The sequence below is a fragment of the Saccharibacillus alkalitolerans genome (assembly GCF_011090185.1).
GTDB lineage: Bacteria > Bacillota > Bacilli > Paenibacillales > Paenibacillaceae > Saccharibacillus > Saccharibacillus alkalitolerans.
Genome location: NZ_JAAFGS010000006.1, coordinates 1 through 57,671, shown reverse-complemented (window position 1 = coordinate 57,671; position 57,671 = coordinate 1). Strand labels below are relative to the sequence as shown.

Sequence of the window (57,671 nt, the reverse complement as noted above, 5' to 3'; positions counted from 1 at the left end):
TACCGCCGCCTGCGCCAAACGACCACGAGACGGCAAGTCCCCGATCGAATCCGTATCGGCGCGCCGGATGACTTTGAAAGACTTTCCGCGCATGGACAGCCTCCTCTTGAAATGAACATATAGGCCGAGCCTTGTTTGCTACACGCCGAACTGCCGCAAATGATGATCCAGATGTTTATATACACCTTTCCCCCATTCCTCGGCAGACAGCTTTCCGAAAAAAGGATGAGGACGCTGGGTACAGGCTTCCGGGCCGCTTTGCTGAAATGTTTTGATTTTGTCGATCAGCCGTTCCTTTTCGTTATCGAAATCTTTCTCTCCCGTGATCCGGATCTCCGGAATCGTCGACATGTTATGCGGCAGCGGCTTATCGTTGTAGAACACCGGCTTGGCGAACCTTCCGACGAAGATCCCCAGCAGACTTCGTGAAGCCGCCCCCCTGCCCATCGCCAAATCTTGAAATCCGGAACAGTGAGCCAGCATCTGCGCGGCGTTCATTTCACCCCATTTACGCTGCGAATCGGGACGCAAATTGTCGATCCGGGATACTATTTCTTTGGCGTACCGTTCTTCGAACAGGTTATTCATGAAAAAGCCACCTCCGCAAGAATGGATGAGTATCGAAAACGATGAACGAAAAACAGCGAGCCTCATGATGAAACCCACGGTCTGGATACTCCGGCCTGCTAACACCGATCCGGCGCTAAAGCTTACCCGGCATCATTATCCGTTCAGCATGATTGCGCTGCGTAATCCGATCCTCACTCCTCTATGCTCAAAACGATCTTCCCGATATTCCGGTTCGCTTCCATATGCCGCTGGGCTTCCATCGCTTCCGCCAGCGGAAAGACCGTATCGACGATGGGCTTGATCTCGCCCGCTTCCATATGCGGCATGACATCCCGGATAAAGTCGGCCGTAAGCCGCGCTTTATACTCGTCGCTGCGCGGCGTAAGCAGCGTGCCGGTCAGCTGGACGCATTTGGACATCAGCGCGAACAGATTCACCCGTTCCACCTGCGCGCCGCCCAGAATACCGATCAGCACCCAGCGCCCTTCCTTTTTGATGCTGGCCAGGTTCTTGTCCCAGTAATCCGCTCCGACGAAATCCAGAATCAGATCGACGCCCTGTCCGTCCGTGGCGCGGAGCACCTCTTCTTCGAAAGACTGCTCCTTGTAGTTGATCAGCACGTCCGCGCCCAAGCTCCCGCAAAAATCGAGCTTTTTCCCGGAGCCGGCCGTCACGATTACTTTCGCCCCGCTGAGCGTCTTGGCCAGCTGGATCGCCGCCGTACCTACGCCGCTGGCGCCGGCATGGATCAGCACGGATTCGCTCGGCCGCAGCCGACCGATCTCGTAGAGCGTCTGGTAAGCCGTCAAGAACACTTCCGGTACGGCCGCCGCCTGTTCAAACGAGTACCCGGACGGAATCCGCATCGCGCGGTCTGCCGGCATTACCGCGTATTCCGCATAGCCGCCGCCGTTTACGAGGCCCATGACGCGGTCGCCCGGCGCAAAGCCCGTTCCCGCTTCCGCTCGCTCGACCACGCCCGCGATCTCCACGCCGAGGATCGGATTGACCGCGTAGCCGGATTGACCTTCGCGGGTCACGATATCCGTCCGATTGACCGCCGCGGTATGGACTTTGACCAGCAGCTCGCCCGCAGCGGGTTCAGGAGCGGGAAGATCCGTCAGCCGGAGTCCGTTAACGCTGCCCTGCCGTTCGACAATGATCGCTTTCATATCGCACTCTCCTTTTCTTTTCGCCATTCGTCCGCGTCTTCAAGGTCCAGCAGCGCCAGAGTGACAGACTCGTCGATTTCGTATTCGTGCATATTAAGCCCCTCCTTCATTATTGTTCTTACCCCATTTATCGATCGTCTTGCGAATCGCGTCTCCCAGGCGAACCGTAGGCAGAAGCATGGTCAACGCTGCTGTTCCGCATTTTCGCGCCCGGACATTACAGCCTTGTAAGGAAGGTGTAAGGCAAATCGATGGCGGAGACCGGTCTGACCGAATAAGCTCTAAGCAAGCGCAAACCGCATCTTTTTGAAAAGGAGAATTCGGATGAGACCGTTTGAACTGCTGCTTTGTGTATCGACCGTCCTGCTGCTGGCCTCGATCGTCCCGGCCCGAAAAGGACGCCGCTTCATCCCCCCGTCCGCCGCAGGCGCAGCCGCCGGACTTTTCCTGGTGCTGCATGGGACGCTGGAAGGCTTCCGGGTGCAGCTGCTGTTCCCCTACTGCGTCACGATTCTTTTCGGAGCCGTATCGGGCTATCGGTTGTTCAAGAAAACGGAAGCCAAAAAAATGCCGCGCTTCCTGACGGGTTCGGCTTATGCCGCCGCGGCCGTCCTGATGACCGCCACGGCGGGTCTTCTGTACGCGTTTCCCGTCTTCAAGCTGCCCGAGCCGACAGGCGGATTCCGGGTCGGAACGCAGACCTTTCACCTCGCGGATCAAGCTCGGGAAGAGACGTTCGACCGGACCGCAGGCAGCCCGAGAGAACTGATGGTTCAGGTCTGGTACCCGGCCGAAGGCGAATCGGGCAGGCCGTTGCGCTTTATTCCCGACACCCGGATTTTGCCCGATATGGCTGCGGATTACGGCCTTCCCGGATTTACTTTTCAGCATCTGAAGTACATATCCGGTCATGCCCATTCGGGAGCGATCGTCTCTTCGGCGCAGGACGCCTATCCGCTGATCCTGGCGAATCCCGGATTCGGCTCCTCCAGATTTATGCATACGTCGCAGGCCGAAGATCTCGCGAGCCACGGCTATATCGTCGCTGTGATCGACCATACGTACAATACGTTCGCCACGGAGTTCCCGGACGGACGAATCACGCGCAACGCCAGCAGCGGCTTGTTTTCGCCCGAGCACGATTACCGCACGGAACGCGAGAACCGCGATAAGCTGGGCGGCATATTGACCGACGATGTAACGTTTGTGTTGGACCAGTTCGAACGCATTCAATCGGGGCGGATTCCGAGTTCGTTAAAAGGAAAAATCGATCTCGGTCATGTCGGCACGTTCGGTCATTCCATCGGCGGAGCGACGGCGTACGACGCGGCTTACGATCCGCGAATCGCGGCCGGCATCGATCTGGACGGCGGACTGTATCGGCTGCGCGACCGCGAGCGCCTGCGCAAGCCTTTTTTGTTCATCCACTCGGAAAGCGAATTCCAGCGGCTGCAGCGGGTGGCGGATAACCGGGTCTACACGGACGACGAGCTGAAGCGCATGGGTTCGACCCGAGAATGGGAAGATCAGGTGGCGGAAGACAAAAAGCTGGAACTGAAACGCATGCGCGAAGCGGTCGAGGAAGGCGGACAGGTGCTCCATATCGAAGATACGGAACACCTGAACTTTACCGACGTCCAGTTTATCTCGCCGGTCTTCCGCATGCTGGGCGTGACGGGGAAGATCGCGCCTCGCAGAGCGAATGCCGTCATTAACGGCTGCATGCTCGACTTTTTCGATAAGCATCTGAAAAAGCAGACCGAACATTCGTCGGCGAGGCCGGAAGGCCTCTTCCTCCCGCGTTCAGCAGCCGCCGGTCTCTCGGCGAATCTGCTCTTTTAACGCTTTTCCGTTTATGTCTTTTTGCGCGTAATGATGGATCATGCGATGCTTGGAAATGATCTTGAATTCGTTCGATGACTCCATGTCGTTACCCCTTTTTCGCGTCTACGATTAACGATACGAATCCCAAATGCCCGTTCCGGTTCCGGTGGTCAAACCTTTCGGACCTATAGATGAACCCCTTCTCTGGATCCCAGTCTTTAAAATGAAACTTCCCTGCCTCGTCGCAGTACTCCAACAACTCCGCTTCGAAGCCGGCTTCCTCGAACATCTTCGTTAGGGTTCGGTAATTATGTACGATCTGATGGCCTGCCGCAGGATGATCCGGCGAACCTGGCCCGCCGACTTTCACGAGGTTCTGATATTCTTCATTCGGAAAATAACCGTCGGGAACCGCGCAGCGAACATATCCTCCCGTATTCAAATGAGCGAAGCAATTTCGAGCGGCCTGCACGCCCTCTTCATAAGTCAAATGCTCCCAAACATGCTCGGAAAGTATAGCGTCGATTTTTCGATCTTTGAAGCTTTGTTCCCAATCTTTCGCTTCGAGTAAGTTTAATTGTTCCTGCTGCGTTTGTATCCATCCTGTATAGCGCTGCGATGAAGCCCCTATAATAATCTTAATCGGTTCTTGCGGTGCCAAGCGGGAAATATCGATCATCGGCTCGCCCTCTTTCTTCAGCTTGGGTTCAGTGCCGTCAACGCCTCTGCATCTCACACCTTCCAGGTAATCCGCTTATACTTCATGTTCTCCGGCGAGCCAAACTGTTCCACAATAACGGCTTTCATATCGATCCCCTTCTTATGTCGTCATGTATATCGGACTTAATCGCATTCAAAATCTTCTCGGCGCATTCTGCGGGATTCAACTGCTCCGTATTCACTTCAAGGTCATATTCGTTAAACCGATAGACGTTGTCGAACTGAGAAGTCGCCAGTCCGATATGCCGGTCTCCCCTTGCTTGTTCCCTTCTTACGAGTTCTTCTCTGGAGCATAGGACGCCTACATACAGCAGGGGCTGACCGGAACATGCATCCATGAACTCGCTAAACCGCTTGTCATTATCGATAACGGTATCCACAATCACATTCAAACCCATTTCCGAAAACAATTTAACGGTCGAGTAGTACACGGAGACGATGGAGTCATCCACGATTTGCGAGACAGCTTGATGATCGATTTCCCTCGGGAGTTCATCGGGAAGCTTCCGGTTAATGAAATCATTATAGTTATTAAAAAAGTCATCAACCGATAAATGGTGAAAAAGAATTTCCTTCTGACGGATCAGTTCGCTGGAAATGCTGGTCTTTCCCGAACTTGAAGTTCCGTTCAGCAGCACAATGAGCCCTTGCTTCAACTGGACCACCCTCGCCGATTGGATTTATGTTTTTTAATAATAAGCTCATATATACTCTCTATAAAGTGAGGCGGCAGAAATGAAGTTAAAGTTATGGTTAGGCTGTGCTTTTTTTGTTTTTTTATTTGGCTGCGGCTCTTCTAAACCGGAAATTCTGGATATTGATGCGGCAGAAGTTCAGGCGATTCAAGTAGGTCTGGGAATGAATACGGGGTGGGAAAAAGATATCGGACAATCGCCCCCGACTCAATAGCAGCGGAATAACAAAATAAGCGGGTCGAATTCCCTTAAGGCTCAAAGCCCTTTTCCTCTCTTCGTCAATGTCACTTAAACGCGAAGAAGAGCCGCGCAACCGCGCGGCTCTTCGACATGCCTATGTTCTCAAAACGATCTTCCCGATGTTCCGGTTCGCTTCCATATGCCGCTGGGCTTCCAGCGCCTGTTCCAGAGGGAAGACGGTATCGATGATCGGCTTGATCTCGCCTTGCTCGATATGCGGGAAGACGTCTTTGACAAAGTCGGCCGTTAAACGCGCCTTGTACTCATCGCTTCTCGGCGTGAGCAGCGTCCCGGTGAGCTGTACGCATTTGGACATGAGCGCAAACAGATTCACCTGCTCGACCTGGATACCGCCCAGTATGCCGATCAGCACCCAGCGGCCTTCCTTTTTGATACTCGCCAGGTTCTTGTCCCAATAATCCGCGCCGACGAAATCCAGAATCAGATCGACGCCCTGACCGTCTGTCGCTTTCAGCACTTCCTGCTCAAAAGACTGTTCTTTATAATTGATTAGCACATCCGCTCCCAGTTCGCCGCAGAAATCGAGTTTCTCCTGCGATCCGGCGGTGACGATAACTTTCGCTCCGCTGAGCTTTTTGGCCAATTGGATCGCCGCCGTTCCCACACCGCTCGCCCCGGCATGGATCAGGACCGACTCGTTACGCTGCAGACGCCCGATCCAATACAGCGTCTGATACGCCGTCAGGAACACCTCGGGTACGGCCGCTGCTTGTTCGAAGGAATACGCATCCGGAATCCGCATCGCACGCTCCGCCGGCATCACCGCATATTCCGCATAGCCTCCGCCGTTCACCAGGCCCATCACACGGTCTCCGGGCGCAAATTCCGATCGGCCGTTCGCCTGCTCAACCACGCCTGATATCTCTACGCCCAGAATCGGATTCGAAGCATAGCCGGATTTTCCTTCGCGGGTCACGATATCGGTCCGATTGACCGCTGCGGCATGGACTTTGATCAACAGTTCGCCTTCTGCCGGTACGGGAGTCGGAAGTTCAGTCAGGATCAGACCGTTGGTCGTTTCTTGTCGTTCGACAGTGATGGCTTTCATCGATGTACACTCCTTTTGGATAGGCTGTAGGGAGAATCGCTTGGCGGCGCTAGCGCTCGATCGGCCTGTACGCCTCCCAATCATACATACCCAAAAGCGCTTCATGACGTATAAACCGATTATCTGCCGTTCTCGGCATCAAACCGCCGACGAACGATCCGAACCGAGACAGCAAATCCGATAAAAAGGAGTGCTGAAACAGCCGTCATGATTTTCAATACGTTCCCTACCGGGGAGTTAAACCACTGAGTCACTAAGATCATTAAAAGGGCACCGGTTAAACCCATTCCCAAAATCAATATCGCTAAAATCTTGTCCATCCGATCACCTCGCAGATTATTGAAATAAGCCTTCAAACTGTCGGCGGATGTCTTTTCTTATCTCCTTCGGTCTTGAGCCTTCCGCACCCTTGAGATTACAATTTCTTACGAGCGCTTCTTCCGGTAATCTTGATCGCCGCAAAAAGGGCAATGCCCACCGATAACAAAAGGGTGATCAGACTTTTCAAGTAGTCATCCGAAATCGCCGAGGTAATGACTACTTTGACAATAACCTGAGCAACAATAAATACAACAAGAAATACGGCTATAAAATAAAAAACTTTTTTGACTGTTCCCATGATCCTTCTGTCTCCTCTTATCTTTTTCTACTGCTCCCATTCATCGATCATGCCGCGGATTGCGTCTCCGGCTTCCAGCATAAAAGTCTCGACGACTTCCGGCGTGATGTATCGCGGTCCGATCTCCGGCTTGTTCGTCGGCTGTTCAAACCAACGAATCGTACGCAGACGCCAATCGTTCACTTCCTGCGCATTCAGCAGAGGACTCACCTCATAAGCGGGAGCGCGCAGAAGGCCCTGCCAGAGCCGCTCCCTCCACTCCGCCGTCTCATACAGCAGAAAATCGATCCTGTCCGTGTCGAGATAATACTGCGGTTTGATCCGTTCAGGCGCTGCAAACTCCTCTTCCATCCGTTTCTTGAACTCCGCATAGACGCTTCGTCCCCACAAATAATCGGTCAGCACATGGGCAAAATACCCTTTGATATACCATTTCCGATCGAGATCGGCGCTTCGGCTGATGAATTCCGCATAATGCCGCTTCAGAATTTCCGGGCTCGTCTCTTTGCCGCCGAAATGCGTGCGAGCTTTATCTTCCCGACCGGCGTCTTTTCTCATATGTATGGAGTCGGGCGCGATGCTTCCCAGCACAAAAGCATCCGGAACGCGGCTTCCCTCGAAATAACGGGCCGCGACTCCCAGATGAACCATAGGTAAAGGCATGTTCCCCGCTCCTTTCCGTATCGTGATCTTCCTTGATCCGTTCGATTGCGATCCCTTAAATTAGTACACATTACCCGGCTTAAAGCCGATGCTTTTCTTGGACGGCCTGAACAAAACGGTCCCTGATCCGCCGGATATTCTCCTCGGCTTCCGACGGGGACAATTCGTATACCCGCTTGTCTCCGAAACGGACGTTGGGATTATCCCGGTTCATCAGCATCGTGTATTCCCAGGACTCTTCCTCGCTCAGGTAATCCCGCAATTGGGCGGAGTTGAACCGGAAGTTCGATCCCTCGACTCGGATAAGGCCTTTGTACAGATCCAGCACCGCGGTCAGCGGAGTTCCCGTCGCCGCGAACAGGCGGATCAATTCTTCGATCGGCATCCTGCAGACCTTCGAGACGTCGAGCGGGCCTTCGTACACATCCGACGGACGGGGCTTTCTGACATGCGGAATGCTCTGTTCTTCGCAGGCGCCGAACTTCGCGAAATTTTCCTGCGCTTCCCGCAGAGACACCTTGTTGGCTCCGCCCGGGTTATCCGGATCGTAAAACTGACCGGCGTCGTCTTCCCAAAAACAAATGCCGCAAATATCGTACGAACCCGGCGGTTCTTCGGTTAATGTACGATACCCGCAGCAGGGGCATGCAAATTTCATTGCGTTCTCCTTGTCTTCGTAAGTATTAGAGGCAAAATCAAATTTTATCATTTTCGTCGTTCCTAATAAACCGGGCTTGTTCGCTTGTCGGGCGTAAGGATACGGACACGCGCTTTAAAGCCGTTCTTCCATGACTTTCAATAGACTCTCTTTTGTTTCGCTCAGCCTTATTCGCGCATCGTGCGGCTTCATCGGCTCGCCCCAAGGAAAATGATCGCCTTCGTATCTGGGAATGAGATGCATATGGTAATGCGTCAGGTCGTTGAATAGGCCTCCGTCTTGGCAAATCCTTATCCCGTCCGGCTGATATACTTCCTTCAGCGCTTTTGCGATGATCTTCGCGGCATCCATAATCGCGTGCGAAGTCTCCTGCTCGATCTCATCCACGTCCACGAAATGCTTCTTCGGAAGGATCAACGTATGTCCTTCGTTAAACGGATCGATGTCCAGCACGCAGGTGACGTACTCGTTTTCGTAAAAAATATTCAAACCGGGCTCGATCCGGTTGGCTATGCGGCATCCTAAACAGTCCATATCAAAGTCTCTCCCGTTGCCGTATTTTCGAAAAACAGGCCAATCTCTGCTCCGTGTCCTCTCCGCCGATCGAATCCCATACCCTATGAACGCCGCTTCCGCCCGTTAGCTCACTGACTTTTTGCGAAAGATGAACGCCAAACAACCACCTGCCGAATGTATTCGAAAGGCGGTTGTTTGGATAAAGCGTTATTTCTTCGTCATTTCCGGGCTGGGCGAATATACGTATCCAAAAATTCATTGCTGAATTTTCCGTCAGGGTCGTACTTATCGATCAGCTTCCGAAACTCCGGCAGCTTGTCGAATTGTCCCCGCAGAGCGTCGGCCGGTACCGTAAACAGCTTGCCCCAATGCGGGCGTGCGTTAAACGGCGCCAACGCTTCTTCCAGCAGCGGAAGCACGCGCTCGACCGCCTGCCAGTCGTCCCGCCATGTGAAGTGGAACGCCACCGAAGGCTGATCGCGAAAAGGACTCAACCATAAATCGTCCGCATCGATCGTCCGCACTTCGCCGACGAACAAGATCGGTGCAAGATGCTCCCGCAGCCGATGAACGGCAAGCGCCGCTTGGTACACGTGTTCCCGCGACATCAAGTATTCGCTCTGCAGCTCCTTGCCGGCGCTCGGCGTAAACTCCATGCGGAAATGCGCGAGCCGCTCATGCCACATACCGGGCCTGCCGAGCTGCTCCGTGCAGTTTTCCGCCTGCATGTTCGGCAGCGGATGCAAGGGAGCCGCCGCGGGCCGCGCCCCGTAATAATCCGCATGTCCGGCATAGCTTGCGCCGTCTTCTTCCCGGCATTTCGTCCATACCTGATGAAATCTCGGCTGCTGCCAATCCGTGAACAAGCTTACGCTGTAAGCACCCGCGAAGATGCCGGCCGCGTTGGCTTCAAGCTGCGACAGAGGCAGATTCTCATAGACGAACTGTCTGACGGAATAAGCCGGCACGACTTTCAGCGTCAGCTTCGTCACGATGCCAAGCGCGCCGAGGTTCACGACGACGCCGGCAAACTCCGCGTCGCCGCGGCTGAACGTATGCAGCTCTCCGTTCGCGTCGACGAGTTCAACGGCTTCCACCGCTGCCGCCAAGCTTCCGTTTCGGCTGCCCGAGCCATGCGTCGCCGTGGCTGCGGCGCCGGCAACCGTGATATGGGGCAGCGATGCCAAGTTATGAAGAGCATAATCGGTCCGGCTGAGCTCCACGCACAGTTCCCCGTACGTGATCCCTCCTTCGACCGTTACCGTGCCGCGTTCTTCGTTTAATTCCAACATCCGGTTCCAATGCCGCAGCGAAACGAATATTCCGTCCGTATCCGTGATCGAATTAAAAGTATGGCCGCTGCCCGAAACTTTTATTTTCCGATGCTCTTTGACCAACCGCTGCAGATGCTCCACGCTTTCCGGATTAATCATTTCGGTCGCGCCGTACGTAAAGTTACCGGCCCAATTTTGGTAACGCATGATAGGTCCTCCCAAGTTCCGATTAATGAAGCGCTTCCTTATTTTCGCATACGGCAGTCCGTTTGCTCGAGTACTGCTCCCCGCGTTCGCTTCTTGATCTGCATATACCAACGTTATATTCTGTCTGTCGCTAAATCAAGTCACATAGCGAGGATCCTTTTCTCCGATTATCAAACGTCCCCGTCGATCGAACTCTTGATCTGCGCAACCTGGGCTTCTTTTCCCGTCAACGCCGCGAATTCTCCAAGCACGACCGCATCATCATCATCGTCCTCGATACATTCGGCGTCAAAGCTCCAGACATTCCGGGACAACCTTACGGCTTCGCTTTGCTTGTGAAGCAGTTCGGCTCCGATCACTGAAGTCAAACCAGAAAATGTCCGGCTTCCTTCCCTATTCGATTACCTGCCGCAGCTCGATCCGACCTTCCTCGTGCCCGTGTGGGTCCGGCATTTTCATCGCCCACCGAATCGCTTCTTCCTTCGACTTTATCTGAGTTATGTATGGTTTTTGCTTTTTATTGCAAGTCTGTTCTGATAACGTTCCTGTATTCACGACCTAGCGTATGCTGGGTGTCTGGCGAACGCCGGGCCAAGGACGAATGTCCGCAGCGTGAATATTATGTTGGTATTCTCAGTTCATCCCCGACTCGTTCGAGGATGAATTTTTTCTTTATACTGGAGAAAACACTGGGCAGAATAACACATATTTTGTTGGGACACCGATCCCGTCTTGTAAAGTGTTATCGGCCCTCGCCTTTTGTTCATACCCCGATTCAGCTGGTTGGGCCCAGAGCCCGCATCACCGTGCCAACCTGTGGAGAACGAAAGTGCTGGCCCCAGTGAACATGAAGGAGGTCCTCATGAATCAACCTGTTCTCAGCATTGACGTCGCCAAAGGTAAAAGCGTGGCGGCTGCTTTTCTTTCCTACCACAATTGTCTGTATAAACCGTTTACATTTCATCATTCCCAAGAAGATCTTCAAAGGGTTCTAGCTGTTCTAGAGGAGCTGAAATCTGTTTCCGGTCAAGAGCCTAAAGTCGTTCTTAAAGCCACGGGGAACTATTCGAAACCTCTGGCTTCCTTCTTTGCTGCTCACGGATATTCGGTCGTGCTTCTCAATCCGTTATTAACCCACCAACTGAAGCAAAAGGCAGTACGCAAGGTGAAAACCGATCCTATCGATGCGATGCGGATTGCCCACGTTTTTTACTTGCAAGATCCTCAGCCTCACGTACCGTTGGACGAGACCGTCCAGCAGCTCCGTGTGATCTGCCGGCAATATCAGCATTGGACAGCCTTATACGGCCAAACGCAGCTTCATTTTCGCGCCGTTTTGGATCTCCTTTTTCCGGGTTACGATCAAGCTTTTCAAAAGGTCTGCAACCGAACTTCTTTGGAATTATGATCTCGGTTTTCGACTCCTGTCGAGCTTCTCGCTGCAGATCCAGAAGAGGTGTTGAACCTCCTGTTGAGCAATCGTCGAGGTCGAGCTTGGAACGAAACCAAGCGGAAGCAGCTGCTTGAAATAGCCAGACACAGCCTGCCAGATCTTCATGGCATCGAGGCTCAAAAGGCAGTTCTCAGGTCATATATCCACCTTCTTCAAACGTATCAGGATTGCATGGATGACCTTTTACGATCGATGCAATCCCTCGCGGAATCGATTGAAACTTACGCGCTGCTTCGTACCATTCCAGGGGTAGGACCCTTGACAGCAGCCATGCTCGTTGCTGAAATTGGAGACATAAAAAGGTTCCCTTCCGTGAAGCAGCTAACAGCTTTTGCAGGGCTAGACTCAGCTGTTCACGAATCGGGAACCTTCAAATCCAAGAAGAATCGAATATCGAAACGGGGCTCTTCGTACCTGCGAACAGCGCTTTATCAAGCGACCGTAGCCGGCATTTCCAAGCAGATCCACGGTCCGAGAAATTCGACTCTTTTTCAATTTTATCAGCAAAAACGCAGCGAAGGCAAACCAGCAAAAGTCGCGATTGTAGCCACTTCGCATAAGCTTTTACGCATTATTTTCGGCATGTGGAACTCCGGATCGGCCTTTCAAGCTAATTAAACGATGAAATTGGATATAGAATCCATTTTTTATCTACCCTCTAAGGTAGGTTTATTTCAGTCTGTTTCATTTGGAAGACTCAACGATTGTCTTATGAAAGACTTGACTTTGATTAGCTGGTTTAGATGATGTTTGTATTACTTTGCTGAGTATTCATCGGCATTCCATAAATAAAAAAATATATAAAAAGAGATAAAATTCACATTCTTTTTTTTTACCCAATCTACAATAAATTCAAAGGAGGTGTATTAAAATGGTAAAATACAAAAAACCAACAGTTAAGCCTATTATTCTTTGGGGGAAAAATCATGCTGGTGGATCTAACCCTCTGCCTAAAACTGCTTGACAATCCAGTCTTTCCAAAAGAGCCAATGCATAAAAAACATTGGCTTTCCCTATTTTATAACAAAGGAGAAATTCATAATGGTTTTGAAATACAGCCGGAGACCTTACTATGCGGACTTTTCTGTAACTTCGCGATGTAATCTGAAATGTGATTTTTGTTCAGCTTCTGCACCAGAATACCACTCACATGTTAAATACTTGAATTTGAAAGAAATTGATCGTATACTTAGTCAACTAGACGAGCTGGGTGTACTTAGAGTGAGCTTAGAAGGAGGAGAACCTTTTTTACGTTCAGATTTTATTGACATAATGAAGTTAGCAGATAAATACGATTTTGAATACTATGTGAATACTAATGCCACATTAATCACTTCGAAAATTGCTAAAGAAATAGCTAAAACTAATGTTAGTAAAGTTTGCATAAGCATTGATGGACCCAACGAAAAAATACATGATCTTTGTAGAGGACAGAATGGTGCCTTTCAGAAAACATTAAGTGGAGTAAGAATGCTTCATGAAGCGAATGTAAGTGTCGATGGCATTATAACTTTATCCAAATTAAATGCAGATCATTTAATCGAAACAATTGAATTTATTGGAAAATTAGGAATAAATAATGTGGCAATCATGCTTTTAGCTTCTGTAGGCGGAGCTTCGGAAAGTATGAACGATGTGTATTTACCATTTGAAGATTGGACAAATATTTTGTTGAAAATCACTGACATGAAAAAGAACAACAATTTCACTCCTAGCGTTAACATAGTTTCAACGGGAGAAAGTAACTGTCCGTGGGAACTATATGCTCCTCTTCTTCTGAACCAACGAGAAGAAGATATAAATGTTTGGATTCGTTCCGATGCTTCAACTAATTTTGGAGAAGACGAGTACTTTTGCACGGCAGGAAAAGATAGTATTGCTATTGATGGTTTTGGAAATGTTTATGGATGTAGCTTAATGATTTCTGAAACAGAACTAAGTGCAGGGAATTTATTGGAACAAGAATTAGAAGAAATATGGAATGGATCCAAAACTTTCAATGCATTTCGAAAAAACCGTCTCTCCGATATAAAGGGACCTTGTGCTTCATGTAGCATTTTACATAAATGTGGAGGTGGATGTAGAGCTTGTGCCTTTGCATTAAATAAAGACATCGAATTCTCTGATACTAGATGTCCTATGGGGGTGAAGTCATGAAAAGAAAAATAACTTCTTTAGGTACTCATTTTATTTTAAGAATGGAGGAGAACGGAGAAGGAACCATTGCAGTAAATGGTAGTATATTTAGTGCTGATCATATAGCAGTGAAAGTTATAACCGACTTGGAAAAGGGTTTAAGTTTTTTTTCCATTGTAGAAGAAATATCTAATCTTTATAAAGTGGATAAAAATACCATTGATCAAGATATAAAAGATTTTTTAATTGATTTACACAAATATATTACTATAACAAACAAAGAAATTCGGGATATTATAAATGTTTAGAAAGATCTCTATCAAAAATAAAAATAATTTAAACTTAATCACTAGTATGGCGCTTCCGCTCATGGCAACCCAATTTTTTCAAATCATTTTCCAAATTACTGATCAAGCTATTGTAGGTCGCTTAAAAGTTGAAGATTTTGCAGCAGTTGGTGTAGCTTCCTCTTTTATCTTTTTAATCACCGGTACTATAGGAATGTTATGTAGTGCTTTTAATATTATTGGAGGTCAGTATTTTGGGAAAAATAACATTGAAAAATTTGGAGAATCATTTAATGTCACAATAAGTATTTCTGTAATAATAGGAATTCTATGTGAAATTTTTATTTTAAGCTATGGAAAAAATATAATGCAAATTATCTATGGATTGAACCCTGAGACATTAACTGTCGTTAAAGAGTATCTAAATATAGCAGGCTTAACAATTGGTATAAATTTAATTTTATTCAGTTTTTCTGCTTATTTTAAAAATATCAAAAAATCTCATATCTTAGTTTATAGTTTGACTGCTGCTAGCATAGTTAATGTGTGTGTAGATTACATACTCGTTTATGGGGAGTTTGGCTTCCCCAAATTAGGAGCAAAAGGAGCTGCTATTGGTTCTGTCGTCGGTTACACAGTCAGTTTAGTTTTAAGTATGTTTTTCTTCAATAAATACAAAATATTCAATTATTCTTTTATTCTAAAAAAAGAGGTTTTGTATCGTTTGTTTCGATTGTACATACCTCTTGCACTTCAAGATTTAATTGAATACACATTTTTCGCTATCGCTATAATGGCTTTCATAACAAGACTGGATGTTCATTCCTTAGCTGGATATACAGTCATTTCAACCTTAACAGAACTTTTTATGATTCCTATGTATGCTCTTTCAGGTGTGTGTATGACACTTTCTGCTCAATCATATGGCAAGGACAAAAAAGGGACCGATTATACCCGTTTATCTTGTACTTTTCTTTTAGGGCTATTAGCTCCTCTTGCTCTAGTAATGATTGTGTTCTCGTTACCGATTGCTAGAATGATTACTGATAAAGAAAGCATTATACTTATTGTACATCAAATGTTACCTGTGGCGCTTTTATCAAGTACAATTAACGGCGTACAAATGATTTTAAGATCTACTTTACAAGCAATAGACTTAGAGAAATGGGTATTGGTTTATTCTACGTTTATTTGTAGCGTATCACTTGTTATTATTTATCTGATGATTGAATATTTCAAACTTCCTGGTTTGTATAGCGGGTTAGGTATTTGTTACTTAGTTCTTTCCTTAGGATATATTCTAAAGATAAAAAATAAATCTCGTAAACCCATACCTATCCAAACAAATTAACCGATAATCTAAAGCTATAAATAATAAAACTAAAATTTAAAAGCTAATAAAAGACATTATAATTTTGTTATAGTGTCTTTTATTTTTATATATGTCCAAAAGTATAGAACAAATCGTGATTTTGAATTGCAAGAAATTTCATCTAACGTTCCTGTATTCACGACCCGACGTATGTCGGGTGTCCGGCGAATGCCGGACCAAGGACGTATGTCCGCAGCATGAATATGATGTTAAGTGAAGTTTCATTTCTTTTTAAGCTAAAATCTTCAATAAACTATTTGCTACACTGTAATTCAAATCATAAAATGGCCGCTATTTATTGTATAAAGGCGGCCATTTTATTTCATATAATTTTTGTTGTATAGCATAATGGTTTTACAGGTGAAATATAGCATAACTCTTCAAATGTCTTTTTCTTCATTAATAACTGACTACCAATTAAATAAGGTAAACAGTCGCTATCATCTATATAACAATTTTCCCACCTAGAGTATCTAATTACCTCTTCGCCTTCCTTTGTGCAACCAATAATACCACGCCCACTATCTATCATTCGAACACTTAAATATTGAAGAATTTCAGGTATCACACCCAACAATTGTTTTGTGTCGTAATTAAGGTACGGGTCATCAACTAAAGAAAAATTGGTTGTGAGGAACGTTTTAAAATCATGATACTGTAATAGATTGATATTATTGTACTCAGTCTCTTCAAAATATTCGTATTCGTCGAGCTTCATGAACGGAACTATATAAGTTTCTCCATCAAAACCGACACCTGATACAATCGTGATAGTATCAATATTGCTTACAGGATCACTTTTGAATTTATTCATTTTATTATACCATTTCTCAATATATCCAACTCTTACCCAATCATTCATTTCGACTTCTTCATATCCTTCCTCTACAAACTGAGGAAGCAGTAAATCATCAGGTCTTGGACCAAGCGAAGTATGCTGTGAAATCAACATTGGAATATTGTCTAATATAGCGCTATACAGGCTAATCTCATAAGGCTCATAGAAAGGTGTTCCAGCCAATGCTCTTAAATATTTCTCTACCTCAATCCCTAAGTATTTAGTTAATACATCATAAAAATAGACGTTTGGTATAAGAACATTATAAACGCGATTATATAAGATCTCTCTCTTTTCATCTACGAATTTCTCATCTTGTATTTCATTAACGTATGCTTCGATCACCTTACCAACATTTATTCCACATTCGCCAAAAAAAGAAATTCTCTTATCATTTTTTTCAACTAAGTCAAGAAAGTAAGACGTTCTCTCATCAATAATTAGTGTATCGATTTCATATTCACAATATGTCTCTTGGTGTTTCATTTGAATGATAGAACGAATCAAGAAATTTATAGTTGGATTTTGAGTTGGATAAATCTCTTCAAAAATACTCTCTAGCTTAAATTCAACAATCTCCTTAAATTCATAGCGTTTTTGTACAACTACCAACAATAAGCATAGTGCGTAATCAGTGTATTTATCTTTTTCAAATACGAATTGAGTAAATGGTTTTACAAATTTAAATCTTAACATTTTATCCTTAAGTAAATCATCAAGTTCACTTGTTATTGACTTAAATCTATTAGCTTCACCGTACTTTAATCTTGAAAGCAGAAGCAAAAACATTTTTTCGTGTACATCGAACTCTTCTTTTTCTCGCTTCACTTCTTTCCAATCGTATTCCAGTTGACCTGATAATCTAAAGTTAATAATCTCATAGAGATTATTCCAATGCTTAAAAACTAAATTAGAATCATAATTGATCGTACTCAAACCATTTATGATCTCTCCTCCAACAGCCAAAGAATAGTCGACTTCAAAAAAATTATGATAAATAAATTCAAAGAACGTTTTTTCAGCTTCATTTGAATCATATTTATGAGCTTTATTGAAAAACTTTGTTTGTGTAAACCTTCTGTACCAACCATCATTATGACGCAAGAACATTAGCATATAAAGTAGAGCCATTTTTTCATAATCTAAACTTAAATTATCCACAATTTCAATCAATTGATTACAAGTAGAGTCTGTAGACGTCCTGTTAAAACAAATATAGACCAAGCCACTAAGGAATGCTCTTTTTTCGTCATCAAGTTCTCCATCTAACTTTTGGGACAAGTAATAATAGACGCTAAGAGAGTCTTCTCTGCTGATTCCGTATTCTTTGATATATTCAATTAATTCCGCAAATGAAAACTCAGTAAAGCTTCGTCTGACAATTTCTTTTCTTAAGGTGTCCACAGAAGGATAAAATGTTTTTTGTTTTTTTACACTGATTTTTTTATTCCAATGAACTTCAAATCGCTTGCAGAAGCTATTTAATCGGTTAACTAAACCTTCACTTACATACTCTGTTTGATCATATGAATCAAATCGACTCATTAGTTCTTTGAAAGATCTTTCAGCTATACTTTCTGAATTCTCCTCTAACAAACACTCAATATTTGTTAAATATGCAGAAATAAAATTTTCTGTAATAACCTTTGGAAAAGTTTTGAAAAGAACATTCTCAATTCTAGGAGATAAAGTACTATTGCTCGAAATCAATAAATACTCCATACAATCCTCTAATATCCAATAATTAAAATTCTGTGTAAGTTCTTTTCTAAGAAAAGTAAGAGCTAGTTCAATATCAGAATCAACTAATAGCTTAAACCACTCTAATTGATAAGTTTTAGTACTTTTCCCATCAGTATGACGTACTACAGCATCAGCTAAAGGTTTAAGTTTTAATATGTTATTGAGACCTAACTCTTTATCAAGACTATATGTCGATGAAACACTGTCAAGAAGATGACTGAGGGTACGATCTTTTCGAAAAGAATACGATAGCATATATACAATGCCTTTTTTAAATGCTTCTTTTGATGAGCCTAGATGTCCTGCCTTAGCTAGTATTGCTGCATTTTTAAAACTATAATCTGCCAGATAAGAATAAAATCTATACTTATCTTCTTCATTAATTATTTCATTTATCATTGTTGTAATTATTTCAAAATTATCTTGATTAGCAATACTAGTTACTATGTTTAATAATTTATATGTTGGTAGTGGACCACCAGCTGAACCCTGTAAAAAAGTAGTTGTTTCTGCAGACATTATTTTCAAAATATTTAAAACTTCATTCCAAGTTTTTTCTGTCTTAATAAAAATAATAGGTTCTTTAATTGACTTATAAATAATTTCTTCGTATTTATATAAATCACAAGTTCTTGGCGTTCCTTTAAAAGGCTCAGTATCATAGGTCAACCATTTGAATGCATTTATAATATTTTTTTCAAATTCAACATTTTCAAGTTCGTTAAGAGCCCTATCCATTTCAGCTATATATATAAACCAATTGAAAAACCAGTTTCTATTTTTTATTTCTTCTAAAAATAAGCTTAATTCTTTAGCATGTAATTGATTTATTCTTTTTATGTGTTTCACATAAAAAGATACCGCCGAAATACTCTCTTCAGAATACGAGTCAACGTTCCTTAATGTATCGAAGATTTGAGTAATATTACTTAAATCAACTTCATAATCTTCATGAAAAAAAAACGCAAGACTTTTATTCCAATTCTCATTTTTAGACATTGACTTAATAATATCAATCAGTTTATCGATTTCGTTTCGTCTATTGTATTCCTCAATAACTATGTGGCGTTGTTCTTCTAAAGAGGATTTTCTTATCTTTGACAATCTTTCTTCCATGTCCCAGCCCAAATCTAAGCAAGCACAAATAAAGTATCTATATAATTCTTTTTCATTTAAATCACTATCGTATCCTCTATCTTTTTGATTTCTCAATTCCTTAATATAGGGTTCCCAATCTGGAATATTATTATTTTTCGAACATAAGTAACAGACTTTTAATCCTTGACTTAAATTAAGTGCCATTTGGTCTTCGTATAGCAATATATTTTTTAATCTAGGAAAACCATTTACTAACCCTAATACTTCGTAGTATAATTCTGAGTTTTCATCAAATGAATACTCTAAACTATAAATCATATTGCTTAATTCAGTGCATTTTATCAATTCTTCATAGTCATGTTTACTGCAAGCAGCTTTAATCAATATTTCAAAATTCTTTTTTATAGATTCAATATTATTTCCATAAAACAAACTGTCTACTACAAATTCCTTATTGCAATATTTGAGAATTTCATCGTATCTCATAGATTCAAAAAGAAGTGTAAACAGATATAGGTATGATTTTCTAACATTATAAAAGCCGTTACGTATTAACCATTCTATTAATTCGTCATAGATAAGTCGTTGAACATTGACGTTTTTCTTTTCAAGCGTCTCAATAATATATCTTCGAAAACTTTCGTGATAAATTGTATAACCGCTATTACACTTGTTTTGTTTAAGTATACTTTGAATTAGATCAATACTTTCCTCAACATAATCACCTAAATGAGTAATCTCAACCAGTTCTTTTTTAGTCAGGTGAAAAGGGGCACCTGCTAATACTTGAGGAACTTTCTGAGAATTAGGTACTAAAGACAATAAATATTCATAATAACTCGTTAAATTGTTGTCATATTGAGGGAATTTTTGGAGAAATTCTAGGGATATATAAGACAATTTTTTCCGTTCGAGTTCTTGCATTAGATACTTCAGATATAATGGGTTACCTTTACTCTTGTCCAACAGTATTTGGGATAAGGTTATCTCTTTATTTAAAGAGCTATCAGTCATATTATTCTTTATCAAAAATTTTTGAACGTCATGTATATTCCAAGGAACAATATTATAAGTCTCATATCCTTGCTTAGTGAGTTCAATGACATCTGTTGCAGGTTGGGAAGCTAAAACTACATGCAACTTTTCTGTAAAAACAAAATTAGATAAAACTTGTATTATTTCTGTTTCAATTTTTTTCATAATTGCTTTATGAAAGTTATATATTCTTCCTATGTGATCAAGACCATCAATAATCAACACTGTATCTTCTGATATGCTATCAAATAAGTTTTGTAGCTCCTCCACATCAACACCATATTTTGTTTTCTTTAGTTCAATTAATTCAGGGAATGATATTAGAATATCATTCACTAAATTCGCTAAAAAAATATCAATTGTAATTCTTTCTTTTTCAAATACGTCATCCATTCCAGTATAACAATAGTGTTGAATTACTTTTATCTTCTTACTATTCAAATACTTAATGTAATTTTGAATGAACCATGATTTACCAGACCCAGGCTCTCCTAAAATTATAGTTTTCTTATTTGAATATATAATATTATTAAAGTTTTCAAATTTATATTCATCAACTACATTCAATTCTTCATCAATATAAAATTTTTGATTTATGTTTCCATAATTATTTTTCAAGCCTAACTTATAAACTATATTGTTAAGCCTTATTTCCTCTCCGGTCGATCTTGCATTCTTAACAATGTGCGTGAGATTAAGCAAAACGTCTTCAATTTTTTTGTGATGATTAGGATACTTGCCAACTCCAAATTGTCTTAACTTTGAAAATACTATTTTCTCCAAAGCATCCGGATTTGCAATATCATTACTTGCCTTTGGTAAGTTCACCTCTACTATTACATCCTCTAAAAATAAGACAAACTCATCCCTATTTATATTTTCGCTCTTACTTCTTAATCTTCTCCATGTTGATTTAGGTTGCTGATCTCGTTCCCAAATCAGATCAACATTAAATTTTAAAAACTTCACCTTTTCATCTTTATAAAAATTATCACATTCTACTTCATATAAAAAATCAAGCTCTTCGTCGCTCTCTATATATTCCCAGGCTAAACAGATTCTAAATTCCGTTTTACCTAAACGATTAGATTCTTGCCAAGATTTAAATAAAGTATCTAAAGCCAGATCGTAATTTGCAGTAGAGAAATCCGCTTTACCAATTATCTTGTCATCACTGTACTTTATTTGCTTTTTTGAAATATTATTTAAAGATACTAATGTAAAATCGTCAAATTTATCATTTTCACTTTCCTTCTTATCAATTTTTACAACTGCATCAACATCGTTCAATACATTTTCAATAATAAATAATCCAGATAACAAGTCTTGATATTCATACCCTTTATGAGCTAATCCCAGACTCATTTTTTTCACCTCTAATTTTTTAAACTTAGCTTTTGTGATTCACAAGTTTAGCTTGTATATTTTCTGTAAATCTTCTAGTTACAAAAAACCTCTTATGCATTTTAAATTTTTAGTAACGAAATTATGATATTTTTAAATGATTAGCTCCAGCTACACTCTGCAAACTTTTTTCTAATTTCAAGTAAATTATTAATGCTGACTATTTAAAACTTGTTAAAGCTCTTGCCATTCAGTGATTATTCTTACTTATGTTTTGATGATGACATTTTACCATTTTACAAGCATGAAGCTTTAGTGGAATTTCACTTAACGTTGTTGTGTTCCCGACGCCTCACCGACTTAAGCCCCGACAGGGGCGGCTGCGACGCGGTTAGTCGGTGCAGGTGTGTCTGCTGAATCCGCTTCTTCGAAATCCCTCTTGCAGACCAAGGCTCCGTAGGAGCCGCAGTGGGAACACGGTGTTAGATGATGCCGACTCTTCCCTGAACCCACCCTCAAAGTCTTTCTCTTGTTAGTTCTTTAGTAAAGTATAAGTTCAAATCATCATCTACACATACCATAGATCCTGGTACTACAAATTGATTGTTATAAATAATCCCATTCCCATCTGGAATATATCCCCTGCGACAATAAATTCTTTGTGCAGCACCATAATCTTTATACATTCCAACACCAATTCCTATGTACTTATATGTCTTAGAAACCATGTCTTCAAATTCATCCATCAATTTATTAGCTATTCCTTGTCTTCGATATTCTGGGAATACATTAAGATCATTGATTTCTGGTATTCCATTCTCATTAAAATAAGGATAATCCGAGTTATACTTTAAATGGGCGCATCCTGCTAATTTCCCAGCCACTATTACCAATAATGTTACCCGTTCGCTGTTCATATTCTCTTGCAAGCAATTATCGTAATAATCATCCGATCTATTCATATTATGCTTTATAAAAGCTTCCCTCCAAATAGCTATTTGTTCTGAAGTATTTAGATGTTCTATATTAACTTCCATGATATTGCCTCCATAAATTGTATTAGTCGGTTTCATCTAACGTTCCTGTATTTACGACCCGACGCATGTCGGGTGTTCGGCGAATGCCGAACCAAGGGCGTATGCCCGCAGCGTGAATATTATGTTAGGCGAAGTTACTTTCTTTCATACTTTAATTCTTTAATTTGATATTCCAGATCACATAAAATCATTATTGTTTTCATAGTAGGTTCATAAATTTTAAATTCACAGATAAGCTCATTCTCGTTCTGATAAAAATCAGTCAGTACTAATTCTCTATAATCTTCTCTTGTTCTTTCAGCTACCTCTCTTCTAAGTTTTTTGAATTTTTCATTATTTATAGGAGTACTTTTAATGTTTGTACGTTCATCTTCAAATTTACTAGCCAAGATCCCTTTCAAAACATCCCAAGTAACTCCTGATAAAACTGAGCTGCCTATGAAAAACAAAAAGTCTTCCGCTCCTCCAGATAATCCTCCATCAAATCTCGACTGATAATGCTGTATAACCTTAAAGTCTTGATTTTGAGTAGCCAATAACTGCTTTATTTCTTCCGCTACTCCCCATTCTTCAATTTGATGCGCTTTAAACACAAACCCATTTTCATTCATTATTTCATTCAATAAATCAAAATTATTTGAGGTTGTTTTCAAACCTAATTCTTGTAAATTCTTAAAATATGACTCGCATGCTTCTTTTACTCTATTAAGAGTTCTATCTATCTTGTTTGTTGGATCATTATCATCAAAAATTAGAGTAATATAGATGTAGTAATTTTCTCCTACTATACTGACTTTTAAAGTCATTAAATCTTCTTTAATTTGAAGAATTAGTGTATGTAAGTCATCAATGATACTTTCAGTTAATCGAATATTTTCAAACTTATATTTTTGAGAAAGTGTAATTTCTCGTTTTGAATAATTGGAACTCCAATTCATTTTCTCTATACGCAATTCCAAATTAAGGTTTGACATAATAAACCTCCTAATCTTACAGGTAATTTCGCCTAACGTTCCTGTATTCATGACCCGACGTATGTCGGGTGTCCGGCGAATGCCAGACCAAGGACGGATGTCCGCAGCATGAATATTATGTTATGAGATGTCATTGGCTTCTTCGAGTTCACTTCAAATATTCCTTCAAAGTCTTTATTCATGACTTTAAATCAGGTTTCAATATCTTCGTTTGTCTCTTTCTTCTTCCTAACCCATTCGTTCTTTCTAAGATCTCTCCTAGATTTTCTAATGTTTGATCATTCTATTCAGATTCGAAGATCGGATGCTGTATTCACGGGTCGCTTTCCTTATCCTCTTCGATTCAACCCCAAAACACTCCATTCTCGTCTTGATCAACGATCTTTAATTGGGTTTCAAAATCTTCGTTCGGTTCATAATCATCTATAAAATGCCATTTTTCTTTACTATCTCTCCAATAGATTTTCCACTGCTTTTCGTCCAAACGAAATTGAGCGATTGGGCGTTGTACCCACTTCTCACTTTTGAAAGCTTTTCTTTCTTCAATCAAGGTCACGTGGTTCCCTCTGATCTTATAGCTGCATCCTATTTGATCTTTCACATGTTCGGGTACAGCTTGTTGAACATATTCATCCATCAATTTTATAATTCGCTTCTTCGTAAAATCATCCATGGTTTAGGTTCCTCTCGCTCTACTCTCGGTTTTGATTTTTTTGCTTTGGTTTATATTCTTTGTCCCACAATGATTTCTCATAACGTTCCTGTATTCACGACCCAACGCATGTTGGGTGTCTGGCGAATGCCAGACCAAGGACGAATGTCCGCAGCGTGAATATTATGTTATCTGTTGGATTTACACCACTTCTTCGAATCGAGACAGGACGTCGGCCCACTTTAATCATTAGCCTTGTCCATCTTTATCGCTTTATCCCTGTTTATAATTCTGTACGTCTTTATAGTTCTATCCGTTTTTATAGCCCTGTCCGCCTTTATAGCTTTGTCCGTCTTTATAGCCTCGATAGTCTTGGCAGCCTTTATAACCCTTCATCGCCTACTTCAAGCAACAGGACGTTGCGAATGAGACACTTACAAGTTCTTGGGGGAAATCTTACAGATAACGTCTTATTCCCGAACTTCGCCAATCTCTCTTCCCTGCCGTATTCCCGAACTTCTTACAACCTGCCTACTCCGTGGTATTCTCGAACTTCGTCAATTCCACCGTCCACCGGTATTCCCGTACTTCCTCCGCTCTACTCATCCAGCCCGCCCAGCCGATCCAAAGGGCTCTGGATCTTCCCGATATCCCGTCTGCTCACATGCGTATAGCGTTCTGTCGTTCGTACGCTTTGGTGACCGAGCAGCTCCTGGATGTAGCGAAGGTCTATTCCGTTTTCCAGCAGGTGAGTCGCAAAAGAATGCCGCAGCGAATGGATGCTCACTTCTTTGCGAATTCCCGCCTGGAGCAGCGCTTTTTCGAACACTTTCTGCGCCGAGCGTTCCGTCAGATGCCTTCCTTCCCGCTGTCCGGGAAACAACCAGCCTTCCGGCTGTTCCTGCTCGATGTAGCGCTCCAATACTCCGGCTGCCGCCTCGGAGAGCAGGGTCTGCCGGTCTTTCCTGCCTTTTCCTTGGCGTACCTTCACGATATGCCGCTCCCGGTCGCAGTCCGTCGGACGAAGACGAACGACTTCGCTAACGCGCAGGCCCGAAGTATAGGTCAGGTACAGAATCGTCTTGTGCTTGAGATTCGGCACGCTTTTGAGCAGCCGCACCACCTCGCCAAGCGAGAGCACGTCCGGCAGTTTGCTTTCTTTTTTGGGTCGGACGTAGCCATTCGACTTAGGGCGATTCAGTACATAACGAAAATGGAACTTAAGCGCGCTGATCGCCTGGTTCACGTAAGCATGCGAGAGGCCTTTTTCGAGCAGCGCCAGCGCATATTTTTGTACCGCTGTCTCGCCAATGTCCGTATCCGCTCCGTCCGTTTCCGCAAAAAAGCGCCGGACCTGCGACGTATACGCTTTGATCGTCCTGCTGCTGTATCCTCTGGCTTTCAGGGCGTCGCGCAGTTCCCGCTCGCGTTCCGCATTCCACGGCCCGCTCTCAACGCGGCTCTCGGCTGTCTCCGGAATGATCCGCTCCTGCCGAGGATGTTGAAGCCGTTCCTTAATAGACAGAAGTTCGCGGATCAGCCGTTCGTCGCCCACGAATTCATCCATAGGATAAGCTTTGAGCAGAACCTCCAATGCCGGCAGGCTGTATGGAATGGTCCACACTTTCTCATCCTGCAGCCATGCACGGCCCGGCACGGAACGTATCCCTCTCAATTCTTCCGGCCCGTAACGCTCCAGCTTCACTCCTACCGTCCCATCGCCTTGGTACCTCAAACCTATTTTCATCCTGCTTGCCTCCTCAGTTTATCATCGTTTGGAATAATTGGAAATCTAGTTTTACATAGAAAAAGGGCCTTAAGATGGAGTTTCATCTCAAGGCCCGATGCTTTCGGCGCTGCTTGCTTATGTGGTTGTATCCGGTCTACGTTCCGCCTATACCGCCCGTCTCCCCCGATCCGCTTCCTCCGGCGTCGCGTAAGCGCGGCCCGCCGCAATCTCTTTGTTCAAATACGACTCGAACACGAACGTGCCTGCTGGCAGCACGGCCGCGGCCAGCGCCCACAGCAGCTTTTTCATGCCCCATTTCAGTTCCATGAACGCATGCAGCACCGCCAGGATATACAGCACGAACAGCACGCCATGCGCCATTCCGACGATCGAGACGGCCTGGTCGACGCCGGCGGCGTACTTCAGCGGCATCGCGACCAGGAGCAGCAGCAGAAACGAGATCCCTTCCAGCACTCCGATCACTTTGAATCTTCCCAACACGGTCCTCAGCATCGTTACCTCCCAAGAATTGAAGGCGTTTGCGTAAACGGCGGTAGCTCTCACCGATACGCTTGCGCAAACGTCCTGAATGTACGAATCTTCCTCATTTTAACGGATATTCCGCACACTTCTCAACTTTAACGCAGCGCATATGTATGGTTAGATATAAGAGTATGATCGACGCGCGGACCCGGCTTTCGAGTCGGTCCGAATTCTGCTCAGAATCGGAGTGAACGCCATGAAGATGATCCCTCCCCAGCCTTTTACTTATTCGTCCGGCAAACGCGCCGTTCTGCTGCTGCACGGATTTACGGGCAGCCCGGCGGACGTGCGCAAATTGGGACGTTATCTGCATGAAAAAGGCTATACGTGCCACGCCCCGCTTTACACCGGACACGGAGACGCGGCCGAGGAGCTGCTGGACCTCTCCCCGGAAAACTGGCGGCGGGACGCCGAGGAAGGCTACCGCCGGCTGGTCGCGGAAGGGTATACCGAGATCGCGGCGGTCGGGGTGTCGTTGGGGGCCGTGTTTGCGCTGCGGCTCGGCACCGAATATCCCGTCGCCGGCGTCGTATCCATGTGCGCGCCGATCCGAGGCAAGAGCGCCGACGACCTGTTCCGGCGCGTCCTGAGCTATGCCCGGTCGTACAAGACGTTCGAAGGCAAAAGCCCGGACGTCGTGCAGGAGGAGATCGAAGCGCTGCAGGCGCGGCCTCGCGACCGGTTGACCGAGCTGCAGGATTTGATCTCCGATACCGGCGAACGGCTGCGGGAGATCGACGCTCCCGTCGCCGTCATGCAGGGCGGGCTGGACAATCCGCTGTACCTGGACAGCGCGGAAGTCATTTACGGCAAAGTGAGACATCCGCGCAAAACGTACACCCTCTATCCGCAGTCCGGGCATATTCTGACGCTGGGACCGGAGCAGGCGGAGGTGTTCGCGGACGTGCACCGTTTTTTGGAAGGGCTGAACTGGCGGAAGGCTTAGACGGAACCGGGGTTATTCCGATCCGATTCCGGATTCGACCGCGGCATGCCGCTTTGCAGCACGGCGATCACTTTCTCGGAGCGATAAGCTTCGGCGATGTCCAGCGCGTGTTGGCCGTCCGTATCCCGAAGTTCCGGGTCCGCGCCGTGCTCCAGCAGATACCGGATGATCGCTACGGGTTCGTCGCCCGGCTGCCCGCCGGTCTGAATCGTGCCGTCGATCGCGATATCCACCGCCTGATGAAGCGCCGTCCAGCCTCCGTCAGGCTGAAGATTGACGTCCGCGCCGCCCTCCACGAGCAGCTTGACGATCTCCGGCTGTTCGTGCTCGGCGGCCGCTTTCAGCAGGGTCCAGCCGTTTTCGTATATGCGATTGGGATCGGCGCCGCCCGTCAGATATCGTTCCACGGCTTCCGTCTGTCCGTCCTGGATTGCTTTGAAAATGTCCATTCGCTCTTCTCCTTCCCCCATTCAAATGTCGGCAGCTTCCCGCGTCTCACCCAATACCGCCGGCAGCTGGCTCCAATCGTCGATGACCCGATCCGCCTGCGCCATTTCGTCGGCCTGCGCGAAATCGAAACGGCACCCGATCGCCAGCAGTCCGTTGTCTTTGGCCGCCCGGATATCCGACAGACGGTCGCCCGCGACCGCTCCGTCCGTGATGCCGTATTTGTCGACGATCGTTCGGACCAGGTCCGATTTGTTCAACGATTCGATCTGCTGAATGCTGAACACTTCCGTCACCCAGCGGTCCAGACCGTAATAGCGGACAATGGCGTCCAGGTAAGCGATCAGGCCGTTGCTTGCGATGTAGATCGGGCGGCCGCTGTCCTGCAAATAACCGAAGACTTCCTCCACACCGGGATACAGGGCGCCTTTGCCGAGGTTAATGTTGTCGATCAGCCTGTCCAGAAAATAAGCGTCGACCTCCTCCCGGAGTGCGAGCGAATGCCGCGGCAGCAGCGTCTCCCAGACTTTCGGCAGCGGCACGCCCATGATCTCGCGGTAGGCGTCGATCGGCGTCTCCCGCTCCCATTCCCCCCGCGACCTGAGATGATCGAACGCTTCTTCCAGCGAAATCTCCAGAATTTTGTCCGTCTGAAAAAGCGTTCCGTCCATATCGAAAATAAGCGACTGCGTCATGTTCGGTTCTCTCCTGTTCGATTCTTTTTGGGATGCCGCGGGATCAGGCTAGCGGTCGTTCAGTCCTTTGCCTTCCATAATGCGCGGCGCGTGCTTCTCGATTCTCGATACCCGGGTCTTGGACTGCTTGGGCTCGGTAAAATGCAGCAGATACGCTCTTTGCCGGCCGGGGGTCAATCCTTCGAACGCTTCCTGCAGCGCGGCGTCTCTGTCGAACCTCTCCCGAAGTTCTTCCGGCACGGCGAATTCCTCGCTCGTTTTCAATTCGACCCGCAGGCCCGCTTTTTCGATCTCGATCGCTTCGCGGATATAGGCCCGGATCTCCTCTTCCCGCTCCTCGATCTCGGATACGCTGTCGAACCGCAGCTGGCGTCCCGCCTGCACTTTTTGCGTCTGCCGGATCAGCATGCGTTCATTGTCCTGCAGCAGCGAGCCTTTGATAAACAGCAGCGCGCAGTAGTCTTTGAATCCGTGGATGAGCACGACGTTGCCGCCTTGAACCGTGTAGCAGGGCTGGCCCCACTTCAGTTCTTCCGTCATTTCGCTGTCCAGCGCCAGGCTTCTGAGCTTCGCGAATTCTTCCCGCCACTGCTCCGCGCGTTCCAGGAAAGCGTCGACTTTGGGATTCGTTTGCGGTGCGGTCATAACTTTTCCCTCCATTCGGCCGTTAAGATGATACTGGCTTCATTATAACGGATGCAGCCGCACAACAAGGAGGACTCCCATTGAAAAAAATTCCGTGTCTGCTGCTCGGGCTGCTGTCCCTGCTCGCCCTCGCCGGCTGTACCGATACGCGCCCGTCAAGCGTCTATCTTCTTCCGGAAGGCTACGAGGGATGGGTGCTGATCGATTTTGCCCAGGAAGGCGCGCCCGAGATTCCGGTCGAAGACGGCAAGCAGGTATTTCGAATCGGCAGCGACGGCAAGCTGGATACGTCCACGCCCGAGCCTTCCTACGGAACCGCCGAAGACGAATATTATTTTGTCGACGAGGAAGGGAATCGACGCCGGATCGAAAACATGCTGGACGTCATCCAAGATCCGTCGATCGGCACCCGGCCCAACGGACGCGACGAGAACGGCAATCCGCTGCCGGGCAAAAAGACCGTCGAACAGTTCTTTGTCGGCCCGCTGGAGAAGATGGACGACTATCCCAATCCTGCGCTTGCGCCGTCCTGACCTGAATGCCAATGCCGCTTTCGCCTGTCGGAAGCGGTTTTTGTTCGGCGTTTTTCGCTTTTCGGCCGGGCGGATGAAGGGTCTTCTTGTATCCTTTTATCCCTTCGTTTATGATGAAGATAAGAAAACATTTTTCTGTTTATATGCTTTATTTTTAAAAATATTTTTCAAAAGGCAACCTTCCCGTTTCTACCGATCGCTGCCCGCAAAGGAGTCCTGTCATGTCCACCCTGCTGTCGCTGTTAAAAGAAAGTCTGGAACGCTTCTCCCCGCAGGAGAAACGGCTCGCCGAGTACATTTTGGAAAATCCCGAGCAGGTTCAGCGCCTGGGCATCACGGAACTGGCGTCCGAATGCGGAACCAGCCCGGCCACGGTCACGAGATTTTGCAAGTCGCTGCGCTTCAAGGGATTTCCCGATTTTAAAATGCGCCTGATCGGCGAGCTGTCGCGCCCGTCGGATGCCGGCACGTATCAGGACATCGTCGCCGGGCGGCCGCTGAAGGAGATCGCGCGCGCGATCGAAGCGAATCATCTCTCCTCGATCACCGACACGACCCGGCTGCTCGATCCCGAAGCGCTGGAACGCGCCGTCGCCGCGCTGAGCGGAGCGAAACGCATCGATCTGTACGGGATGGGCACGTCGTCGATCGTCGCGCAGGATCTGTACCAGAAGCTGATCCGCATCGGCAAAAGCTGCACGGCGTTCGCGGACTCGCATATGCAGATCACGTCGGCTTCCACGCTGAACGAAGGCGACGTGGCGCTGGCGATCTCGTACTCGGGGGAAACGCCGGAGACGATCGCCGCGCTGCAATGCGCCAAAGACGCCGGAGCGCTGACGCTGTCGCTCACCCGCTACGGCGCCAGCCCGCTGCCGGACGTCGCGGACATTCCCCTGTACACCTCGTCGCTGGAAGAAGGCGTGCGGCGCGGCCCTATGGCGTCCCGAATCGCGCAGCTTCACGTGATCGACATTTTGTTTACAGGGATGGTGAGCGAAGGCTTCGAAGAATACGTCCCTATGCTGGAACAGTCTTATCACAACGTTCGCCAATATTTGAAACCATCCGGAGGTGCACATCGATGAACCTGTTGACGTTTCGAACCGAAGAAGACCTGAACCGCGCCGGCGCCGGCCTGATCGCCAGCCTGCTGCGGATCAATCCGCGGGCCGTGCTCGGCCTCGCGACCGGAAGCACGCCGATCGGCATTTACGCCGAGCTGGTCAAGCTGTACGAGAGCGGCAGCCTGAGCTTCGCCAAAGCCCGTTCTTATAATCTCGACGAGTACGTCGGCCTGTCGGGCAGCCATCCGGCGAGCTATCGCTGCTTCATGAATACGCATCTGTTCAACCGGGTGGACATCGATCCGGCGAACACCCACGTTCCGAACGGACTGGCCGTCGATCTGGAGCAGGAATGCGCCTACTACGACGCCATGATCGAAGACGACCGAATCGATCTGCAGCTGCTGGGGCTCGGCCATAACGGGCATATCGGCTTCAACGAACCGGACGACGAACTGATTCCCGGCACGCATGCGGCGACGCTGCAGCAGCGGACGATCGAGGCGAACGCGCGCTTTTTCGAATCCGAGGACGACGTGCCGAAGCAGGCGATCACGATGGGCGTGGCGGGCATCATGAAGGCGCGGCAGATTATGCTCGTCGTGCGCGGCGAGTCCAAAGCGCGGATCGCCGAGCAGGCGCTGACCGGCCCGATCACGACGCAGTGCCCGGCTTCCCTGCTGCAGCTGCATCCGAATCTGGTCGTGCTGATGGACGAGGCGGCGGGAGCGTGGGCGAAATGAGCGGCGAAGCGGAAAACGGACGGCGGGACGAAGCCCGAGACCTGTCGAACGGCGGTATGGAGAGGGATTCGGATAGAGGGTCGGACAGACCATTGGACAAAATGTCGGATAGAAAATCGGATATAACGTCGGATCGCGATTCGAATAAAGATTCCGGCGGGAGCTTGAATGGAAGTTCGGATGAAGGTTCGGATAGAGGTGTTAATGAAAGTCTGAGCGAAGACTGGAAAGACAAAGATGCGCTCGGCGGAACAGACGCGGAGCCGGACGGCGGCGAGCACGTCCGGCAGTTGGAGCTGAATATCGACGTGCCGGAAGCGGATTCGGAAGATCCCGCTGCGGCAGCCGCGCCGGGCGGAGTCCTCCGCTTCGTCAACGCGAAGATCGTGACGCCCGGCGGCGTGATCGCCGGCGGCACATGTATCGTGGCGAACGGACGGATCGTGTCCGTGGAAGATGCCGAAGGCCGGGCGGTTGCGGCAGGCGGCGGGGATAGCGCGGCGGTGCGCGGCGGCATGGCGGCCGGAGCGGAAGACCGTGGCGGCGGTGCGCTGGAGCGCGCGGAAGGGCGTGACGGCACCGCTTCGGCCGGCGCGGAAGGCGGCGGGCGCGCTGCGGCGGTGGGCGCGGAAGGGCGTGGCAGCGGCTCGGCCGCGGGCGGCGAAGACGAGCAGGTCGTCGACGCGGCCGGCGGCTGGCTGCTGCCGGGCTTCGTGGACATTCACGTCCACGGAGGCATGGGCGAAGACTTCATGGACGCCGCGAAGCCGGGCGTGCTGGAGACCATCGCCCGGTTCCACGGCTCGCACGGTTCGACGTCGATGCTGGCGACGACCATGACGGCGACGCGCGACATGATCGACGGCGTGCTGGAAGCCGTCTGGGCTTACCGGCAGCACCAGCGGAGCGGAATGCCGGGCACGGGCATCGGCGGAAGCGGGACGGACGGCGCGGCGAACAGCGGCGCGGCGCCCGGCGGTAGCAGCGGCGCTCGCGCCGGGACATCCGGCACGGCGGCGCCCGGCGCGAGCATCGAGGGCGTGCATTTGGAAGGGCCGTTTATCAGCCCGCAGTGGCCGGGGGCGCAGAACCCGGAGCACATCTCCGAGCCGCGAACGGATTGGCTGGAGGACTGGGAAGCCCGCTTCCCGGGCCTGATTCGCCAGCTGACGCTGGCGCCGGAGCGCGAAGGCGCGCTGGAGACGATCGCGTGGCTGCGCGCGAATGGCATTACGGCGGCGCTGGGGCACACCGACGCGGGTTACGAGGAAGTGCTGGCGGCCGTCGGCGCCGGGTTGAACCATGCCGTGCATACGTTCAACGCGATGACGCCGCTGCATCATCGGAAGCCCGGCGCGGCCGGAGCCGTGCTCGGCACCGACTCGATCACGGCCGAGATTATCGCGGACGGGATTCACGTCCATCCCGGCGCGGTGCAGCTGCTGGCGAAGGTGAAGAATGACGGCAATCTCGTCCTCGTCACCGACGCCATGTCCGCCGCGGGACTCGGCGACGGGGATTATTTCCTCGGCGACCTGCCGGTCAAGGTCGAAGGCGGCGTCGCCTTGACGCAGGGCGGCGCGCTCGCCGGCAGCCGCCTGACGATGGACGAGGGCTTCCGCTTCCTCGTCCGTCAGGCGCAGCTCAGCGTGGAACGCGCTTCGCACGCGGCCAGCGCCGCGCCGGCCCGGCAGGCCGGCATCTACGACAAGACCGGCTCCATCGAGCCGGGCAAACGCGCCGATCTCGTCCTGATGGACGAGGAGCTGGAACTGCGCGGCGTGTGGGCCGCCGGGCGGAAGATCGGGTAGTTCCGGCGGCCGGACGGGTTTCCCGCCTCTTTTCATGGGAAGTCTGAGGCCTGCCCTTGGCCGTGTTTTTAAATGTATGATGCCTGCAGCATACGACCAAAAACCGGAGAACGCAGCGGCCAACCTTTGTTCGGCGTAAAAATGCTGCGGATATCCATCATTTTTACAACCACAGGGAAGTAAGGGACGCAAATATTGCAGGAATCCATCATTTTTGGCTAAATCATCCTTAAATCATCCGAAATTCGCAAAAATAATGGATTTTCGCAGCATTTTGCCGCTCCGCTCCGGATGATAGCAGGAAATGATGGATTTTTGCCACATTTTATCGGGTGCGAAGCGCGGCCGAATTCCCGGCGCTGCGTCACTTTTCCTTGACGCGCCCCGGTAGGTCTTCACCATCTTCTCCCGTCCAAATTCAAAGGCCTGTCCTAAGCGGACAGGCCTTTTTGTCGTTTTCATTTGCCGTTTCTGTATAGTTGTTTCTTTTTCCGATCCCTTTTATCCGTTCTTATTCCCCGCTTCTCGGCTTCGCCCTGCTCGACTTCCCCTATTCGACTCTCCCTGCGCTCGCTTCGCCGGATCAGAAAGCATGCCGAGTCACCGTGAACTGGAACACCACGCCGAACGGATCGCGTACGGCGCCGTAGCCGCTGCTGAACGAATTGGCCGCCAGCGGCGCAATGACGGTCGTCCGTTCATCGGCGGTCAGCCGCTCGTAAATCCGCACGATCGTCTCGTGGTCGCGCGACTGGATGCAGAGCGAAAAGTCGTTGCCCGCACTCCACGGCCGAGTATTGTCCATTTCCTCTTCCGCGATCATCAATTTATTGGCTCCGATTTGCAGTACGGAATGCGTGATGTAAGATTCCTGTCCGGTTTGGAAACGGAACGTCTCATCCATTTTCGCCATATCGGCGTAGCTGACCTTCAGCAGCACTTCGGCATCCAGCATTTTCTCGTAAAATTCGATCGCTTCCGCTCCGCGGCCGTTAAGCGAGAGAAACGGAACGGCTTCGAGCAGGATCATCCGGTGATCGGTTGTCATGGTTTGGTCCTCCTTGGAATGTGGGTTACACTGACAGCATAGGCGCTAAAGGTGTCAAAAAAAGAAACCTTTAACCGATCAGTTTTCGAAAACAAAGCATGACGCTTCTATATCCGAACGAACGGAGGGATCATCCATGAACAAATCGGAACGGCTCAACCGGATGCAGCGCTACGTCTACCGCAAACGCGTCTTCACGCTGCGCCAGCTGATGGACGAATTCGGCATCTCCCGCAGCACGGCGCTGCGCGATGTCGAATCGCTGGAGGCGATTGGGCTGCCGCTGTACGCCGACCGGGGACGCGGCGGCGGCTATCGGGTGCTGGAGACGGCTTCGCTGCCGCCCGTCTCGTTCACCACCGGCGAGGTGCTGGCGCTGTATTTCGCCATGCAGAATCTGCGCGGGATGTCCGGCGATCCTTTTCGAGTATCGTTCGATTCCATTCGCGCCAAGTTTCTCGACGTGGTGTCGGAACCGCAGCGCGAGCAAATTCAGCGTTTTGAGCACCGGATCGCTTTTGAGCAGGGCGAACCGGCAAATGCGGGAGCTCATCTGGAGACGCTGCTGCAGGCGGCGGTGCGCGGGGAAGTGCTGACGATCGCCTACGCGGGGCGGACCGGCGAAGGAAAGCAGGAAACGGCGGCAGGCGGCCGCACCCGCCGTATCCAGCCTTTCGCCGTCTACGCCTCGGACGGCTTCTGGTACTGCCGCGCTTACGATCTGGACAAGCGGGCATACCGGGTGTTCCGCTGCGACCGGATCGTGTCGGCCGAACCCGGCGGCGGCGAACCGATCGCGGAGCTGCAGGCGCTCGATCTGCGCGACGCGCAGAGCCTGCGCCGGCCTTCGGCGGAAGCGGTCTCCTTCCGCTGCTCCGTCGCGCCCGAAGCCGCCGACCGGCTGCGGCGCAGGCTGTATCCGTCGATGACGCTGACGGACTCGCCCGAAGCAAACGGCCTCCTGCTGCTCTCCGGCAGCTACGAGCCGCGGGAGACGGACTTTATCGTCTCTTATCTCGCCGGCTTCGGTCCTTCGCTCAAGATTCTGGAACCCGAGAGCCTGCGCGATCGGCTGCGGGCGTATTACCTGCGGCGGATCGAAGAGCTGTAGACACCCCTGCCGCGTCCTGCGCGAAACGGCATTCGCGGGATCCGCGCAGGACGCGGCATTTTCGCAATCCGCGCAGAACGCGCAAGATGCGAAGACGCGGAGTCGATCCTTTTGCGGCGCCGAACTCTAGCGAACCGGGATATCGCTATTTCGCGATTTTAGAGCTTTTGGAAAAGCTAACGAATCCTTATATCGCTAAGCAGCGGTAAAAAGCCCATTTAGGCCGAATAAGGCTCGAATAGCGTGAGGAGGATTCGTTAAAACATTCAAAGAGCGCTCGGAGAACCAATAGCGTGCTTAAGGTTCGTTAGAATTCCGAGTCGCTCTCGTGATGTTCGGAAGGCAGGCTCGAAGCGGCCGAGAATCGCTCAAAAGCCTGCTCGCTTCTTTGGCTTTCGACTCCTTTGTCTCTCCGCACCTCCTCGCCTTTCTCGCCTTTCTCGCCTTTCTCTCCTTTCTCGTTTTTCTCGTTTTTCTCGGCTCTCTGCCCTCTGCCCTCTGCTCCCTTGACTTCTTTGGCTCTTGCCTCCCTCGATCCACGCAAAAAAACCGGCGCTCCGCACCGGAGCACCGGTTTTTCCGACTTTTCCGCGCCTCGTTTCACATCTTCCCTTTCTCTTCCTCCGCCATCGAGCGGATGTAGAACGCTCCGAGCACCGAGCACAGCAGGAACGAGAAGAACGCGATCGCGGCGGCCTGTTCTCTTTCCTGGAACACGCTGAATACCTGCTGCATGGAGACGCCCAGCATCTGCGGGGAGTTGGCTCCGATCAGGAACGGCGCGGTGAACGAGCCGATGACGCCCATGAACACGAAGGTCAGCGCGACGAGGAACGTCTTGTACGACAGCGGGAAAATGAAGCGGGTGAACAGGCGCAGCCTGCCGACGCCGACGTCTTTCGCGCTCTCGATCACCGAAGACGGGATGCCGGCCAGCGCGGAGCTGAGCAGCATCGTCGTGAACGGAATGTTGAACCAGAGGTTCGCGATGATGATGCCTTTTTCGTCGAAAATGATCCGGGGCAGCGTGACGCCGACCGTCTCCAGGATGCGCGACAGCCAGCCGTGGTTGCCGAGCAGGTTGATCAGGCCGTAGGTGGCGATGACGCCCGGGATGAACAGCGGGATCATGTACGTCCGGCGGATGAGGTCGACGATCGGCCCCTGGTTGAAGCGCATGTAGATCGCCAGGCTGTAGCTGACCAGCAGCACCGCCGCGCAGGTGATGGCCGTGATCCGCAGGGTGAACACGATATTGCCGCGCATGCCTTTATCGGTGAACAGATACGCGTAGCGGCTCAGGTCGTATCCGCCCGCGTCGTTGCTCAGGCTCAGGATGAACGACTGGACGATCGGGATAATGACGACGATCAGGAGAATGGCGAAGGAGGGGAGGACCATCGCCAGCCCCAGGATGGACTGCTTCGTCTCCGGGCTGATCGTCTTTTTCGCCGTCGCTCGGCCTGCCTGGATTACGCTTTTGGAACTCATTGCGCGGCGACGTCGCTCTGCCAGCGTTTATTGATTTCCGTGCCCAGGTCCCCGATATTGAACGTGCGGAAGCCTTCGGATACGCCGGCGAACTTGTCCTGCATTTCCTGCGACATGTTGGACAGCTCGATGCCCGGGAAGCCGTTCATTTTGTCGACGACGACCGCCTGCGCTTCCGGCGACAGCACGTAGTCGATGAACGTGTTGATCGCTTCTTTTTTATCCGATTCCGCGTTGACCATCAGGTAAGTCGGACCGCCGTTGAAGCCCGGGGTAATCTGCTGCATTTTGATCGTGTCCGGGAGCAGGCCTTCGTTCAGCTGCTGGAGCACCATGTCGGACCAGGCCGGGATGATCGACACTTCGCCGTTCATCAGCAGATCGAGCGTGCCCTGGTTTTTCTTCGGATAGATGCCTTCGCCGTACACGGACGGACCGATTTCTTTCAGCGTGTCGAAGCCGGCTGCCCACTTCTCCATGATCGCCGGGTCGGAATTGTGGATGTCTTCTTCCGGCAGGTCTTTGTACACGATCGTCTGCACGAACGAGCTGCCCGAACCGCCCGTCGAAGGGTCGTTATAAGCGAACTGTCCCGGATTGGCTTTGATCCAGTCGATCAGTTCGTCCAGCGTGGTCGGCGGACTCGTGACTTTGCTGCTGTCGTAAGCGAGCACGACGGCGGAAGAACGGTACGGCACCGCGTAATTGTCCACGTCTTTCATGGTATCGGAATTGACCTTGCTCAGATTCGGGATATCGTCTCCGCTGAGCTGCTCCCAGGTGCCTTCCTTCGCGCCCTGCGAGACGTAGGCGATGCTGTCCTCGTACAGATCGATGTCGCCCGAGCCCTTGCCCGCTTTTTTGGCCGCGACGATCCGGTCGTAGGTCGGCTCCGCTCCCGTGCCGGACGGAATGTACACCAGCTTCACGTCGATCTCGGGATGCTCTTTTTCGAACATCGGCTCCAGCGTGTCCCACAGATCCTTCACGTTCTGCGAACCGGTAAAGTAGAAGTTGAAGGAAGTCGGTTCGCCGGACGCGGCGGCGCTTCCTTCGGCGGACGCGCTTTTGCTTTCATTCCCGTTTCCGCACCCGGCCAGCAGCGACGCGGACAATCCCGCTACGGACAACAACGTTAACCAAGACTTTTTCATGCGCATTTATTTTTCCTCCTCAGTTCGCTTTCGCTTCTTCGACCGGGAATCCGGTCAGTTTCGAGATCGAGACGCCGACTTCCTGCCCTGCCTGCAGCCGCTGCATCGCTTCTTTGCTCTGGAACGCGCGAATGATGCCGTATCCCGCCAACTCGACGGTGACTTCGGCGTAATGCCCCAGTACCATGATCTGCTTGACTCTGCCTTTCAACACGCCTTCCGTTCCGTGGTTCGCGCTCAACTGCACGTCTTCCGGTCGGATCGCCGCCGTGACTCTGCCGCGCAGCTCTTTGCCGTTCGGCAGGACCAGGCTTCCGATCCGGATGCCTCCCTCTTCCGCCACCCCCTCCAGGAAATTCATCTTGCCGATAAAGCCGGCGACATATAAGGAAGCGGGCTCATCGTAAATCTGATGCGGCTGAGCAATCTGCTCGATGCGCCCGTGATTCATGACGATAATGCGGTCGGACAGCGACAGCGCTTCTTCCTGGTCGTGCGTGACGAATACCATCGTGAGCCCCGTCTTCGTCTGGATCTCCCGCAGCTCTTCGCGCATTTCGTGCCGCAGCTTGGCGTCGAGCGCCGAGAACGGCTCGTCCAGCAGCAGCACCGCCGGATTGAGCAGCAGCGACCGCGCCAGCGCGACCCGCTGCTGCTGGCCGCCGGACAGCTCCGCCGGGTATTTCTTCTCGAAGCCCGACAGACGGACCAGCTTCAGCGCATCCGCCACCGCGCCGCGGATTTCCGCTTTCGGCATCTTGCGGATCTTCAGGCCGAACGCCAGATTGTCGTAGACCGACATATGCGACCACAGGTTATAGCTCTGGAACACCATCGAGGTCGGCCGCTTTTCCGGCGGAAGGCCGATGACGCTTTTGCCTTCGATCAGAATATCGCCGGAGTCGGGTTCGAGAAATCCGCCGATGCTGCGCAGCACGGTCGTTTTCCCGCAGCCCGACGGGCCGAGAAGCGTGACCAGCTCGCCTTTTTCGATCTCGATATTGATTCCGCCGACTCCGTCGCCCGTCTTGTAGCGCTTCGCCAATTCTCGTACAGACAGCTGCATGTTTCTCCTCCTATTCGCTCGGAAGCTTGATTCGGGAGCTTGATTGCGCCTTTTCGCCCGATCTTTATTTCATCTGAAAACCGCTGGCCAGCACGTCCGCGCTCACCAGACGCTGCGCCGCCACGAGCAGGATGATCGTCGGCAGCGTCAGGATGATCGAGAAGACGGCGCCGGCGCTGCTCGGAAAGTCGGAAATGATCGAGTACATGACGATCGGCATCGTTTTGAAATCGGGAATGCCGACCAGGAACGTCCCCTGCGCCTCGTCGAGCGAGTTCAGGAAGGTGAAGATCGAAGCGACCACGATGCCCGGCATGGCCATCGGCAGCGTGATGCTGCGGAACACTTTGAACGGACTCGCCCCGACGTCGCGCGCCGATTCCTCCTGGGCCCGGTGCACGTTGCGGAAAGCGGCGGTCGGAATCCAGGTCATGAACATCAGCACGTTGATCATGTGGATCAGCACGACGCCGAGCAGCGTATTCATCAGTCCGATCTGGTAAAACAGCACCGCGATCGAGACGTACAGCCCCATTTTCGGAAAAGCGTGCGTCAGCAGGAACGAGAACAGGAACATCCGCTTGAGCGGGAACTGCAGTCTCGCGAACGCGTACGCCGCCGGAATGCAGACGACGATCGACAGCAGCGTCACGAGCGTCGCGATGAGGAACGACAGCGAGATCGACGAGACGATATCGTCTTTCGCCAGCACGAACTCCCACCATTTGAATCCCCAGATCTGCGGCAGCACGTTCGGGTAATTCCACTTCTCGCTGAAAGCCAGCACGAGCAGGTTGACGAGCGGTCCCGCGAAAAAGATCGCGAAGATCGTCAGCAGAATAAATTCGACAATTCTTCTCGGTCCTACATGTTTCCAGTACCAGAGCATATTGCGTTCTCCTCTCCTGTCGTCGATTGACGGACGATCACTTCGCTTTCGTATTCGATCAGCCTCGGCACGTCCGCTTCGCCCCCGATCATCCGGTCCAAAATCGCGACCGCGTCCCGGCCGATGCCGGCCGCGTCCACGCTGACCGTCGTGAGAGACGGATGGTACATGCCGCTGAGGTCCGTGTTGTCGTAGCCCATGACGGCGACTTCTTCCGGCACGCGGACGCCGCGTTCCAGCAGCACTTTCATGGCGCCCAGCGCCAGCATGTCGTTGGTGCCGAACAGCGCGGTACAGCCGCCGGCCCGGAAAGCTTCATAGTGCCGCTCCATCAGTCGGACGCCGAAATCGAAGCTGGACTCCGGCGACTCGGCGACGGTCACGGCGGCGTCGGCGGGCCCTGCGGCGAGCCGCTCTGCATCCGCCGATTCTGCAGCGATCCCTTCCGCATCCGCAAACTCTGCAGCGACCGGGTCCGCATCGATAGGCTCCGCATCGAAGCGCTCGGTCTCCAGGCCGGGCAGCATCTTCCCTCGGTCCGCGCTTTCTGTATCGGGGCTCGCGGCGCCGCGTTCGGCGCGGTTCTGCCTGCTTCCGGCCGGAACCGGAACGCCCAAATCTTCCAACTTGCGCAGAAAGCCCGTCAGCCGCAGCGAATGGCTGCGATGCTCGCCGGGACCGGCGGCGATGAAAAATTTGCGATGCCCGCACCCATGCAGATGCTCGGCCGCCCGCTCTCCGCCGGCTTCGTCGTTGCTGACCAGATGGACCACGTCGGGATCTTCCGCCGAACCGTTGACCATCAGGTACGGAATGTTGAAGTTTTTGACGTAGTCGATGACGTTCTTGCGCAGGCGGCTGATCAGGATCAAGCCGTCCACCCGCTGCTCCAGCATATAATCCATGGAACGCAGCGACATTTCCCGGTCGGTCTTCAGGAAGATCGAGTAGCCGAGCTCTTCCGCGGCCATCAGGATCTCGTCGACGATCTTCCCGTACAGCGTATGCGAGACGATCGGGAGCTTGTCGCGGAATACGATCACTCCGATATTGTGCGTTCGCTTGGCGACCATCGCCCGGGCGACGGCGCTCGGCTTGTAGCGCAGCTCTTCCGCCGCCCTGAGCACGCGTTCTTTCACCTCGGGGCTCGCGTAGCCGTTGCCGGAAATGACCCGCGAGGCGGTCGATTTCGATACGCCGGCCAACTGCGCCAGCTCCCGCAGACTGTAATTCAGCTTCGTGTTCAATCCATGCTCTCCTCCGCCTTCGTCATCTCTTCCCGAACCGACAGCAGCAGCGCCGGATCGCGCGTCGTGATCGAATCGACGCCCCATTCCGCCATGCGCCGCATGTCGCCGGCTTCCGCGACCGTCCAGACGTAGACGGCCAGTCCGTTCCGCCGCGCGGCGTCCAGCAGCTCGGGCCGTACCGCCTGATACGGAACGTTCAGCCCGAAGCATCCCGCCGAGCGGCCTTCTTCGCAGGCCTGCCGGACCGCTTCGCCGTAGCTTGAATGCAGGAAGCTGTCGATGTCCACGTTCAGCAGTTTGCGCAGCGAGATCCCGGAGCGCTCCGCCAGCAGCGCCCGCCCGTATCCGCATCCGCTGAGGAAGACGCGCTCGGTCATCTCCAGCCTTTTGACCAGGGAAAAAGCCGGCTCGAGCGCCTCGTCGCTCTTGATATCGAGGTTCATCACCCGGCCCGCCGTGCGAATCCAGCCCAGCATGTCCGCAAGCTCCAGCACGGGAGCGGTCGACGCGTCGTTCAGTTCCTCCAGCGTCATCTCAGCCAGGCTGCCGCGGCGTCCGCCGGCCAGCGGCATCTCGTCGTCGTGGGCCAGCACCGGAACGCCGTCCCGGGTGACCCGGATGTCGTCTTCGTACACGTCGCAGCCGAGCTTCAAAGCCGCGCACAGCGATTCGAGCGAATGCGCGGGATGCCCCATGCAGCCGGTATGGGCCGTAATCAAAGGGAACTCTCTCATAGGCGATTCTTCCCTTCCTCATGCTCGAAATAAACGGCGTTGGTAAAAGCGATCCGGGTGTAGGCGCCCCGGGCCGTTCCCCATAATTCGGCGCGAAGCCATGAACGGGGCGAGTCCGCGGCAGGCGTCGGAAGCTCCGCTTCCAGATCGAGCCGCAGCGGCTCTTCGGCGGTGCCGACCCCGGGTGCAGCCGGCAGCGCTCCGCGTTCGAGCAGAGCCTTTCGGCTCTCCGCCGCGCCGACGCCGACTTCCTCCGGCCGGGCGGCCTTGAACGGCGCGTCCAGGCTCAGCTCCTCGCCCAGATTGGAGTGCAGCTTCAGCTTGAAGACCTGATCGTCCAGCGTCCATAATCCGCGGCGGACCGAGAAGTCCAGCGACAGCTTGACGCGGATCGCGGCCGCCTCTACCGAATCGGCGGCTTCTTCGCCTTGGCTCCCGACAGAAGCCGGGACGTCCGAGGTCGGGGCGGCCGAAGCCGCTCGGGCCGAGACGCGCGCCGGCACCGACGAACCGACGGACCAAAGCTCGCCGCCGGATTCCAGCGCCATCGTCAGCAGCGGCCCGATCGTGACGGAAACGCGTCCCTGCCGCAGCGCCTCGATCAGCCGGGTTTCGGCGAGCGCCGCCGCGGAGGATGCGCCGCGTCCGACTTCCTCCGGCTGCGTCTCCGCACCGAACCGGCTCGGCTCGGCCGCTCCGGAATCCGGGCTTGCCGCGGAAGCCGCCCCGCTCTCGCCGCCTTCGTCTTCGATTTCCAGATACGTGACCGACACCGGCTCGTCCGTCTCTTCCTGCGCGTGCCAATCCCGGCCGGAGGTCGCCGCGATGCGGTAACCCTCGTTCAGCTTGTCCGTCCACAGCCCGAACGCGCGCCGGTTGTCCGTCTTGATGGACGGAAACGTGCCGGACCAGACTTCGACGTAATCGACGGCGTTCCAATCGCCGACTTCGTATTCCCAGAAGCAGCCGGTGCAGGCCGGACTGCCGATCCGGAACGGATGGGCCAAGCCCGCGATGCCGCCGAGCCGGTGCACTTCCGCGATTCCCCGGTCGATATCGCTTCGTCCCGCCTGCCGCCAATCGGCAAACTCGCTCAGCCCGATAGTGACCATATGACCGTAAAAGGTCGTCCATTCCATGCCGGGGATGATCGTCAGCCCGAATTCCCGCTCGATGTCCGCTTTGCCCGCCAGGCCGGACATCGTATTGTGATCGGTCAGCGCGATCGCGCCGAAGCCGAGTTTGGCCGCTCCTTCCGCCAATTCCCGCAGCGTCTGCCTTCCGTCGCTGTGCAGCGTGTGCGTATGCAGTTCGCAGGCGATCCAGGTCATGCCGACTCCTCCCTTTCCGATGTCCAGGCCCGCAGCCGATACTCGCAGGTCGCCGTCACGATGCAGTGCAGGCTGAGCGTCACGTTCCACTCTCCCGCTTCGAGCCTGCCGGGCATGAGACCCGGCGAAGCTTCGCCCGAAGCCAGAAACAGCTCCTGGACTTCGTCGTGGCGGTGGCACGCTCCCCGATACCCGTCGGGGCCGTCGAAGGACAGCGTGATCAGATTCTTCAAAGGCAGATGCCGGTCGGCGCGGGCGACGGCCTGCTCCCGCTGCTCCGGCAGTATGTATAAATCGTAGCTTTCCTTCAGCAGTTCCAGCGCCCGCTCGCGATCTTCGAGATTTTTCGGCGCGTACTCGAAACGGACGTTCAAGCGGCCGCAGCCTTCGTGCAGTTCGAGAGGGACGCGAATATGGGTCCGGGACTCTTCCGGCGTGACGCTTCCTTGAATGTCGAGCAGTTCCATAACGCCTTACCGCCTTCCGTATTTCGGAATTTTCTGCTTTCCGTCTTGCCTATCGCCTCTTGTGGGACCGTTCCCACATCACCTCCTCATGTTAAAAGGAAACAATCAGACCGGTATCAGCCTCGTGTTAATCTTCTGTAAATCGAAAAAAGACCGGTCTTCTATTAAAAGAAGGCCGGCCTTTCGCGTTCAATTGTCAAACCAAAACACAATTCGGACCTCGTCGTCGCTCGCGATCCGTCGTTCTTTTTTCAGCCTTTCCATCTTCTCGATCATGGAAGTCAGGTTGAGATTGAGGTAACCGTTCCACTCGCGCAGCACGCAGCCGCGGCTTTCGAAGTTCCCGGCTTTGACGTCCCAAAAGCCCAGTTGGTACTTCCGCCCCGCGGCCGTCCTTCGGATCATCTCTTCGTATTCCGCTTCGTCCACCCAGCCGCGAAGCGGCATCGGTTCGCCGTATCCGCTCTCCTTCAACTCCCGCAGCGTCAGGTGGGAGACGTGATGGACATTGACGTTGTCGGGCATGTCCCGGAAGTCGTACTCCTCCGCCAGCAGGGCGTCCCATTCGTCGGGCAGTCCCCGGGGCGGCGCGATCGGCGGATAACTGCTCGTTTCATCGCTCCCCCGCACGCCGGCCAACAAATAAAAAAGTCCGTAATCCCGCGCCCCGTCGATCAGGTCGACGAGACTGAAGCCTTCCCCTTTCATGACCTTGATCTCCGGCCAACCGCTCCGTCTGTACCAGCGGTCGATATTGATCCATTTTCCGTCCAGGCGTCCTTCGCAGTAAAGCGCAATATCGCAGCCCATTATTTCCCTCCGCTCCTTACAGTGTTTCTCTTTTATTGTACCGACCTTCCTTTCCGACCTCTACCCGAAAAAACAAAAAAAGACCCGTATCTCCTGACGGAGAACGGATCTTTCGTCGCTTGCTGAAGCCGCCTCTTACTTCGTCTCGACCAGCTTCGTCGCGATTTCGGACTTTTTCATATCGTGTTCGACCTGCTCGTCGATATCATACGGATGATACATTTCGTTCTCGATCATGTAATCGGCGATTTTCTGGTGCGTTTTGATCGCCGTATCCAGCTGGGCTTTGAGCACTTTGCGTACTTTCGGCGAAGCCGCTTCCGTCAGCGCGACCGCGTATGTGCGCACCGCCGTCTTGGCGGACAGGAGCATATCGGTGGCAATCGCCAGATCGTCCATCGGCGTTACCGCTTTGACCAGCGTTTCTTTCGTCATCGATTTCGGGGTAGCCATGCGTAATCCCTCCTCAGCTGATTAAAAGTGCTTTCAGTTCGTCGATCGCCTGCGCGGAATTTTCGATGTCTTCTTCGATCAGCGCTTTGAGCTTGTCGTCTTGAACCAGTCCCGACATCGCTACGGCTTTGGTGACACAGGATGTTTTCAGGATTACGAGTTCGTGGATTTCGAGTTTCTCGTGCAGAGCCAGTTCCTTCGTCGCCATCTTGAAGCACCTCCAAATTGAATGACTTGCCTCGCAATTCTTGTTCTCTGATTTTGTACCCGCCTGATTGCAAAATAAACAAAAATGCAATTAAACTTTTCCAGTTCTGGTTTTCGGTTTGAAAGTCTCCGTTTGCGGCTAAATATAACGTTTGCGCCATTATGGAAACACTCCGTTTGCTGCATGGCTGCTCGTGTTAGTGATTAACTTCAACTTGGAAATCATCTTTGTAGGACTTGTCCGCGTTGAAGAAAACGATATCCCCGTCTTGCAGAGTGAACGTATTTTTCCACGAATCCTGCACGCTGCGTTTGAAGCCCTCAAGCGCCCACTGGTTCATCAGGGGGGCATTGATGTACTGCAAATGCGGTGCGGCCAAGTTACCGTTGCGAATGCTTTCGATGTTGAAGTTCAAAATAATATAGCCGTCACGCAGGAATATGGGATCTCGCTTGGTCAGCCCTCTGTGCGTGCGTCCGTATTCGGCCAGATTCGTCCCTTGAGCCACGACATACGGATCGCCGGGCAGACTGTAATGGCCGTACCACTTCTGCACAGCCGCGTTGGCGCGCGCCAAATCGACCGAACCCGGCAGGTTGGCCTTCGGTCCGATCAGCGTGCGGATTTGCTCCGGCAGCAGCAGGAGATCAAAACCGCCGATCGGCGTTTTTGCTTTGGTGAAGCGGCGGATGTAGTCGCTGATGAACATATCGCGGCTGACGCTGTTCATCTCCGCAAAGGTGTAGTAATTGTCGTATTTATACCTTGCGGTATCGGTCAATTCCTCCTCGGGTACGTTGCGCAGGCGATCGTTCAAGATCACGTAGCGTTCTTCCGTGTCTTCCAGCGATCCGACTTTGATGAAGGTTCGGTGATCGTCGTTGTAATACAGATCGACAGGCGTTTGCGTCTTGCCGTCTTTGCTTACAAAGGTGAAGCTTGGCGTGATGCGGATGCCGTCGGTTTTACCGAACATATTGCCTTTGGTCTTCAGGTCGAACTTGATATGGTAGCCGGTCTTGACTGCGATGTTTTTCATGCCTTCGAGCGGGTTGCTGCCGGGAAGAATCGGCAGGGTGAACGGCGAGGTGTTGCCGCGAGCCGCTCCATCGATTCCGTGAAGTCCGGTCCAGTAGGTGTTCCCTGTATGGACGGCACTGCCTTTTTGAGTACGGAAGACCATTTCCCAGTTGTAATCGGCGATGTCGGTGATATGGAAATCATACAGGCGACCGATCACGTCTACATCCACCGTATCGCTGGCTACGTGGTTAGCGAGATCGAAGTTTGCATCCTGCTGCGTAGGGGAGACGCCGGGGGCGTTCTCGGCGATGTTTCGGTAATAGACGGTGTAGTGCCCCTCATCGACCCAAACGGGCAGGAAGAACGTCGTGGTGATCTGAGACACCGGAATATTGATCCAGGTGTTCTTCGGATAGAACTGCGATTTATCGCCGGAATACACGTCGAAGGGGAAGTAGACTTCTTTGCTTCTAAAGTATTTGGCGTAATCGCGGTTGCCGTAGCCCGGATAGTTCTGATGCTGTCCGCTGGTCGGCATGGTAATCGTGAACGGTCGATCCAAGATAAAGGCCATGCGGCCGTAACTCGGATTGGTCTTTTGGTTATGCGCCGCATCGTCAGAGGCGCTGGAGTAGTTCACGACCGGGGTATGCACCGTTACCGGGTTGATGTTCGGAATCGGGTACGTATCGCCGTCTGGGGCTTCGTAGTTGGCATCCAGACCGATATACGAGATCGTTCCCATACTTGCGGCGGCCATGCGATTGGTCTTGGTCATCGGAATCATATGGTTCGGACTGTACAAGACGTCGCGATTGATGATTTGCGGTTCGGGTAAGCGCTGCGGGTCTTGCGTTTTTCGCACGGCGACCGCATCGCTCATGATGGTTTGACCGTTGAATGTCAATTTATCGTTGTTGACATTCACCTGACGAATTTGCGCTTCGGCAAAGGCCTGCATGGCCCCTTGATTGTCAGGCAGTGGGGGACGGCTGGTATAGCTTGGTCCACCGACCGGCTTGCTGCCGGCATCGAGATTGAACGGTCCTTTGAACTCATCGTATTTTGCTTTTCGATCCAAAACGACATTTGGCGGCGTATAGCCGGCCGGATGGATCGTGATGCTTTCGCCTTGGAAGGCGTAGTTTTTCAGCTCCGCGCTGTCGATTTGGTAGACGCCGAGTTTGTCTACCACCCAATACGAAAAGTTTCGCACGACCGAGACATCATACGTTTTGTAATCCGTGTCGGTTTTGGGATTGTCGATTGTGGCAGGCGGTGCATTTGGATTTGGTGTTTTCTCGACCCATGATAAATCATAGGTTTCCCGAATCGTTAAGTTATACGTGCAGGTTCCGACTTTTTCTTGGAACTTGTATTGGTGCAGATAACTGTTGGCCAATACGTTGCCGTATAAACTTTCGGACGTTGGAATCCCTTGCAGTACATCGAAGATTTCACGGTCCCGCTGATCGGCTTTGATCACGGCGCTTGCCTGCGGGTTCATATTTTCGCCTTCGATTACGCGCCCATCGGTAATGGAACATTCGTAATCGCCGCCCGTTGGCGGCGGCTCTGTAGGTTCACCGGGTTCGGTGTAGACCCAATAATGGTCGGGATATTGGTACGTAACCGATGTTGCAACAAATTGATACGCTGCATAGTAAAATGCTGTAATTTGTGCGTTTTCAGGGTTTTTGTTATAGGGTCGCATAGAACCGTCAGAGTTTTTTTCGACATAATAGCGCTGCGTGTTATCATCATGCTCTTGTGTGAATGTGATAGTCGCAAATGTCAGATCGCGAGTAGCGCCGGGTGTTTCTCTAGGGTTCAGTCCTACAAGTATAGATTCGATATTGGTTGTTGGGTGTCCTAGACCTGAAATACCTAGACTTCGGTTGGATACTTCTTTGTCGTACAACGGTTCGACTTTAGCTCCGTTTGAAGGGAGTTGAGGGTTATTTGTTTGTACGATGTTTGTGCGATTGTCAATTTGAGCGATGGGCACTCGTACATCGACCCCGTTTATCTTAGCTTTGAACGGGTTACTAATCGGGTATTGAATTATCATTTTGATTTTTCTACCCGGTGCCGATTTGTACGTACGATTGTATGTTTCACCGCTATTTTGAGTTGTGATTTGTTCAGAACCAACAGGGACGTCGCCTTGGCCAGTCCAGGTTTCACCTTCACCTCCGGCTGTCCATCCGCTCAAAATAGTTCGAGTCCACGCGAACCAAGACCCGGCCGATCCGTTTTCTATTGAGTTGACTTCAAGTGCTTCGCCCACAAATGTTTCGGAACCTCGATATGTCTGAGCGTTAACGTCAATCGTTTTAACAGCTTCGGTTCCTTTATAAAACACAATTTTTTGAATTTTCTTCCCACTACCAGCGTCTTCGCTGATCGTTTCGGTTGTAGCTTGAGGTGTTTTGCCTGTCCAAACTGCGCCTCGATCGGGTAGAGGTTTGGGTTTATCATTCCCGGCGTATACAATTTCTTTTTTGATTGGAGCTGCTTCAACTTGTCCTTGGAGTGGAAAAAAAACACTCAGTACGCTGCTGGTAAGAAGCAGCGTACTGAGTCCGACAAACGTCATTTTTTTTCTTCGTTGTCGGGTTGATGTCATTAGTTGAGTCCCCGCATTCTGAGCAAATCGACTTCTTTATACAGATTTTTTGCGTCAGTCGGCGTTTGAAGCATGATGAGTATATCGCTGAGACCTTGAACCGTGCCGCGTTTTGGGAGAATTGTAGCGGGTACATCACCAACTTCATTTCGATAAACCCGAGCTGTTTTGTTTAACGTTCCAGCAAAAAATTCTTTAATATCGGGGCTATTAAAACCTCGAACTTCGAATTGAGCGAAAGGTTTGTTCAGATATTTAGTTTTATCTTTGTTGAATACCTGAGTGCTTTTAAAATACAGCACATACGTATCTTTCTGATTTTTAACCATCAGATTTTTTACGTTGTAATTGTTATTGAACCATTTCAATGTGTTAATGTCACCCAGTAGTGCGCGGTTTGGATCGTTCGGATCGGCCATGTCGATAGCGACCAAAGCGTCCAACTTAGATTGATACAAACCATCATTTGATGTCAGTGTCATGGCCTTCTCGTTCCACATTTCTTCGACCGACGATTTGCCTTTATTTTTCCAATCCGACTCCGGCGTCGCGAACTTTTCCGGCATGACGGTGAAGATGTTGGTGCCGTGCCACAGGATTTCGGCGGCTCCAACGGCGTAGCGATCGACGTTGAGGTCTTGTCCGGCGCTCTTCGACAGAATGCGTTCGATGATCACGACGGCTTGGGCGCGCGTGGTCAGACCTTCCGGTGCGATTTGGCCTTTTCCAACGCCTTGGATCAGACCGGTTTTGGACGCGAGATACATCCATTTGTCGTCTTCTTTCGATGTTTCGCCGATTGCGCGGGCGGCGACGCGGGCCATTTCGTCGCGTGTCATGACTTTGTTCCAGGCCGCTTCGGCGTTGGCGAAGTCGTTTGCCTCGTACAGCCCTTTGTTCGTCGCGGCATCGACATACGGGATGTACCATTTTCCCGACGTCTCTTTGACGTCGAGTTTCATCGCGGCAACCACCATTTTGACGAATTCGGCGCGGGTGACCGAAGCGTCCGGTTTGAACGTGCCGTTGGTGTAGCCATCGACGTAGCCTTTGGCGACGCCTTGCTGCACGGCGCTGTAGGCCCAGTGAGTGGATTTCACGTCGGTAAACTGCGAGGCTTGCGATGTAGCGGCTTTTGCGGAAGGGGCGGCGCTGCTTCCCCAAACAGCGCCTGCCACGAATACAGCCCCCAACAAACTAACTCCCCATTTTTTCCAATTCTTATTCATTTCCTTGTCCCCCTTCTTTGATCTGCATCCAATAACTCCGACAGGCACTTCTTCTATTGTCGCTTGGTTGTACGAATTGGGAAAGTCCCATTTTTTGTTGTCAAAGAACATTTCTATCATTTAACTTATCCAAAGCACGCAAAAAAGCGGACGCATTTCTCCCCTAATAAGGAAAGAAGACGTCCGCATGCTTTGCGAATACTCAACCTATACTCATTCAAAATAATCCATTTCAACAAAGAAAGCAAGCTTTCGCCTTTGAAAATGGGAAACCTCCTTGTTGGATTCTAATCGAAGTTTCCCATTTTCAACACGCGATCCGAACGACATTATCCCGTAAGCCCGTTCATGTTTTCCCAAAACGAAATCGGTTATTTCACCGACCCCACCATTCCCGCAACGAAATGCTTCTGCATAAGGAAGAACACCAGCGCCGTCGGAACTGTCGAGATGACAATCGCCATCATGATCAGGCCGTAGTCCGGCGAGTAGCCCGAACCGAGGTTCGAGATCAGCAGCGGAATCGTCTGATTCTCCGGCGTCTGCAGGATAACGAGCGGCCACATGTAGTTGTTCCAGCTCGACATGAACGTGATGATCGCCGCTGCGGCGTAAGTCGTTTTCATCGTCGGCAGGTAGATCCGGAAAAACAGTCCCAGTTCGGACAACCCGTCCATCCGGCCGGCTTCCAGCAGTTCGCGCGGAAACATCTTCGTGCTCTGGCGGAAAAAGAAGATCAGGAACGCCGTCGTGAACGTCGGAATCACGACCGCCGCCGGCGTATCGATGCCGAACGTCGGGAAAAAATTCGTGATCTTTCCGAACATGCGGTACAGCGGAACCATCAGCGCGGCGAACGGAATCATCATCGACAGCAGCAGGATCGAGAAGACGACGTCTTTCGCTTTGCTGCGATAGATCTCGAAGCCGTAGCCCGCGAGCGACGCGATCAGCATCGCCAGAAGCGTCGTCGTGATCGAGATTTTGGCCGAGTTGCCCATCGCGTTCCAGATATCGACGCTCGATGTCAGATTGCGGAGGTTATCGAGCAGATGCGAACCCGGCAGCAGACGGCCCTGCGTCACGTCGACCGACCGGTTCGTCGCGCTGACGATCATCCAGAAGAACGGGAAGATCGAGACGAAAGCCGCGAGACTGAGGAACAGATACATGGACGCTCTTTTCGCTTTAAGCATTTCGATCACCTGCCACTTTGAATTGGATGAACGACAGAATAATAATCATGATCACGATGGAGTACGACACGGTCGCCGCATAGCCGAAGTCGGCCGAATACTTGAACGACAAGTTGTAAATATACTGCGAGATGGTGGTCGTCGCGCTGCCCGGACCGCCTTTCGTGATATTCATGACTTCGTCGAACAGCTGCAGCGTGCCGATCGTCGACGTGATCGACGTGAACAGGATGATCGGCTTCAGCAGCGGAATCGTGATGCTGAAAAACTGGCGGATGGCCGAAGCGCCGTCGATGCGGGCCGCTTCGTAGATCGACTGGTCGATGTTTTGCAGACCCGACAGATAGAAGATCATGTTGTAACCCGTCCAACGCCAGGTGATGGCGATGATGATCGTGACTTTCGCCCAGAACGGATCGGAAATCCATTGGATCGGCGCGCTGATGATATGAATGTTCATCAGCATCGCGTTCACCAGGCCGTCCGGCGCGAACAGATACTTGAACACGATCGAATACGCGACCAGCGACGTGATCGCCGGCAGGAAGATCGCGGTACGGAAAAATCCTTTGAATTTCAAGTTGCGGTCATTCAGCAGCACGGAGAAGAACATCGCCAGAATGATCATGATCGGAACTTGGAACAGCAAATAAATAAACGTATTGCCGACTGCGGTCAAAAAGATTTTATCCGTGAACAGCCTTTCGTAATTGCCCAGACCGTTGAATTTCATATTGATGCCCGTGCCCGTCTGGAACGACAGGATCAGCGCCTGGATCATCGGATAGAAGTAGAACGCGGCGATCAAAATAACGGCTGCGGCGACGAAGAGCCAGCCGACCAGACCCGATCGGAAGCGGCGGCTGCGGCTCGAACGGAACGTCCGGCTATCGGCGCTGCCCGGACCGGCTGCGGAATCTGCGGTTTTCATCCGGCATTCCTCCTTGGATTGACGTAGGGTGACGCGATAGATCGGCGAAAAGTGCATAACAAGATATGGCGGAAGAAGCCCCGCGCCCACGGTGTACATTCAAGCCCTTTTCGCAAAAGGCTTGAAGGCACAACGCACGACGGGAGTTCGCCGCTTGCCTGACAGGTTTACCGCTGAAGAAAAGCCGGCGGAGTCCGCATTCGCATAAAGGTGGGACGAAATGCCGAAAGTCCGCCGAATCTTCGAACGACAGGAAGCGTCTGCCTGCGGGAAAGTGGATGCGGCGCCGTAGGGCGCCGCGCTCTCGTTTTCCTGCGGCCGCGCGTTCCTTATTTCAACTGCGCTTCGGCCTGAGCCTGCGTATCGTTCATGACCGCGTCGACGTCTTTGCTGCCGTTCAGGTAGTTCTGAACTTCCGCGGAGAGGATATCTTCGATCGCGTAAGTGTGCAGGCCGTAGTTGACGTTCGGCACTTCGGTCGTCCATTTCGCGAAGTCCGCGTAGACTTTCTCCCCGCCGAAGAACTCGTCCGCCTTATCGTACGCTTCGCCTTCGGAAGCCGATTTCAGCGTGCCGATGATGCCGATCTTGTCCAGCATTTCCTGGTACAGATCTTTGTCCGAACCGAACGTCGCAGCCATGAAGTCGGCCGCCGCGTCTTTGCCGTCCACGTTCATGACGTACCACGAGCTGCCGCCGGAGTTGGAAGCGTTGACCGAACCCGCCGTGTCTTTCAGGCGAGGAATCGGCACGACGGCCCATTTGCCGGATTGCGAAGCTTCGGCCTTGACCGAAGGCGTGATCCAGTTGCCGGTCGGCACGGAAGCGACGTCCCCGCTGTTGAAGGCGGCCACGAATTGGCTCCAGTCGGAGTTCAGCTTGACGATGTCCGCGTCGAACATCGCTTTGTACAGTTCGAGCGCTTCTTTGAAAGCGGCGTTGCCGGCGATATTAGGCGTTACGCCGTCTTCCTTCAGATACCACGAGCCTGCCGACTGCAGCATCACGCGAAGCGTGCCGAGGTCGTTCGGATCTTGGGTCAGCATGTCTTTGCCGGTTGCTTCTTTGACCTTTTTGCCGATCTCGATGTATTGGTCCCAATCGATGTTCGTCAGATCGTCGACCGTGTAGCCGGCCTGCTCCAGATAATCGGTGCGGACGTACAGGCCGGTTACGCCGGAGTCGAACGGAATGCCGTACTGTTTGCCGTCGAAGCTCGTCGGGCCCGCTTTGTAGTCCGCGAAGTCGGCGCCTTTGATCTTGTCCGACATGTCGCGGAACGCGTCCGGGTAAGCCTGCAGGAAGTTCTGCGCGCGATAGTCTTCGATCAGGACGACGTTCGGCAGTCCCTTCGTCGTGCCCGAGTTCAGGCCGGTGTTCAGCTTCTGCACGATGTCCGCCTGCGCGTTCTCGACGATATTGATCGTCACGTCCGGATGATCCTTGGCGTATTTTTCTTTGGCCAGGTTCAGTGCCGCGATGTTGAAGTTCGGGTCCCAGGCCCAGATCGTGATTTCTTTTTTGTCCGATCCGCCCGATCCGCTATCTCCGCCGGCCGCGGTGCTTGCGCCCCCGCCTCCGCCGGAGCACGCCGACAGCATCAGTGCGGATGCCGCCAAAGGCAGCAAAAGCTTTTTCCATTTTTTCATCTTGCATTCATCTCCCGTCCGTAATATAGGTCTGACTCCCTGTTAATCCGTAATAATTAGATATGAAAGCGGTTGCTTTACGAGAATTATCTTAGCATTCCTATTTCGGCGGAGGTTAGGAATATCTTTGTGCGGAATGGGGAAATCATTGCATGTCGCGAAAATGGTAGCGTTATCATTGGGAATAAATTTGGATAAGGGTAAAATTTTAAGTTTTGCTTGCTCGGTGCGACCGCTTGGCGGGCGAACGGGCGGGATGGACGGTCGGCGAGCGATTGATCGGTTAACGGGCAGCTGCCGGCCGGGCGAAAAGACTGCGTTAAAAAAGGCCGAGTCCGAAGACACGGCCGCCGGACCTTTCGGCGCGCGCTTTGCTGCTCCGCCGGCGCGGATCGGCGGCTGCGGGAGAGCGGGGAAAGACGCGCCTCATAGAGACAGCGGGAAAATAGATGCGGAAGAGCAGCTATTTTCGCCATTTGAAGACCTTTCGAGAAAATAGATGCGGAGGAGCAGCTATTTCCGCCATTCGAAGGCTTTTCGAGAAAATAGATGCGGGAGAGCAGCTATTTCGCTTTTTCAGCGCGTTTGGAGGCCCTTTTGACGAAAATAACTGCTCTATCGCATCTATTTCCGCCATATCCGCTTTTTCCGGCCGAATAGCTGCTCTATTGCAGTTATTTATCTTTCGTCAGAGGGTCGGGCGAGCCGCGAGACAAAGACAGAGACGTAGACGGATACGGATACGGAAATAGAGACGGTTCGCCCCGCCCTATTCCGTCCTCGTTCCCGTTCTCGCTCCCGCCTGGCCTGCTCCGTCCTTTTCACACTCCGTTTTACGCCTCCTCCACTCCGTCTTACGTCTCCTACGTCTCCTCCGTAATGAGCGGCAGCGCGATGCGCACCTTCGTGCCTTCCCCTCTGCGGCTGTCGATCGTGATGCCGTATTCCTCGCCGTACAGCAGCGTGATCCGGTTATGCACGTTGCGGACGCCGATGCCGGTGAACAGCTGACGTTTGCTTTTTGAATTCGGGAGCGCGGCGCCGTTGTCGCTGCCCGTCCATTCCTGCGCCCCGTCCATGCCGTCGCCGTTGTCGCTGACTTCGCAGATCAGCTTGCCGTCGGACTGCGAGACGAGCACGTAGATCATGCCGCTCGGCTTTTCGTTGAATGCGTGGAAAAAGGCGTTTTCGATGAAAGGCTGAATGATGAGCTTGGGCACCCGGTAATGCATGCAGTCCGGCGACGCGAACACGTTCACCCGGATGCGGTCGCCGTAGCGGGCATGGTTGATGAACACGTAATTGCGCATGTTCTCCAGCTCCTGCTCGATCGTGACCGTCTCGCTGACGTTGCTGATCGTGTTCTGCAGCAGGGAAATGAGCGCGTTGATCGTCTCCGCCGCCGCGTCCTTGTCGCCTTTTTGCACCAGAATCTTGATCGACGCGAGCGTATTGTACAGGAAATGCGGATTGATCTGCCGCTGCAGCGCCGCAAGTTCCGCGTTGCGCCGTTCTTTCTGCGTCTCCAGCAGCCGGGCGATATAGTCGTTCAGTTCGTCCAGCATGTAGTTGTACGCCCGGCTCAGCTCCTGCACCTCGTAGCCGGACGATTCCGTCACGCGGACGTAATTGTCGAAGTTTTTCTCCGTGACCGTGGACATCTGCCGGACCAGCACGGTCAGCGAGCGGGTCTGCCGGCGCGTGATCAGGAAGACGAGCAGCAGCGCCGCGCCGACGATCAGGCCGCCGACCAGCACCAGATCGCGCAGATTGACGACTTTGCCTGCGGCGTAATCGCGGTCGATCAGATTCACGAGATAAAAGTCGTATTCGGGGATATAGCTGGACAGCAAAATGGAGCTTCGGCCGAAGACGTCGGTATTGCGGCGGATGACTTCCTCGTTTTCCGCCGAAGGCGCCGCGTAGTCCAGCAGCTGTTTCGACACGGTGCCGATCAGCTCCGTGCGGTTGCTCGAGACGATGCGACCGGAATCGTCGAGGATCAGCACGTCGTTCCCCGCGCTCGTAAAGTTGCCGTAGAAGCGGCGGAATTCGTCTTCGCGGATCGAGATGTACAGGTCGCCGTAAATAAAGCCGGTCGTGCGCTCCATCAGCGCCTTCGAGGCGACGACATAAGGAACGCTCCGTCCGGTCTCGTCGCGCTCTTCGTCGTACTGGTAGAGCAGCCGTTTGGGCTCCGCTTCGGTACGCTGAGACAGCGGATGCCCCACCAGCCGGTCTTCGGGCACCGGCCAATAATTGCGGTCCGTCGAATAATTCCGTCCGTTGACGCCGACCGCCGTCAAGCCGACGCTGTAGGCGTCGACGTTCGATTTGACCCTTTTCATCTGCTGGTTCATGCCGTAATAAGTCGAAGCCATGCGGACCGAATCGCCTTCGCCTCCGCTGAGATAGGTCTTGATCGTTCCGTTCAGCGCGGCGTAGGAAGCGGCGTTGACGACGGAATCGTTGAACGATTCCATGCCGGTCCGGATCTGGTTCAGCACTTTGGAATTGGTAATGCCGAACGTCTCCGTGAACAGCCGTTCCGACATGCGGATGGTGACGAGCGACGTGACGATACAGACGGTCACCGTGCTGACGACCATGACCAGGAACAGCTTGACGAACAGCCGCTGCGCATGGAACCGGCGCCAGTATGCTTTCATGATTGAGCCTCCTTGCCCGCGCTTTCTCAACGTTCCGCCGGATGCTGCCTGCGGTACTGGCTCGGCGAGAAGCCGGTATGCTTTTTGAACACTTTGGTAAAATAGCCGGGGTCCGAGTAGCCGACGCGGCCGCTGATCTCGGAAATGCTCAGCTCGCCCTCGCGCAGCAGTTCTTCGGCCTTCGTTACCCGAATCCGGTTCAGATATTCGCTGAAGCCTTCCTTGTTGTGCGACGCGAAATAGCTGGACAGATACGACGGATTAAAGTGGAAATGTCTCCCCAGTCCCGTCAGGCTCAGCGCTTCGGCGTAATGCTCGTCGATATAAGCCAGCAGCTTCTTCATGCTCGCGCCTCCCGGCTGTTCGGCCTGCTCGGCGACCTTTTCCTCGGCCCGGCGAAGAAACCGCTCCAGCAGCAGCACGGCCGACGGGGCATCCCGCGCTTCCTCGATCTCGCGGAAAAAGCCGTACTTCGCCTCGTCCAGGTCGGCCGCGTCGTAATCCATATTGCCGAGCAGCGTGATCAGGTTGAATACGATATTGCCGAAAAAAGACTTCAATCCGACCGGCGTCGAGCGGTAATCGCCCACCATCCGCGCCGCGTATTCGCGCAGATCGCGAAACGCTTCCCCGAAATGCTCGCGTTTGATCTCCTCCGTGAACCGCCGCAAATCGAACGCCGGCAGCGGTTCGCCGGGTTCCGGCAGTTCCTCCGGCAGCATCAGGCTGCGGTCCGGAAAGTAAAAGCGGGTCTCCAGCAGCTCCCGGAGCTGCCGGTAAGCCGCGCCGAAACGGCTCAGCGAGTCGAACGCTTCGCCGACGGCCCAGAAGGCCGAGGGCGAAGCGAAGCCCCGCGCCGCGGAGCCCTGCGCTCCGTCGGCCGGCTCGTTCGCGGGCGACGGCCCGTCCGCGGCCGTGGCTGAGGCGGCCGCGGCGGAAGCGGCCGCGCGCTCGCGCAGCGCGGCCAACAGAGCCGCG

General features: G+C 51.5%; 54 protein-coding genes and 2 pseudogenes (1 of these 56 running past the window's edge). 13 read left to right on the top strand and 43 right to left on the bottom strand.

Annotated elements, in window-relative coordinates; translation table 11 throughout:
- The 3 genes from GYN08_RS16630 to GYN08_RS16620 all read right to left on the bottom strand — a co-directional run.
- Nucleotides 1–93, bottom strand: partial view of a hypothetical protein gene (locus GYN08_RS16630; protein ID WP_166276348.1) — the 5' portion only. It extends 45 nt beyond the left edge of the window; 93 of the gene's 138 nt are visible here — the first part of the coding sequence; its start codon is at nucleotides 91–93; its stop codon lies off the left edge, out of view.
- Between the two features lie 45 nt (nucleotides 94–138).
- Complete coding sequence (locus GYN08_RS16625) at nucleotides 139–588, bottom strand: DUF1569 domain-containing protein (RefSeq protein ID WP_166276345.1); 450 nt, start codon at nucleotides 586–588, stop codon at nucleotides 139–141.
- 173 nt (nucleotides 589–761) lie between these two features.
- Nucleotides 762–1,742: an NAD(P)H-quinone oxidoreductase gene (locus GYN08_RS16620; protein WP_166276342.1), complete on the bottom strand. Its 981-nt coding sequence runs from the start codon at nucleotides 1,740–1,742 to the stop codon at nucleotides 762–764.
- 324 nt (nucleotides 1,743–2,066) lie between these two features.
- Here GYN08_RS16620 and GYN08_RS16615 point away from each other — a divergent pair, with 324 nt between their 5' ends.
- Complete coding sequence (locus tag GYN08_RS16615; protein ID WP_166276339.1) at nucleotides 2,067–3,584, top strand: alpha/beta hydrolase family protein; 1,518 nt, start codon at nucleotides 2,067–2,069, stop codon at nucleotides 3,582–3,584.
- 88 nt (nucleotides 3,585–3,672) lie between these two features.
- On the opposite strand, the gene GYN08_RS16610 is transcribed toward GYN08_RS16615, so the two are convergent.
- Together GYN08_RS16610 and GYN08_RS16605 are read right to left on the bottom strand one after the other, a co-directional pair.
- On the bottom strand, nucleotides 3,673–4,245 hold the full coding sequence (locus GYN08_RS16610; protein ID WP_166276336.1) for a class I SAM-dependent methyltransferase: 573 nt from the start codon (nucleotides 4,243–4,245) through the stop codon (nucleotides 3,673–3,675).
- Nucleotides 4,246–4,369: 124 nt separating this feature from the next.
- On the bottom strand, nucleotides 4,370–4,942 hold the full coding sequence (locus GYN08_RS16605; RefSeq protein ID WP_166276333.1) for a phosphotransferase-like protein: 573 nt from the start codon (nucleotides 4,940–4,942) through the stop codon (nucleotides 4,370–4,372).
- 79 nt (nucleotides 4,943–5,021) lie between these two features.
- Between GYN08_RS16605 and GYN08_RS16600 the strand changes: the two genes are divergently transcribed.
- Nucleotides 5,022–5,195 (top strand): hypothetical protein, encoded by a 174-nt coding sequence (locus tag GYN08_RS16600; RefSeq protein WP_166276330.1) that lies wholly within the window; start codon nucleotides 5,022–5,024, stop codon nucleotides 5,193–5,195.
- 120 nt (nucleotides 5,196–5,315) lie between these two features.
- Here the strand turns inward: GYN08_RS16600 and GYN08_RS16595 are convergent, their stop codons facing one another.
- The 9 genes and pseudogenes from GYN08_RS16595 to GYN08_RS23800 form a co-directional block, all read right to left on the bottom strand.
- Nucleotides 5,316–6,290, bottom strand: a complete 975-nt coding sequence (locus GYN08_RS16595; RefSeq protein ID WP_166276327.1) for an NAD(P)H-quinone oxidoreductase — start codon at nucleotides 6,288–6,290, stop codon at nucleotides 5,316–5,318.
- Between the two features lie 119 nt (nucleotides 6,291–6,409).
- Nucleotides 6,410–6,610, bottom strand: a complete 201-nt coding sequence (locus tag GYN08_RS16590; protein WP_166276324.1) for a hypothetical protein — start codon at nucleotides 6,608–6,610, stop codon at nucleotides 6,410–6,412.
- Between the two features lie 95 nt (nucleotides 6,611–6,705).
- Complete coding sequence (locus GYN08_RS16585; protein WP_166276321.1) at nucleotides 6,706–6,909, bottom strand: hypothetical protein; 204 nt, start codon at nucleotides 6,907–6,909, stop codon at nucleotides 6,706–6,708.
- A gap of 27 nt (nucleotides 6,910–6,936) precedes the next feature.
- Nucleotides 6,937–7,572 carry a zinc dependent phospholipase C family protein gene (locus GYN08_RS16580; RefSeq protein ID WP_166276318.1) on the bottom strand — a complete coding sequence of 212 codons (636 nt, stop codon included), beginning with the start codon at nucleotides 7,570–7,572 and terminating at the stop codon, nucleotides 6,937–6,939.
- Nucleotides 7,573–7,993: 421 nt separating this feature from the next.
- Nucleotides 7,994–8,230, bottom strand: a pseudogene (locus tag GYN08_RS23805) (CPCC family cysteine-rich protein); the annotation flags it as partial.
- Nucleotides 8,231–8,344: 114 nt separating this feature from the next.
- Nucleotides 8,345–8,764, bottom strand: coding sequence for an HIT family protein (locus GYN08_RS16570; protein WP_166276312.1), 420 nt, complete (start codon nucleotides 8,762–8,764; stop codon nucleotides 8,345–8,347).
- A gap of 200 nt (nucleotides 8,765–8,964) precedes the next feature.
- Entirely contained in the window at nucleotides 8,965–10,227 is a 1,263-nt protein-coding gene (locus tag GYN08_RS16565) for an FAD-binding protein (RefSeq protein ID WP_166276309.1), read from the bottom strand.
- A 170-nt stretch (nucleotides 10,228–10,397) separates the two neighbouring features.
- Complete coding sequence (locus GYN08_RS16560; protein ID WP_166276306.1) at nucleotides 10,398–10,595, bottom strand: hypothetical protein; 198 nt, start codon at nucleotides 10,593–10,595, stop codon at nucleotides 10,398–10,400.
- Between the two features lie 25 nt (nucleotides 10,596–10,620).
- Nucleotides 10,621–10,716: pseudogene (locus GYN08_RS23800) on the bottom strand (YciI family protein); the annotation flags it as partial.
- A gap of 373 nt (nucleotides 10,717–11,089) precedes the next feature.
- Here GYN08_RS23800 and GYN08_RS23795 point away from each other — a divergent pair.
- The 5 genes from GYN08_RS23795 to GYN08_RS16535 all read left to right on the top strand — a co-directional run bounded on the left by GYN08_RS23795 (nucleotide 11,090) and on the right by GYN08_RS16535 (nucleotide 15,454).
- Nucleotides 11,090–11,635, top strand: coding sequence for an IS110 family transposase (locus GYN08_RS23795; protein WP_235946351.1), 546 nt, complete (start codon nucleotides 11,090–11,092; stop codon nucleotides 11,633–11,635).
- 48 nt (nucleotides 11,636–11,683) lie between these two features.
- Nucleotides 11,684–12,298: an IS110 family RNA-guided transposase gene (locus GYN08_RS23790; RefSeq protein ID WP_328802968.1), complete on the top strand. Its 615-nt coding sequence runs from the start codon at nucleotides 11,684–11,686 to the stop codon at nucleotides 12,296–12,298.
- A 423-nt stretch (nucleotides 12,299–12,721) separates the two neighbouring features.
- Nucleotides 12,722–13,837 (top strand): radical SAM/SPASM domain-containing protein, encoded by a 1,116-nt coding sequence (locus GYN08_RS16545; protein WP_166276303.1) that lies wholly within the window; start codon nucleotides 12,722–12,724, stop codon nucleotides 13,835–13,837.
- Nucleotides 13,834–14,124, top strand: coding sequence for a PqqD family peptide modification chaperone (locus GYN08_RS16540; protein WP_166276300.1), 291 nt, complete (start codon nucleotides 13,834–13,836; stop codon nucleotides 14,122–14,124). The genes GYN08_RS16545 and GYN08_RS16540 overlap by 4 nt, the downstream gene beginning before the upstream one ends.
- The gene (locus GYN08_RS16535; protein ID WP_166276297.1) at nucleotides 14,117–15,454 is read left to right on the top strand and encodes an MATE family efflux transporter; all 1,338 of its coding nucleotides are present in this window, start codon (nucleotides 14,117–14,119) and stop codon (nucleotides 15,452–15,454) included. The genes GYN08_RS16540 and GYN08_RS16535 overlap by 8 nt, the downstream gene beginning before the upstream one ends.
- Nucleotides 15,455–15,797: 343 nt before the next feature.
- On the opposite strand, the gene GYN08_RS16530 is transcribed toward GYN08_RS16535, so the two are convergent.
- From GYN08_RS16530 to GYN08_RS16505, 6 genes are all read right to left on the bottom strand, one after another.
- Entirely contained in the window at nucleotides 15,798–21,554 is a 5,757-nt protein-coding gene (locus GYN08_RS16530) for a P-loop domain-containing protein (RefSeq protein ID WP_166276294.1), read from the bottom strand.
- A 494-nt stretch (nucleotides 21,555–22,048) separates the two neighbouring features.
- Nucleotides 22,049–22,570 carry a GNAT family N-acetyltransferase gene (locus GYN08_RS16525; protein ID WP_166276291.1) on the bottom strand — a complete coding sequence of 174 codons (522 nt, stop codon included), beginning with the start codon at nucleotides 22,568–22,570 and terminating at the stop codon, nucleotides 22,049–22,051.
- 134 nt (nucleotides 22,571–22,704) lie between these two features.
- Entirely contained in the window at nucleotides 22,705–23,544 is an 840-nt protein-coding gene (locus GYN08_RS16520) for a hypothetical protein (RefSeq protein ID WP_166276288.1), read from the bottom strand.
- Between the two features lie 343 nt (nucleotides 23,545–23,887).
- Nucleotides 23,888–24,217 (bottom strand): DUF3024 domain-containing protein, encoded by a 330-nt coding sequence (locus GYN08_RS16515; protein WP_166276285.1) that lies wholly within the window; start codon nucleotides 24,215–24,217, stop codon nucleotides 23,888–23,890.
- Nucleotides 24,218–24,794: 577 nt separating this feature from the next.
- A complete protein-coding gene (locus tag GYN08_RS16510; protein ID WP_166276282.1) occupies nucleotides 24,795–25,943 on the bottom strand; it encodes a tyrosine-type recombinase/integrase in 1,149 nt (382 codons plus the stop codon).
- A gap of 147 nt (nucleotides 25,944–26,090) precedes the next feature.
- Nucleotides 26,091–26,438 (bottom strand): DUF3817 domain-containing protein, encoded by a 348-nt coding sequence (locus GYN08_RS16505; protein WP_166276279.1) that lies wholly within the window; start codon nucleotides 26,436–26,438, stop codon nucleotides 26,091–26,093.
- A gap of 226 nt (nucleotides 26,439–26,664) precedes the next feature.
- Between GYN08_RS16505 and GYN08_RS16500 the strand changes: the two genes are divergently transcribed.
- Nucleotides 26,665–27,414, top strand: coding sequence for an alpha/beta hydrolase (locus GYN08_RS16500; protein ID WP_166276276.1), 750 nt, complete (start codon nucleotides 26,665–26,667; stop codon nucleotides 27,412–27,414).
- Here GYN08_RS16500 and GYN08_RS16495 read toward each other — a convergent pair.
- From GYN08_RS16495 to GYN08_RS16485, 3 genes are read right to left on the bottom strand one after another with little or no spacing between them, the layout of a single operon-like run.
- The gene (locus GYN08_RS16495) at nucleotides 27,411–27,863 is read right to left on the bottom strand and encodes an ankyrin repeat domain-containing protein (RefSeq protein ID WP_166276273.1); all 453 of its coding nucleotides are present in this window, start codon (nucleotides 27,861–27,863) and stop codon (nucleotides 27,411–27,413) included. The two genes, GYN08_RS16500 and GYN08_RS16495, sit on opposite strands and share 4 nt — an antisense overlap.
- Nucleotides 27,864–27,884: 21 nt before the next feature.
- Nucleotides 27,885–28,556, bottom strand: coding sequence for an HAD family hydrolase (locus GYN08_RS16490; RefSeq protein ID WP_166276270.1), 672 nt, complete (start codon nucleotides 28,554–28,556; stop codon nucleotides 27,885–27,887).
- 48 nt (nucleotides 28,557–28,604) lie between these two features.
- Entirely contained in the window at nucleotides 28,605–29,201 is a 597-nt protein-coding gene (locus tag GYN08_RS16485) for a YdeI/OmpD-associated family protein (RefSeq protein ID WP_166276267.1), read from the bottom strand.
- An 80-nt stretch (nucleotides 29,202–29,281) separates the two neighbouring features.
- On the opposite strand from GYN08_RS16485, the gene GYN08_RS16480 reads away from it, so the two are divergent.
- The 4 genes from GYN08_RS16480 to nagA all read left to right on the top strand — a co-directional run bounded on the left by GYN08_RS16480 (nucleotide 29,282) and on the right by nagA (nucleotide 33,355).
- Nucleotides 29,282–29,734: a DUF6843 domain-containing protein gene (locus tag GYN08_RS16480; RefSeq protein ID WP_166276264.1), complete on the top strand. Its 453-nt coding sequence runs from the start codon at nucleotides 29,282–29,284 to the stop codon at nucleotides 29,732–29,734.
- Nucleotides 29,735–29,955: 221 nt separating this feature from the next.
- Entirely contained in the window at nucleotides 29,956–30,822 is an 867-nt protein-coding gene (locus GYN08_RS16475) for a MurR/RpiR family transcriptional regulator (protein WP_166276261.1), read from the top strand.
- Entirely contained in the window at nucleotides 30,819–31,544 is a 726-nt protein-coding gene (gene nagB, locus GYN08_RS16470; RefSeq protein WP_166276258.1) for a glucosamine-6-phosphate deaminase, read from the top strand. Before GYN08_RS16475 ends, nagB begins: the two co-directional genes overlap by 4 nt.
- A gap of 620 nt (nucleotides 31,545–32,164) precedes the next feature.
- A complete protein-coding gene (nagA, locus tag GYN08_RS23785) occupies nucleotides 32,165–33,355 on the top strand; it encodes an N-acetylglucosamine-6-phosphate deacetylase (protein WP_328802972.1) in 1,191 nt (396 codons plus the stop codon).
- A 583-nt stretch (nucleotides 33,356–33,938) separates the two neighbouring features.
- Here nagA and GYN08_RS16460 read toward each other — a convergent pair.
- Nucleotides 33,939–34,403, bottom strand: a complete 465-nt coding sequence (locus GYN08_RS16460; RefSeq protein WP_235946348.1) for a VOC family protein — start codon at nucleotides 34,401–34,403, stop codon at nucleotides 33,939–33,941.
- A gap of 136 nt (nucleotides 34,404–34,539) precedes the next feature.
- Here GYN08_RS16460 and GYN08_RS16455 point away from each other — a divergent pair, with 136 nt between their 5' ends.
- The gene (locus tag GYN08_RS16455) at nucleotides 34,540–35,514 is read left to right on the top strand and encodes a helix-turn-helix transcriptional regulator (RefSeq protein ID WP_166276252.1); all 975 of its coding nucleotides are present in this window, start codon (nucleotides 34,540–34,542) and stop codon (nucleotides 35,512–35,514) included.
- Between the two features lie 307 nt (nucleotides 35,515–35,821).
- Here the strand turns inward: GYN08_RS16455 and GYN08_RS16450 are convergent, their stop codons facing one another.
- From GYN08_RS16450 to GYN08_RS16355, 19 genes are all read right to left on the bottom strand, one after another.
- On the bottom strand, nucleotides 35,822–36,058 hold the full coding sequence (locus GYN08_RS16450) for a hypothetical protein (protein WP_166276249.1): 237 nt from the start codon (nucleotides 36,056–36,058) through the stop codon (nucleotides 35,822–35,824).
- Between the two features lie 56 nt (nucleotides 36,059–36,114).
- Nucleotides 36,115–36,954 carry an ABC transporter permease gene (locus GYN08_RS16445; protein WP_166276902.1) on the bottom strand — a complete coding sequence of 280 codons (840 nt, stop codon included), beginning with the start codon at nucleotides 36,952–36,954 and terminating at the stop codon, nucleotides 36,115–36,117.
- Nucleotides 36,955–37,001: 47 nt separating this feature from the next.
- The gene (locus tag GYN08_RS16440; RefSeq protein WP_166276246.1) at nucleotides 37,002–38,165 is read right to left on the bottom strand and encodes an extracellular solute-binding protein; all 1,164 of its coding nucleotides are present in this window, start codon (nucleotides 38,163–38,165) and stop codon (nucleotides 37,002–37,004) included.
- 13 nt (nucleotides 38,166–38,178) lie between these two features.
- Nucleotides 38,179–39,225: an ABC transporter ATP-binding protein gene (locus tag GYN08_RS16435; protein ID WP_166276243.1), complete on the bottom strand. Its 1,047-nt coding sequence runs from the start codon at nucleotides 39,223–39,225 to the stop codon at nucleotides 38,179–38,181.
- 64 nt (nucleotides 39,226–39,289) lie between these two features.
- Entirely contained in the window at nucleotides 39,290–40,114 is an 825-nt protein-coding gene (locus GYN08_RS16430) for an ABC transporter permease (protein WP_166276240.1), read from the bottom strand.
- Nucleotides 40,090–41,361, bottom strand: coding sequence for a LacI family DNA-binding transcriptional regulator (locus GYN08_RS23780; RefSeq protein WP_235946346.1), 1,272 nt, complete (start codon nucleotides 41,359–41,361; stop codon nucleotides 40,090–40,092). The genes GYN08_RS16430 and GYN08_RS23780 overlap by 25 nt, the downstream gene beginning before the upstream one ends.
- Nucleotides 41,358–42,098 (bottom strand): glycerophosphodiester phosphodiesterase, encoded by a 741-nt coding sequence (locus GYN08_RS16415; RefSeq protein ID WP_166276237.1) that lies wholly within the window; start codon nucleotides 42,096–42,098, stop codon nucleotides 41,358–41,360. The genes GYN08_RS23780 and GYN08_RS16415 overlap by 4 nt, the downstream gene beginning before the upstream one ends.
- On the bottom strand, nucleotides 42,095–43,429 hold the full coding sequence (locus GYN08_RS24085; RefSeq protein ID WP_166276234.1) for a CehA/McbA family metallohydrolase: 1,335 nt from the start codon (nucleotides 43,427–43,429) through the stop codon (nucleotides 42,095–42,097). The genes GYN08_RS16415 and GYN08_RS24085 overlap by 4 nt, the downstream gene beginning before the upstream one ends.
- The gene (locus GYN08_RS16405) at nucleotides 43,426–43,896 is read right to left on the bottom strand and encodes a hypothetical protein (RefSeq protein ID WP_166276231.1); all 471 of its coding nucleotides are present in this window, start codon (nucleotides 43,894–43,896) and stop codon (nucleotides 43,426–43,428) included. The genes GYN08_RS24085 and GYN08_RS16405 overlap by 4 nt, the downstream gene beginning before the upstream one ends.
- A gap of 189 nt (nucleotides 43,897–44,085) precedes the next feature.
- Nucleotides 44,086–44,706: a hypothetical protein gene (locus GYN08_RS16400; RefSeq protein WP_166276228.1), complete on the bottom strand. Its 621-nt coding sequence runs from the start codon at nucleotides 44,704–44,706 to the stop codon at nucleotides 44,086–44,088.
- A 135-nt stretch (nucleotides 44,707–44,841) separates the two neighbouring features.
- A complete protein-coding gene (locus GYN08_RS16395) occupies nucleotides 44,842–45,159 on the bottom strand; it encodes a spore coat protein (protein ID WP_166276225.1) in 318 nt (105 codons plus the stop codon).
- 13 nt (nucleotides 45,160–45,172) lie between these two features.
- A complete protein-coding gene (locus tag GYN08_RS16390; protein ID WP_166276222.1) occupies nucleotides 45,173–45,367 on the bottom strand; it encodes a spore coat protein in 195 nt (64 codons plus the stop codon).
- Nucleotides 45,368–45,563: 196 nt separating this feature from the next.
- Complete coding sequence (locus GYN08_RS16385; protein ID WP_166276219.1) at nucleotides 45,564–49,019, bottom strand: DUF5704 domain-containing protein; 3,456 nt, start codon at nucleotides 49,017–49,019, stop codon at nucleotides 45,564–45,566.
- On the bottom strand, nucleotides 49,019–50,248 hold the full coding sequence (locus GYN08_RS16380; RefSeq protein WP_166276216.1) for an S-layer homology domain-containing protein: 1,230 nt from the start codon (nucleotides 50,246–50,248) through the stop codon (nucleotides 49,019–49,021). Before GYN08_RS16380 ends, GYN08_RS16385 begins: the two co-directional genes overlap by 1 nt.
- Before the next feature lie 371 nt (nucleotides 50,249–50,619).
- Nucleotides 50,620–51,444, bottom strand: a complete 825-nt coding sequence (locus tag GYN08_RS16375) for a carbohydrate ABC transporter permease (RefSeq protein WP_166276213.1) — start codon at nucleotides 51,442–51,444, stop codon at nucleotides 50,620–50,622.
- Entirely contained in the window at nucleotides 51,437–52,375 is a 939-nt protein-coding gene (locus GYN08_RS16370) for a carbohydrate ABC transporter permease (RefSeq protein WP_166276210.1), read from the bottom strand. The genes GYN08_RS16375 and GYN08_RS16370 overlap by 8 nt, the downstream gene beginning before the upstream one ends.
- 329 nt (nucleotides 52,376–52,704) lie before the next feature.
- On the bottom strand, nucleotides 52,705–54,024 hold the full coding sequence (locus tag GYN08_RS16365; protein WP_166276207.1) for an extracellular solute-binding protein: 1,320 nt from the start codon (nucleotides 54,022–54,024) through the stop codon (nucleotides 52,705–52,707).
- Nucleotides 54,025–54,887: 863 nt separating this feature from the next.
- Nucleotides 54,888–56,693 carry a cache domain-containing sensor histidine kinase gene (locus GYN08_RS16360; protein ID WP_166276204.1) on the bottom strand — a complete coding sequence of 602 codons (1,806 nt, stop codon included), beginning with the start codon at nucleotides 56,691–56,693 and terminating at the stop codon, nucleotides 54,888–54,890.
- 26 nt (nucleotides 56,694–56,719) lie between these two features.
- On the bottom strand, nucleotides 56,720–57,671 hold a 952-nt coding region (locus GYN08_RS16355; protein ID WP_166276201.1), incomplete at its 5' end, for a helix-turn-helix transcriptional regulator.

Excerpts from the sequence above, each read along its gene's own strand:
- GYN08_RS16625 (WP_166276345.1), bottom strand. The coding sequence starts at position 588 with ATGAATAACCTGTTCGAAGAACGGTACGCCAAAGAAATAGTATCCCGG.
- GYN08_RS16620 (WP_166276342.1), bottom strand. The coding sequence starts at position 1,742 with ATGAAAGCGATCATTGTCGAACGGCAGGGCAGCGTTAACGGACTCCGG.
- GYN08_RS16615 (WP_166276339.1), top strand. The coding sequence starts at position 2,067 with ATGAGACCGTTTGAACTGCTGCTTTGTGTATCGACCGTCCTGCTGCTG.
- GYN08_RS16610 (WP_166276336.1), bottom strand. The coding sequence starts at position 4,245 with ATGATCGATATTTCCCGCTTGGCACCGCAAGAACCGATTAAGATTATT.
- GYN08_RS16600 (WP_166276330.1), top strand. The coding sequence starts at position 5,022 with ATGAAGTTAAAGTTATGGTTAGGCTGTGCTTTTTTTGTTTTTTTATTT.
- GYN08_RS16595 (WP_166276327.1), bottom strand. The coding sequence starts at position 6,290 with ATGAAAGCCATCACTGTCGAACGACAAGAAACGACCAACGGTCTGATC.
- GYN08_RS16590 (WP_166276324.1), bottom strand. The coding sequence starts at position 6,610 with ATGGACAAGATTTTAGCGATATTGATTTTGGGAATGGGTTTAACCGGT.
- GYN08_RS16585 (WP_166276321.1), bottom strand. The coding sequence starts at position 6,909 with ATGGGAACAGTCAAAAAAGTTTTTTATTTTATAGCCGTATTTCTTGTT.
- GYN08_RS16580 (WP_166276318.1), bottom strand. The coding sequence starts at position 7,572 with ATGCCTTTACCTATGGTTCATCTGGGAGTCGCGGCCCGTTATTTCGAG.
- GYN08_RS16570 (WP_166276312.1), bottom strand. The coding sequence starts at position 8,764 with ATGGACTGTTTAGGATGCCGCATAGCCAACCGGATCGAGCCCGGTTTG.
- GYN08_RS16565 (WP_166276309.1), bottom strand. The coding sequence starts at position 10,227 with ATGCGTTACCAAAATTGGGCCGGTAACTTTACGTACGGCGCGACCGAA.
- GYN08_RS23795 (WP_235946351.1), top strand. The coding sequence starts at position 11,090 with ATGAATCAACCTGTTCTCAGCATTGACGTCGCCAAAGGTAAAAGCGTG.
- GYN08_RS16545 (WP_166276303.1), top strand. The coding sequence starts at position 12,722 with ATGGTTTTGAAATACAGCCGGAGACCTTACTATGCGGACTTTTCTGTA.
- GYN08_RS16540 (WP_166276300.1), top strand. The coding sequence starts at position 13,834 with ATGAAAAGAAAAATAACTTCTTTAGGTACTCATTTTATTTTAAGAATG.
- GYN08_RS16535 (WP_166276297.1), top strand. The coding sequence starts at position 14,117 with ATGTTTAGAAAGATCTCTATCAAAAATAAAAATAATTTAAACTTAATC.
- GYN08_RS16530 (WP_166276294.1), bottom strand. The coding sequence starts at position 21,554 with ATGAGTCTGGGATTAGCTCATAAAGGGTATGAATATCAAGACTTGTTA.
- GYN08_RS16525 (WP_166276291.1), bottom strand. The coding sequence starts at position 22,570 with ATGGAAGTTAATATAGAACATCTAAATACTTCAGAACAAATAGCTATT.
- GYN08_RS16520 (WP_166276288.1), bottom strand. The coding sequence starts at position 23,544 with ATGTCAAACCTTAATTTGGAATTGCGTATAGAGAAAATGAATTGGAGT.
- GYN08_RS16515 (WP_166276285.1), bottom strand. The coding sequence starts at position 24,217 with ATGGATGATTTTACGAAGAAGCGAATTATAAAATTGATGGATGAATAT.
- GYN08_RS16510 (WP_166276282.1), bottom strand. The coding sequence starts at position 25,943 with ATGAAAATAGGTTTGAGGTACCAAGGCGATGGGACGGTAGGAGTGAAG.
- GYN08_RS16505 (WP_166276279.1), bottom strand. The coding sequence starts at position 26,438 with ATGCTGAGGACCGTGTTGGGAAGATTCAAAGTGATCGGAGTGCTGGAA.
- GYN08_RS16500 (WP_166276276.1), top strand. The coding sequence starts at position 26,665 with ATGAAGATGATCCCTCCCCAGCCTTTTACTTATTCGTCCGGCAAACGC.
- GYN08_RS16495 (WP_166276273.1), bottom strand. The coding sequence starts at position 27,863 with ATGGACATTTTCAAAGCAATCCAGGACGGACAGACGGAAGCCGTGGAA.
- GYN08_RS16490 (WP_166276270.1), bottom strand. The coding sequence starts at position 28,556 with ATGACGCAGTCGCTTATTTTCGATATGGACGGAACGCTTTTTCAGACG.
- GYN08_RS16485 (WP_166276267.1), bottom strand. The coding sequence starts at position 29,201 with ATGACCGCACCGCAAACGAATCCCAAAGTCGACGCTTTCCTGGAACGC.
- GYN08_RS16475 (WP_166276261.1), top strand. The coding sequence starts at position 29,956 with ATGTCCACCCTGCTGTCGCTGTTAAAAGAAAGTCTGGAACGCTTCTCC.
- nagB (WP_166276258.1), top strand. The coding sequence starts at position 30,819 with ATGAACCTGTTGACGTTTCGAACCGAAGAAGACCTGAACCGCGCCGGC.
- GYN08_RS16460 (WP_235946348.1), bottom strand. The coding sequence starts at position 34,403 with ATGACAACCGATCACCGGATGATCCTGCTCGAAGCCGTTCCGTTTCTC.
- GYN08_RS16455 (WP_166276252.1), top strand. The coding sequence starts at position 34,540 with ATGAACAAATCGGAACGGCTCAACCGGATGCAGCGCTACGTCTACCGC.
- GYN08_RS16440 (WP_166276246.1), bottom strand. The coding sequence starts at position 38,165 with ATGCGCATGAAAAAGTCTTGGTTAACGTTGTTGTCCGTAGCGGGATTG.
- GYN08_RS16435 (WP_166276243.1), bottom strand. The coding sequence starts at position 39,225 with ATGCAGCTGTCTGTACGAGAATTGGCGAAGCGCTACAAGACGGGCGAC.
- GYN08_RS16430 (WP_166276240.1), bottom strand. The coding sequence starts at position 40,114 with ATGCTCTGGTACTGGAAACATGTAGGACCGAGAAGAATTGTCGAATTT.
- GYN08_RS16415 (WP_166276237.1), bottom strand. The coding sequence starts at position 42,098 with ATGAGAGAGTTCCCTTTGATTACGGCCCATACCGGCTGCATGGGGCAT.
- GYN08_RS24085 (WP_166276234.1), bottom strand. The coding sequence starts at position 43,429 with ATGACCTGGATCGCCTGCGAACTGCATACGCACACGCTGCACAGCGAC.
- GYN08_RS16405 (WP_166276231.1), bottom strand. The coding sequence starts at position 43,896 with ATGGAACTGCTCGACATTCAAGGAAGCGTCACGCCGGAAGAGTCCCGG.
- GYN08_RS16400 (WP_166276228.1), bottom strand. The coding sequence starts at position 44,706 with ATGGGCTGCGATATTGCGCTTTACTGCGAAGGACGCCTGGACGGAAAA.
- GYN08_RS16395 (WP_166276225.1), bottom strand. The coding sequence starts at position 45,159 with ATGGCTACCCCGAAATCGATGACGAAAGAAACGCTGGTCAAAGCGGTA.
- GYN08_RS16390 (WP_166276222.1), bottom strand. The coding sequence starts at position 45,367 with ATGGCGACGAAGGAACTGGCTCTGCACGAGAAACTCGAAATCCACGAA.
- GYN08_RS16385 (WP_166276219.1), bottom strand. The coding sequence starts at position 49,019 with ATGACATCAACCCGACAACGAAGAAAAAAAATGACGTTTGTCGGACTC.
- GYN08_RS16380 (WP_166276216.1), bottom strand. The coding sequence starts at position 50,248 with ATGAATAAGAATTGGAAAAAATGGGGAGTTAGTTTGTTGGGGGCTGTA.
- GYN08_RS16375 (WP_166276213.1), bottom strand. The coding sequence starts at position 51,444 with ATGCTTAAAGCGAAAAGAGCGTCCATGTATCTGTTCCTCAGTCTCGCG.
- GYN08_RS16370 (WP_166276210.1), bottom strand. The coding sequence starts at position 52,375 with ATGAAAACCGCAGATTCCGCAGCCGGTCCGGGCAGCGCCGATAGCCGG.
- GYN08_RS16365 (WP_166276207.1), bottom strand. The coding sequence starts at position 54,024 with ATGAAAAAATGGAAAAAGCTTTTGCTGCCTTTGGCGGCATCCGCACTG.
- GYN08_RS16360 (WP_166276204.1), bottom strand. The coding sequence starts at position 56,693 with ATGAAAGCATACTGGCGCCGGTTCCATGCGCAGCGGCTGTTCGTCAAG.